Source organism: Pseudacidobacterium ailaaui (assembly GCF_000688455.1).
Classification (GTDB): domain Bacteria; phylum Acidobacteriota; class Terriglobia; order Terriglobales; family Acidobacteriaceae; genus Pseudacidobacterium; species Pseudacidobacterium ailaaui.
In genome coordinates, this window is sequence record NZ_JIAL01000001.1 from 890,344 (window position 1) to 948,014 (window position 57,671).

A 57,671-nucleotide genomic window follows, 5' to 3' on the forward strand; every position below is an offset into this window, starting at 1 on the left:
CCTGCACCGCGCGCGAAACATTGTAGGAGTTCGACGCCAGCGTGAAGACCTTGCCGTTGAAGATATCGTCCAGCTCGCGCAGACGGTTCAGGTTCAGGTCGACGATGGTGACCTTTGCACCCATGCCCACGGCGATCTTCGCGGCGTTTGTGCCCACAATGCCTCCGCCGATGATACAGACATTCGCAGGGGGAACTCCGGGGACACCGCCGAGAAGCACACCGCGTCCGCCTTTTTCCTTTTCCAGATAGGAAGCCCCCACCTGCACGGACATGCGTCCTGCGACCTCGGACATGGGCGTAAGCAGCGGCAGCGTTCCTGCTTTGTCACGGATGGTCTCGTAGGCAATGCCCGTCACTTTCTTTTCCAGGAGCTGCTGCGTCAGCTCGGGCACCGGGGCCAGGTGCAGATAGGTGAAGAGCACGAGGCCCTCGCGGAAGAAGCCGTATTCTTTTTCAATCGGCTCTTTCACCTTCACTACCATGTCCGCGTTGTTCCAGACGTTGTGGGCCGAGCCCACAATCTCTGCACCGGCGGACTGGTATTCGTCGTCAGTAAAGGCGGAAAGCTCGCCCGCATGGGTCTCGACGAGGACTTTGTGTCCCGCTTCCGCCAGGGCCTTCACTCCCGCCGGAGTAATCCCCACACGGCTCTCATGGTCTTTTACTTCTTTTGGTATTCCGATGATCATGCAGTCCTCAAATTGGGCCTTCTTTGGAAAGATGCCAAACAAACAAGAATACCTTACTCGGCAGGAAATACGGCGGGAGATAAAAATTTCCAAAAAGACAGCAGAAAGGGCCGCACTCCAAGTAGAGTGGGAATACCGGCATGAATACACCTCCCAGTATTCGTTTTGGCCAGACACAAGCGTCGGTTTTGCTTGACCTACTGCGTGCTCTTGCCGCATTGCTCGTTTGCCTGGAACACTGGCGCAATCTGTTCTACGTAGACTACGGCCAGATTGCCTCGCATCGCATTTTGTTGCGCTCCCCTATGTAGTTTGCGGAGCAGGGCATCAGGCGGTCGTGATCTTTTTTGTATTAAGTGGCTATCTGATCAGTGGCAGCATCTTCCGGATGATGCGACATGGAGGATGGAGCTGGCGGCTCTATCTCACACACCGGCTGGTCCGCTTATGGATCGTTCTCGTCCCTGCTCTTCTGCTTGGGGCGGCCCTGGACTTTGCCGGGCTGCATTTCCATCTGGCTCCAGCCTTATATGCTGGGCAGACCGGAACACACATGATGAACCGCGTTCCGGAAACTTTTCGCGCCAGCTCCTTCTTTGGCAATCTGTTTTTCCTTCAGGGAATCCTGACCACTACATTTGGCAGCAACACGCCGCTTTGGAGTCTTGCGAACGAATTCTGGTATTACATATTGTTTCCCTGCGCCTTCCTGGCTTTTCGAAAAAAAACGTCCAGGCTGTCACGTGTTCTGAATGCGGTCACCTTTTTTCTGTTCGCATGGTTTGTTGGCCGGACGATTCTGCTGCTCTTTCCGTTATGGCTGCTTGGCACAGTGCTTGCTGTGATACCGGTCCCAAATGTTGGTTCGAAAATGCGCGTTGCTGCCGCGCTCCTGTACTGTCCAATTTTGTTTTTCCTTGCGAAAACGAGTGTGGTGAAGGGCGTGCTTTCCGATTACATCCTCGGAGCGGCGACCTTTGGGTTTCTATGGTTGCTGCTTGCTGCTCGGGACGTGGCTCCAGCCAGGAAATGGGTGAGCACCGTTCGGGGAAGCGCTCGTTTTTCTTATACTCTTTATCTCGTTCATGTGCCAATGCTGGTCCTGCTGGTGGCACTTGTCGGTGCAGATGTCCGGTGGCAGCCGGACATACGCCATCTGCTATACGGTTTCCCTCTTCTGTTCCTAACGATTGGATATGCCTATTTGGTGGCCAGCATGACAGAGTTCCGCACGGATAGCGTACGCACCTGGGTCGAAACAAGATTGATGGGGAAAAGAGTGCGCAGCAGAGAACCTGTTGTTTCGTCCTGAATGGGCCAAGCCGAAGACTGCCGGCCGCCGTACGTGGTACCGGCGGCATCGTGCAGCAATCTGTTTGCGTTTTTGAGTCATTTTGGGCCGCCTCTCACAGCCTTAAAACGACAGAGGACAATCGCTAATCAATCTGTGCCCGTTGCAGTTTGTCCGAGTAGTCCACGTACACGGCCTTCCAAGTGGAGTAGAAATCGAGCGCGCCCGTGCCGCCCTCGCGATGTCCGTTTCCGGTTTGCTTTACGCCGCCGAAGGGCAGATGCACCTCGGCCCCAATGGTCGGCGCGTTGATGTAGGTAATGCCTGCTTCAAGGTCCCGCATGGCGCGGTAGGCATGGTTCACATTGCGCGAGTAAAGCGCGGTCGATAAGCCATACTGGATGCCATTGGCAATCTCGATGGCTTCATCAAAGCTGCCGCACTCGATCAGCGCCACGACTGGGCCAAAGACCTCTTCCTGCGCAATGCGCATCTCTGGCCTGACCCCGGAGAAGACCGTTGGCGCAAAAAATGTTCCATTGGCATAGGCCCCTTCGGTCAGGCGCTTTCCACCACAGAGCAGTTTTGCACCTTCCTGCTGCGCAATCTCGCAGTATTTCGTGGATGTCTCAATCTGCTGCTCGTTGATCTGCGGTCCCATCTCGACGGATTCGTCCAGACCATCGCCGACTTTCAACGCGTTTGCGCGGGCCACCAGCTTTTCCGTGAACTCAGCAGCGATGCTTCGGTGCAGGATGATACGGCTGGTCGCCGTGCAACGCTGTCCGGTGGTCCCAAATGCTCCCCATACCGCGCCATCCAGTGCCAGGTCCAGGTTCGCATCGTCGAGGACGATCATGGCATTCTTGCCGCCCATTTCGAGCGAGCATGGTTTAAAATTCGCAGCGGCCGTCTGGCCCACGATGCGGCCCACCTCGCTCGACCCGGTAAAGGAAACAGCGCGTACGCCCGGATGCGAAACCAGCGGCGCTCCCGCATCAGGGCCGTATCCGGTGACGACGTTGACCACGCCTCTTGGCAGCCCGGCATCGATGAGCGTCTGCACCAGGTTGAACGTTGAAAGCGGAGTGTCCTCTGCCGGCTTGATGACGCACGTATTTCCACAAACCAATGCGGGAAAGAGCTTCCACGATGGGATGGCCATGGGGAAGTTCCATGGGGCGATCATCCCGCAGACGCCGACAGGCATCCGCACGGACATGGCGAATTTATTTGGCAGCTCGGAGGGCGTGGTCTGGCCGAAGAGACGGCGGCCTTCGCCTGCCATATAGTAGGCCGTATCAATGGCCTCCTGGACGTCGCCGCGCGTTTCCGCCAACACCTTGCCCATTTCGCGGGTCATTTCTTTGGCGTACTGCTCTTTGCGCTGCTCCAGAAGCTGTCCGGTACGGTAGAGGATCTCAGCGCGCTTCGGCGCCGGGACGAGCCGCCAGCTCTTGAAGGCCTCCTGCGCTGCTTTTACCGCGGCATCCACGTCCTCGGCGCCGGAGGACTGAAATTCGCCGACAACGTCATTCTTATTGGCCGGATTCACATTGAGAAATGTCTTTCCGGTCTTTGCCGACACCCATTCACCACCAATCAGGTTTTGATAAAGCTTGTGTGACATGGAACATGCCCTCTGAAATACGAAATAAGCCAAACTAGGAAGGATATCGCATCTGGCGGCATTTCAGGGATGGCCGAAGACAGATTTGAGCACTGCCAGGGACGGCCTTTGCATGCCTGCCCTGGCGTGGCAGTCCTCCTGCCGCTTACACATAGGACCTACGCCAGCATCAGTACAAGAAGAAATTTCCTGTTTGGATGGCTTCCAGCAAAATACCGGCTTCTTCAAGCTCGTGCGGCAAAAGATATTCTTCAGCTCCCGTAATCTCATGAAAGATGTAAAACCTGGCCCCATCAAACCGGATATATTTTGAGGAGCGCAAGCCGCCATTCAAGCGAACAAAGGTGTAGGCGCCGTTTACGGCACATTTCATGAGTTCCTCGACTGTAGTTATTGGGACAGGCATTGGTCTCCCGATAAAATTCTTTTCAAGAATGGCTTAATGTTACTGTTCAGGCACCCAGATGGAAGCCGTTTTCGATCCTAGCATAGCTGCCCGATACAAAAGCAGACCGCAACTTGCCCGCGTCATCTCTGAAGCGTGGCTTGCGTCCAACGGATATTGTCTCGCATGCACGTCGGACAAGCTGAGGCAATCAAAAGCCAATACAAAATGCATGGATTTCATTTGCAGTCATTGCAATCATGGCTACGAATTAAAGACATTCTTGCGCAGGCCTTTGAAGGCCCTTCCTGATGGCGCATACGCAGCCATGATGTCACGCATCGACGAGGGGACCGCGCCGTCTTTATTGCTTTTGGAGCGCACTGCAAACTGGCATATTAAGTCCTTGACTGCCATACCTTCCATGTTTTTGACGCCAATTGTGATTGAAAAGAGGAATCCCCTGGGCCCGAGCGCTGCCCGTGCAGGCTGGATTGGATGCAACATCCGGCTGGACAGGATTGGCTTGGATGGTCAGATTTCCATCATTGATCAAGGTGAATTTGTTCCCAAAAAACAGGTGCGGGAACAGTTCAAAAAGTTTCTGCCCCTCGCAAAAAAGAAACCGGAGGAGCGCGGCTGGACCGCTCTGACGCTGATGGTCTTGCGCGGATTGGGAAAACCGAGCTTTTCCCTGCCCGACATTTACGAGAAAGAACAGACCTTCATGGAGGCTTATCCGGAAAACCGGCATGTGAGAGACAAAATACGTCAGCAACTTCAAGTGCTACGGGACATGAAAATCATCCGGTTCGAAGGGAGGGGAAATTATTCATTCCTAATACCTTGAGTGGCGTAGATGCAATGGACGGAACTGTGCCGGAATGGCGATTGTTTCCGCGCGAATCGTTCCCGGACTTGCAGTACGCCATCCTTCGCGCAGCAAAGGATGGGAGGGCAGGAACCGAAATTCACGACCTGTAGGTCCGTGTGACTGGTCATTGGAAAGTTTCACCGATGTTTTATCGGTCTTCCCCTTTCGTCAAAAATCACGATAAACGGACGGGGAAAGGATAGGGCGCCTACAGGCCATCCCCAGGAGGATTCTTCCCATTGGGGAGACTCTCGATTTCTTTTCCATGAGATTCCCTGTAGCCCGCCCTCACGCCAAATGCCCGTTGGCCTTACAATAAATTTGAGTCCCTTAAAAAGCTTTTTCCAATGTCATCGAATGGTTTTTCTTCGCGCTCTTCGCGGTCGCATGGTCTGCGCTCGCTGTTCAGCATGTTTTCCAGTGACCTGGCCATTGACCTGGGTACGGCCAATACTCTTGTCTATGCCCGCGGCAAAGGCATCGTCGTCAATGAGCCTTCCATCGTCGCCATCAACAAAAACACAGGTGAAGTAGAAGCGGTCGGCAAAGAGGCCAAGGAGATGCTGGGCCGCACCCCAGGCAACATCGTGGCCATCAAGCCCATGAAGGACGGCGTCATCGCCGACTTTAAGGTCACCGAGAAGATGCTGAACTACTTCATCCAGAAGGCGCACAACCGCAAGATGCTTGTCCATCCGCGCATCGTCATCGGCGTCCCCTCTGAGATCACCCAGGTGGAAAAGCGCGCCGTCGAGGACTCGGCCTATCGCGCCAAGGCCAGTGAAGTCTTCCTCGTCGAACAGGCGATGGTTGCCGCCATCGGCGCCGGCCTGCCCATTACGGAGCCCTCCGGCAACATGGTTGTAGACATCGGCGGCGGGACCACGGACATCGCAGTCATTTCCTTGGCCGGCATCGTCTATTCGCGTTCGGTCCGCATGGCGGGCAACCAGATGGACGAGGCCATCATGAACTACCTCAAACGCAAGTACAATCTGCTGATTGGCGAGCGCACCGCCGAGCAGATCAAACTGGAGATTGGTTCCGCTTACCCACTGGAAAAGCCCCTGACCATGGAAATCAAGGGCCGCAACCTGATCGAGGGCGTGCCGAAGACCATCACCATTGACGATGGAGAAATCCGTGAGGCCCTGGGCGAGTGCATCGCCACCATCATGAACGCCATCCGCGTCGCGCTGGAGCGCACCCCGCCCGAGCTTTCTGCCGACATCAGCGACCGCGGCATCGTGCTCACAGGCGGCGGCGCCCTGCTCAAGAACCTTGACAAGCGCATCCGTGAGGAAACCGGCCTGCCCGTTTCCATCGCCGATGACCCCTTGGCCAGCGTGGTTCTGGGCACAGGAAAAATGCTCAGTGACTTCCGTTTGCTGCGTAAGATCAAAATTGACTAGTTGTGAGTACTTTGCTGGAAGGTCAACAATCAATCAGGCATCAGAACCGTGGAATCTTTCTTCAGCCGCTATAGGAACGCCCTGGTCCTGATTCTGGTGCTTCTGGTGCAGGTCATCGGGGTGGCCATTCAGGTGCGCCGGCCTCTCCCCCGGGAGCACGCGCAGCCGGACGCGGGTGGTGTGCGCCTGGTCCGCTACTGGGCCATCAGCCTGGTTTCGCCGCCCGAGCGCTTCGTGCACTGGATCGGCAACGGAATCCGCAACATGTGGCTGAATTATGTAGACCTGGTCCATGTCCGCCAGCAAAACAAAGAACTTCAGGCCGAGCTGCGCCGCCTCCGCATCGAGGAGGGCGGCGTAGCGGAGGACGCCCGCCAGGCCCAGCGCCTCCAGCAACTGCTTGCATTTACGGAAAAGTACATCTATCAGACCCTCCCGGCGCAGATCATCGGCACTTCCGGCCTCGACCAGTCCCGTATTCTCTACATTGACAAAGGCGCAAAAGACGGCATCGCCGTAGACATGCCGGTCATCACCCCCGACGGCATTGTCGGGCGCGTCCGCGAAGTCTTTCCGCACACGGCACAGGTATTGGAAATCAACGACCCAACCAGCGGTGCCGGGGTGGTCCTCGCCGATACGCGCATCCGCGGCATTTTGCGCGGCAACGCCCTGGGCCAGCCCGTCATCGTGGGTGTAATGCCTGATGAGCGGATCAAGCCCGGCGAAAAAGTCATCACCAGCGGCGGCGACCAGATCTTCCCTCGCGGACTGGCCGTAGGCACAGTAGACAGGGTCGTCCCTGACCCGGAACGCGACCCTATGGTCGACATTGTCCTCCGGCCGGCCGCCGACCTGTCCCGCCTGGAGGAGGTCCTGGTCATCACGAGCACCGGACAGACCATCCCTCCGCAGGAAAAGCTCGATCTGATACAGAGCCAGGCCGTGGCTGATACCGAACAGCTCCGCGCCTCTGAGGTGCTGGCCGAGCGCCTTCCCAGCCGCATCGATCCCGACAACCCGGACGCGGCCGAGGAGACCGACACCGTGGGTGCTGACGGCGAAATCTCCCGCCCTATCCAGCCCCCTCCGCCATTGCATCCCGACCACTTTTCGCCGAATACCACGCCGCCTGCCACCAGCCTGGTGCCCGGCGCTCGGACCGCTGCCCTGTTGCAGAACCCGGAAGACAAGACAGCAGTGACTTCCTCTCGGCCCCGTGCCGCTGTGACGACGGGCCCTGGCGGAACGACCGCCTCGAATACTGCATCAGCCGTTCCACCAAAGAAGAAAACTCCAGAGCTCGTCCCGGATGACGGCAGCCGCCCGCCAGCCACTGCGGTACACCCGGCGGGAACGGCACAACGCGCTCCGGCATCCGCCCAGTCAGGGCCTGAAAGCGCCCCAGTCCGGCGAAATGCACCAGCCACCTCCTCCGGGACGCCTCCTACCGTTCTGCCAAGGACCACAATTGTAACGGATGGTCCGCTGCCATCCGGCGCGCGAAAGATCAGGCCGCCTGTCCCTGGAACTACGGCAACCACGCCCCAAAAGCCGACAGTACAGCCACGCAAAGGGCCGCAACTGGTTCCTGATGACGGCAGCCGTCCTCCGGACTCCATGCTGCACAAGCCAGTCAAACCCCAGACGCAATCCTCCACGCAGCCTGCGGGAGGCCCACAGAGGTAAGGTATGCTCTCTGCTGCAACCCGCTCCGATCCGGAAATCCAGACGCATCCTTTCTTGGTCTATGTGCTGGCGCCCCTTCTTGCTTTGGGCCTGCAGTCATTTCTGGTCCTGCATTTTCACAGCTTTGCCATTTTGGACCTACCTCTGCTGGTGACCATCTACTTTGCCATCTCCCATCGGCATCCGGTTGTGGGCACCATCACGGGTGCGCTGATCGGCATCGCACAGGACGCGCTGACACGCCAGCCGCTGGGCATCTTTGGCATCTGTAAATCCATCGTCGGGTATCTTGCCGCATCCCTGGGCGTTCGCATTGACACGGAAAACCACCTCACTCGGCTCATCCTTACCTTCTGCTTTGTCTTTCTGCACAGCGGAATCGATTGGCTGCTAGTGCGGCGTCTGCTGGCGCAGCCCTTTGTATGGGGCTGGCTGCACGAATCCCTCCGCGCCATTCTGAATGCCTTGGCGGCAGTTGTGCTCTTTGCTCTTTTGGATAAAACCAGAAGGCGCGAGTACTGATCGCCGTACGCTACTCCACTGCTGCATCGAGGACCGGCGTCTTGAGCCCTTGCAGGCTACGTCCAGGTGCTCCGTCCAGATCAAAGACGATGACCTCGTTGTCCCCTGCCTTCAGCCATGGGCCAGGAACATAAAGCGTCTTCTGCGGCCCGATGTTCCAGATCCGGCCCAGCGCATGTCCATTCAGCCAGACCTCTCCCTTGGTGAAGGCGCTGGTGTCCAGGAAGGTATCAGCAGGCTTTTCTACGTGGAAGGCGGCGCGGTAAAAACAGGCCCCCGTACAGGGAGCGCTGCCGTAACGCAGGGCCCCTGGATTCGTCATGGGTAGAGAATAGATCTCCCAGCCGGTGAGTGGTTTGCCGGCCAGCGTCACCTGCTTCGTGATGCCCTTGCGCTCCCCGCGCAACACTTTGGTGAAGTTCACCCGCCCAGTATTTTCAACCAGGATGTCCAGCTGCGCGCTTGCTGCCGCGACCTTCAGCGGAAGCGAGTCCTGGTCCAGTCGACGGTCGAGCTTGCCCATGAGCTTTCCATCTAGATAAATCTGCGCGTAATCATGGAGCTGGTCGAGCACCAGATCGCCGTTCACCGGGCCTTTCAGCCTTGTCCGATAAAGGATGTATCCGTATGCCTGCCCGATGTCTTCCATGGAAAGCGGCCCTTGGCTTTGTACTGGCCGAGGAAGGTTCGCCCAAAGCGAGGCCGATTGTGCCAGATTAAAGGCCGGGACCTCCATCGGCGGGGCAAATGGAGGCACAGGAGGAGGGGTCTTTCCAGTGGCTTTCGCGATGGTGTCACGAAAGAGAAAATATTTCGGTGTAGGCCGTCCGCTCTCATCGAGCGGTGCGTCGTAGTCGTAACTGGTGACGTCCGGCTCATAATTTTTACCATTGGAATTGGCGCCATTCATCCATCCAAAACTGGTGCCGCCATGAAACATATACAGGCTGATGGAGTAGCCTTGGCGCAGGGTCCAGTCCAGATCAGCATTCTGCTGCCGGGCGTCCGTGCGCGCATGTTTTGCTCCCCAATGGTCAAACCATCCGTCCCAGTATTCGCTATTCATCCACGGCCCGTCAGGACGCAGCTTTTTGAGCGTGGCAAAACCCTTTTGCGACTCTCCCGGGCCAAAGTTGATGGCAGCGGGCAGCTCGGGCAGCGAACCGTCCGGCACCTGCTCTGGTCCATCTGCGGTATAAAGCTGCGCACGGGTGAATCCGGCATCCACAAACATCTGGTGAATGTCTTCCATGTATTGATGGTCTTGACCAAAAGACCCGTACTCGTTTTCCACCTGGACCAGAATGATGGGACCGCCATTGCCGATCTGCAACGGGGCCAGCTCCTGTCCCAGACGCATCATCCAGCGCCGCGCGGCGGCAAGAAATTTCGGATCGCGGGAACGGACCACCATATCGTGGTCTTTCAGCAGCCATGCCGGATAGCCGCCGAAGTCCCATTCCGCGCAGGCATAAGGACCAGGGCGAAGAATTAAATACAAACCTTCCTGCTGCGCTTCGCGAATAAATTCAGCCACATCCTTGTCTCCGGAAAAGTCATACACTCCCGGGCTGGTCTCATGTATGTTCCAGAAAACATAGGTGGTAATGGTGTTCAGGCCCATGGCCTTGGCCATGCGCAGACGATCACGCCAATAAGCACGCGGAATACGCGCATAGTGCATCTCGCCGGAGATGACCTGGAAGGGTTGACCATCCAGCGTGAACTGGCCGTTTTCTGCCCGGAAAGAATGCGCGGCCGCAGCAGGGGACGGCGGGATGATGAAACCGGTTGCACAGAGAAGGACTACGACGAAGATACGTTTCATGCTTGCGGCTTCTCCTGACGGTGGCGAAAAGACAGTGTATCAGCGCAAGACGGACCATCTCGAAGGAACTGCAGAGTCACGGATCTAATGGCTCAAAGCAGGCAATCGGCCCATTCCTGCATCTGAGTGAGTAAAACAGAGAATGAGGGACCCTCATGCCGAATCCGACCCGTTTTGTCTGCGTCCATGGCCACTTCTATCAGCCTCCTCGGGAAAATCCCTGGCTGGAGCAGGTAGAAACGCAGGACTCCGCCGCCCCCTTCCATGACTGGAATGAGCGCATCACCTCAGAGTGCTATGCACCCAACGGCGCTTCACGCATCGTGGACCAGAAGGGTGAGATCATCCGCATCCTGAACAACTATGCCCACATCAGCTTCAATTTCGGGCCCACTCTGCTTTCCTGGCTGGAAGCCTTTGCCCCCCGCACATACCGCATGATTCTGGAGGCCGACCATGCCAGCCAGAGAAAATTCTCCGGTCATGGCTCAGCCATGGCCCAGGTCTATAACCACATCATCATGCCGCTGGCATCGCGGCGCGACCGGATTACTCAGATCCGTTGGGGCATCGCCGATTTCGAGCACCGCTTCGGACGCAAGCCCGAAGGCATGTGGCTGGCTGAAACTGCCGTGGATTCGGAAACCCTGGAGCTGCTGGCCGACCATGGCATTGCCTTTACCGTGCTGGCGCCGCACCAGTGCGCGCGGATGCGCCCTCTGGGAGAAGATGCGAATGCTCCCTGGACAGAGTGCACTGGTACTCCCGTAGACACGCGGCATCCCTACCTGGTTCGCCTCAGGAACGGCAAAAGCATTGCCGTCTTTTTTTATGATGGAGAACGTTCCCGCGCCGTGGCCTTTGAAGGTCTCTTAAACAGCGGCGAAACGTTTGCTTCACGCCTCCTGGGCGGATTCCAGGATACTTCGGAACCGCAACTGGTCCACATTGCCACCGATGGTGAGAGCTATGGCCACCACCACAAATATGGTGAAATGGCCCTGGCCTATGCTCTCAAGCTCATCGAAAGCTCGCCCGATGTGGCCCTCACAAATTACGGCGAGTTCCTCGAAAAATTTCCGCCGCAGTGGGAAGCGCAGATTGCAGAAAACACCTCCTGGAGCTGTGCGCACGGGGTCGAGCGCTGGCGGTCCAACTGCGGCTGCAATGCAGGCCATCCCGGATGGAACCAGGAATGGCGTGGGCCGCTGCGCGAGGCCCTGGACTGGCTCCGCGACGCTGTTGCCCCTCTTACCGAAGAGGCAGCGCGTCCCCTCTTTGCCGACATCTGGACCGCACGCGATGCTTATATTCAGGTGGTCCTGGACCGCACCGGTACCGACAGCTTCTTTAAGAAATACGGGACCCATGCCTTTAGCCCGGACGAGCGCATTCGGGCACTCAAACTGCTGGAGCTTCAGCGTCATGCTCTGCTGATGTATACCAGTTGCGGCTGGTTCTTTGATGAAATCTCTGGCATTGAAACGGTACAGGTCATTGCCTATGCCGCCCGCGTCCTGCAACTGGCGGCACAGCTCTTTGGCCCCAAAGGAGCGGCGCTGGAAGAGCCTTTCCTTGAGGTTCTGCGTCGGGCCAAGAGCAACCTGCCGCAGGAAGGCGATGGGGCCACGATCTACCAGCGTAGGGCAAGCTCCATGAAGGTGGGTCTGGACCAGGTTGCCGCCCATTACGCCATCAGTTCCCTGTTCAGCAGCTACCCCGATGAGGCCAGCCTCTTCTGCTACCGGGTCAGCCGCATGGACTGGAACTCCATCAGTTCAGGAAAATCCCGTTTGCTCGTCGGCAAGGCCCGCATTACTTCAGAAATCACCGAAGAAAGCGTCACAGTGAACTTTGCCGCTGTCCACTTCGGCGACCAAAACATGAATGCGGCCGTGGAACGCTCGGGGGCCACGCAGGACAAGCAGTGCGCCGAGTTTACGGAGAAGGCCCGCATCGCCATGACCAATGCTGACCTGCCGGAGGTGGTACGCCTGCTCGACCGCACCTTCCCCGGCCCGCTCTATTCCATCCAGTCCCTGTTTAAAGACGAGCAGCGCCGCATTCTGGACATCATTTTGCAGCCCGCCGTGGCCGGGGTGGAATCCAGCCTAATCGCAATTTATGAAGACCACTCCTCGCTGATGCACTTTCTCAGCAAGAATGGCTTCCCCAAGCCGCGCGCCCTGGAGCTGGCCGCTGACCACGCCGTGAATGCGGGGCTGCGCCGCGCCATTGAAAGTGATCCGGTGGATGCCTTCCAGGTACGTACATGGCTGGAGATTGCCGCCGCAGACCAGATCCAACTGGATGCCAGCCTTCTCCGCTACATTGTGGACCTGAAGATGAAGCGCATGATGGTCGCGCTCCAGGCAGCACCGCAAAACATGGAGTTTCTGGATGCTGCACTGCTGACAGCAAAGACGGTCAGCGAGATGCCCTTTGATCTCAATTTATGGCAAGCGCAAAACATTTGGTATGACGTGCTCCGTCTTACCGCTTCGCAGGAGATGCCGCCGGAGTGGAAAGAGAAATTCCGTGAGCTGGGCACCCAGATGAAACTCCGTGTAGACGATCTCGTGGTCGAAGAAGAAGCGGCCAACAACACGCACCAGCAGCGGGTGGAAAGCGCCGTCTCCTGAAAAAGCGGCCAACCAGGGCGCCTCGCGATACATTGGATCCATGCCGGAGAATCTGTATTTTGGCCCCGAGGCGCTGAAGTTCCTGCGCGCGCTCAAGCGCAATAACAACCGCGAATGGTTCCAGGCCCGCCGTGAAATCTATGAGCGCGAACTGAAGCGGCCTCTGCTGGCCATTGTTGCTGAAATCACCAAAGCAATGGACAGCTTTGCTCCAGACCATGTGCGTCCGCCGGAAAAATGCATCTTTCGCATTTATCGTGACACTCGCTTTTCGGCCGACAAAAGCCCCTACAAAACCCATGTGGCCGCATGGTGGGCACGTGCCGGCATGGAGAAGACTTCCGGGGCCGGATACTACTTCCATTTCTCTTCAACCGAGGTCATCATCGCCGCCGGAATCTATATGCCGCAGCGCGAACAGCTCCATGCGGTCCGTATGTATTTGCTGGACCACCATGAAGAGCTGCGCAAGATCCTGCAGGCCAGGAAATTGCGCAACGTGCTGGATCTGGACATGGAGGTGCGCTCGCTTTCGCGCCCGCCCAAGGGGTTCCCAGCAGACCACCCGGCCATAGACCTTATCAAGCAACAGCAGTGGGGCGTCTTTTCCCGCCTGCCTGCGGAAACCGCCCTGCAAAAAACCCTGGTCAGGGAGGTCCTTACCCGATTTCGCGCTGCCGCTCCATTGGTGGATTTCCTCAATCGCCCCTTCACTCGTAATGAAGAAAGGAAGCGGCAGTATATTTTCAAACTCGTGTAAACAGGACTAAACTGTCCTTCATCTTCTGCGCAGAATGCGCCTTGCACGGGCTGCCGGCAAGGCTTTGCCTGCCTTGGGTTGGGGCCTGCGAAGCGCACAAAAATCCACAAAAATGGCCATTTTTCGGGCAAAACCGGGAAAAACCCCGAAAAAACCTGTGGAAATACCGCTTTTGCCGTTGACAAAGCCTTTAAAAAGCCGCAAGGTAAACGGCGGAAGGTTTTTTTGAGACCCGCATGATTACTGGGTTTTCACGGAAAACCGAAGCTCAACGCATGACCAGCCGGAACAGGGTTCCAGGCCTTGGGAAAGCGGAAATCAGAACCAGGAGGATTCAACAATATGGCAACTGGAATGACCAAGACAGCCCTTGTCCGCCACATGGCGGAAAAGCTGGAACTCACCAACAAGCAGGCCGCTGCCTTTCTTGACCTGCTTGCGGAAACGGCAATCAAGGAGACCAAGAAGAACGGCCTCTTTGTGATTCCCGGACTTGGACGCCTCGTCAAGGCAGAGCGCAAAGCCCGCATCGGCCGCAATCCGCAGACCGGCGAGCAGATCAAGATCAAGGCCAAGACTGTGGTGAAGTTCCGCGTGGCCAAGGCCGCCAAGGACGCCATCGCGCCGCAGAAGAAGTAGTTTTCTTCGACAAAAAACAAGAGGAAATGGCCTGCCCATTTCCTCTTTGCTTTTTCTGGTCCGGTTTCTGGCCGGAAATCTTATTGACTGATTTTTCCTGGACCAGTCAGGCCCTCGGGCCAGGATGGATACCGCGCCTGGATCGGGGCAGCGGGGGCGCGTCACTGGGAAGCCATCCACTTTGAACTAACCAGTTCCGCAGCAGCAACGGCCAGGTGGAAAGCTCTGGAATATCTCCGCACAATCCGCAGCCGTGGTTGGCATAGTCGTACAGGTGCATTTCGACCGGAACATGCGCACGCTCAAGTGTGCGGTAGAAGTCCAGACTGTTCTCTACCGGGACCACCGGATCTTTGGTCGTAGCGAACAGAAACGTCGGCGGGGTTTGTGCATTCGCCGTCAACTGGTTGGAGAGTTTCTGCGCCAGAGCGGGATCGGGATCTTTTCCCAGAAGGTTGTGCAGCGAGCCCGCATGGCTCTCTGGCAATTCCATGCTGATGACCGGATAGGAGAGGATCATGAAGTCCGGCCGGGCCTCGGTCTGGTTCAGTGGATCGTTGTCCGGGGCCGGGGCAGCATCATTTCCATGCACGCCGAGCGTGGACGCCAGATGTCCGCCTGCCGATGAACCCCAGACGCCAACCCGCTGCGGATCAATGCCATATTCGCTGGCGTGCGCACGAATATAACGCATCGCCCGCATTCCATCCTGGATCTCGACGGGATAGGCATACGGGGCAACGCGGTAGTCCAGCACAAAGGCCGTCATTCCCTGGGCATTCAGCCACAGTGCAAACTGGAAGCCTTCATGGCCGATAGCAACGTGCTGATAGCCTCCGCCGGGAATGACCAGCACGGCCGCAGTCGTGGACTTTTTCTGTGGCACAAAGGGATAGAGGCGCGGTTTGTCCGCCTCGGATTGCCCCAGGGCACCGGGAACGCCCTCAGGCCACAGGAAAATGGGCTGCGGCAATTGCCGAACAATCTCTGACGCAGAAGGGGCCGGGACAGGTGTCTGCGGAAAAGAAGGCAGAGCCTCCAGCAGAGCGCCCAGGAAAACAGCCGGAAACAGCAAATGCATTTTCTTCATCGTCTGAAAGTATATCGGGAACAAAGTCACCGCCCGGCCCGCGGGGAAAAATCCGTCGCCCTGTACCCTGAAGGCGCCGCTCTGTAAAATGGCCTCAGCCACAATGAAGACAGTCGTTTTCAGGAATTTTGCTCTTTGCGCCCTGGTTGCAGTTTCTTCTGTGTTCCTGGCCGTTGCGCAGTCAGCGCCCGCCACAACGCAGACGCAGTCACCACAGCCTTCCACCGGCACGACACAGCCGCAGCCTTCTGCTCCCGGCGGCCAGCAGCCCCAGGACCAGGAATATACGATTACGACGTCTGCCAACGAAGTGAACCTGGTCTTTACCGTGACGGACAAGCACGGCCGATTTATTAAAGACCTGAAGCTGAGCGACTTTGCCCTGCTTGACGACCAGAAGGCCCCGGCGCAGGTCTTCAGTTTTACACAGCAGACCAACCTGCCTCTGCGCGTCGGCATTGTGATTGATACCAGTACCTCGATCCGCCAGCGCTTTCAGTTTGAGCAGCAATCGGCCAGCGAATTCCTGTTGCAGATCCTTCGTCCGAAGAGCGACAAAGCCTTTGTCATGGGCTTTGACGTGACCCCTGACTACAAGCAGGACTGGACCAATAATCTTGATCTGCTGAACACAGGCATCAATGCTCTGCGGCCGGGCGGAGGCACAGCATTGTTTGATGCCGTTTACAGCGCCTGCCGCGACAAGATGCTCGACGCGGCCCGCGAGCGTGAACCGGTGCGCCGTGCCATGGTCCTGGTTTCGGATGGCAACGACAATCAGAGCCATGCCTATCTGGATGATGCCATCAAGATGTGCCAGCGCGCCCAGACCATCGTATACACCATCAGTACCAATACCAGTCCCAGCCGCGACCGGGGCGATGACGTGCTGGAGAAAATTGCGCTGGCCACGGGGGGACGGGCTTTTTTCCCAAAACGCATGGAAGACATGTATTCCAACTTCCAGGACATTGAGGACGAGCTGCGCAGCCAGTATTCGCTGGTTTACAAACCTGCCGATTTTATTGCCAACGGTGCCTTCCGCACGATTTATCTCTTCTGTTTGGACCGGCGCTACACCGTCCGCGCCAGCAAGGGATACTTCGCAACAAAATAGTCGGCCGCGCCAGACTAAGGGACCGACGGCAGCGTCAAGCCCGGAGACGCCGGCGCGTCTGAGAACAAGGGTTGTTTGAGCAAGGTCAGGACATCGGCCGGCATGGGCTTATCGGCATTGGCCAGCAGAATCGTCACTTGCCACATCTGTGTCTCGTTCAGCACCTGATCAAATGCAGGCATTCCCGTAAGACGGATGCCGTTTTTCACCTTCCAGTAAGTTTCCCCCGGAGGATCGTCGCTCACTCCAACCACTCCGTTGCCATGCGGCGCCCACAATTGGGGAGCGCGAGGATACATGTGCGCAGCAAAATCGGAGGGGCGTCCATACAGGCCGTGGCAGGCGGCGCATTGCTGGCGGTAAATCTGTGCGCCAATCATCAGATTGGTTTCGCTGGGAGAAAGCGGCGCCCGTGCCGGCATCTCCCTGGCAATGCGTGCATGGAGGGGGCCACGCACAATCTGCCGCTCCAGCGGGAAGGGCGCATCAGCCACGGCAACCGGCGTATGGCCGCTGCGGAAATAAAAGAAAGCTGCCAGCGGGACCGCCGCCAGCCCGATGATAAGTCCCAGGATGAATCCTTTCATGCATTCCCTCGCTCCACCAGAAGAACAGGCGCAGGCCCAATACGCAAGAGACTTCCGATTTCAATTTTCCCGCAAACCCGTCTAAGGCAATAGAATAGAGAAAGCTTTTGGCCCAGAAAACCGGTCTGCTTCTCTGAGAAGACAGGGTGGCCCGATTTTTGTTTTCGCCGTCTGTGGAGGCATTTGAGGTTCATGTTTCGATCCGTCCGTTTTTTCCCTGCTCTGACTTTTGCATTGGTTTCCTTTGCAGTCTTTCCATCAAGCGCACAGCAGGCGCCGATCGTAGACCAGCAGCCGGCCACGCAGCAGCCTGCTCCGCAGCAGCAAAGCCAGCAGGAACGGGCTGAAGTGCTCCGTCAGGCACAGGAGCGCGTCCGCGCACGCCGCCACCTGCGCGACCAGCAGACCATCCGGGACACCTACAGCCACAAATATGAAGCCTATTTCGGAGGCGGTTATCTGCGCTTCCGGCCCGGCAATCTCCTGCAGCACATCAATGAGGCTGCATGGAACGTAGGCGTCACAGATTACGCTTATGGCAAGATCGGGATCACGGCCGACTTCCGCGGCTATTATGGGACAGCTTACACCGGACGCAATGCCTATGGCGTCTATGAGCCGAGCATCAGCCAGTACACGTTTATGGCCGGCCCCACGGTCCGCTTTTTTGAAGGCGTCCACTGGGGTTGGACGGCACATGTCCTTGCCGGTGTAGGCCATGGCAACTTCGGCACCGGAACCGGAGGACTGCCCCCTACACTGATTAATCTTTACCCCGACGGCAACTCTTTCAATCTGGCCGCCGGCGCTTCTGTAGATTACAACCTCAGCCCTGCCCTTGCCCTGCGCCTCACCCCCAGCTATCTGATGACCCGTTACGGCAGCTCTACCCAGAACAATCTGGGCTGGCAGGGAAGCGTGGTCTACCGCTGGGGCCGGCAGTAAACCGATACATTGTCAGACAAAGAAGCGCATGCAATTCACAAGCAGGCCCTTTAGCAATTCGCCTGGCGGGCATAGACTGTGGACACCGGGGCTGGAAGCCTGAGCGAATCAGCCAAATAACGGGAACCTGGCAATGTACCTGTTTAGCATGCGCGCTTTCCATGCAGAGCTCGACGCTCAAAGGCGTGCTCGCGGCCTGAGTTGGACACAACTCGCGGCGGAAATTAATCGGCCATTTGAATCCACACCATCAATTCCAATCAACCCGGCCACGCTGCGAGACATGCTAAAAAAGCGGTCCGTCACGAGCGCAGTGGTACTACAGGTCCTTCGGTGGCTGGGCCGCACACCGGAGAGTTTTCTTTCCGGCCCTGTGCGCACTGCCGGGCTCGATGAACAACTGCCTGAGGCGGGGCAAGATAGAATCCTTCGTCTGGATACGCGCGCAATCTATGATGCTCTTCAGCAGGAACGCCTCAGACGGGGCCTCACCTGGGAACAGATTGCAAATGAGCTGCCTGGCTTTACCCCGAGTATGCTCACCAACCTGGCAAGTGGACCGCTGATCGGATTTCCTAGAGTCATGACCCTGACGCAGTGGCTTGGCCGCCCGTTGGCCGCTTTCGTGAGGGCCAGGTCCCGATAATGCACTTGCTCCTGAGATTCTCCGGGACCCGGACTTGAAACAGACTCCCATCTTACAGTCTGCTCCCGGGCTGAACCTTAAAGCGCGCTTCCTCGTCAATTCGCCCACGAAACTCAGTTCGATCCCCCCAGCGACGGCCCGAGTTAAGGCCTTGGCTTGCCGCGGCCAAAAGGGCTGGGCATACGTTCGTGGAGGCCCATCCTCGTCTGGATTCGCATGCCCAAGAATGACACGCCCTTGGTCCTCTCAATCGCCGTCCCGTTTTTTTGCGGCTTGCAGCGGAGGGCGGGGTTCCGTCATGCGCACCGGGTCAAGGATCTCCGCAATCTCCTCCTCGCTGAGCAGTTTCTTCGCGCGCGCAAGTTCAATAATCGACTTCCCCGTAGCGATGGATTCCTTCACAATCTCTGCCGCCTTCGCATATCCGATGTAAGGATTGAGCGCTGTTGCCAGCGAGACCGTACTCTGCGCATAGAAGTTGCAGCGGTCCACATTCGCTGTAATTCCGGCCACACATCGCTCATTGAACTGGCGCAGCATGTTCGCCAGGATCGTCGTGCTTTGCAGAACGTTGTAGGCCATCGTCGGCATCATCACGTTCAGCTCAAGCTGTCCGGCCTGGACGGCATAGGCAACGGCCGTATCGTTACCGATGACCTGAAAGCTGACCATCGCAGCCAGTTCCGGCATGACGGGGTTGATCTTGCCTGGCATTATGGAGGAGCCCGGCTGCAGACCGGGCAGATGGATTTCGTTCAATCCTGTATTTGGCCCCGAAGACATCAGCCGCAAATCATTTGCGATGCGGATGACCTCCAATGCAATGCTGCGCAGCGCAGCACTTACCTCTCCCATGCAGGCATTGGACTGCATCGCCCAGCGCATGTCCGCAGCAGGGACCAGCCGCTGCCCGGAGATGCGCGAGAGGTTTGCAACAGCCTTGGTCCGATACTCCGGGTGCGTATTCACGCCGGTGCCGACGGCGCTGCCGCCCAGGCCGAGCTCGCGCAATCCATCCGCGGCGCGGGCAAGGGTCCCTCGGCCTTTCGCGATGGCAACTGCATATGCCGCAAACTCCTGTCCCAGACGGATGGGCACTGCATCCTGCATATGCGTGCGGCCCGACTTCATCACGCCATCAAATTCCCTGCCCTTGGCTGCAAAGGATGCCGCCAGCTGATCAAGCACTGGATACAGCGTTTCCAGATTCAAAAGCGTTGCCAGCCGCATTCCGGTGGGAAAGACATCATTGGTGGATTGGCCATAGTTCACATGGTCATTGGGATGTACCCATGCATATTCCCCGAGTCTGCCGCCCAGCAGTTCATTGGCGCGGTTGGCGATGACCTCATTCACGTTCATATGGAAGCTGACGCCTGCGCCTGCCTGAAAAACATCGACAACGAATTGATCGTTCCACTTGCCGTCGATGACTTCCTGCGCCGCCTGAATCACAGCGTCGGCGCGCTTTGCATCCAAAAGGCCCAGCTCTTGATTGGCTTCAGCAGTGGCCCGCTTGATCATGCCAAAGGCACGGATGAGCAGCGGATGCGCCCGCATTCCGGAGATGGGGTAGTTCTCAACCGCACGCGCCGTCTGCGCACCATAGTAGGCGCGCCGAGGGACCGTGACCCATCCAAGAGAATCTTTTTCCTGGCGTGTTTCCAGCATCGCAGATCATTAGATGCCCGCAGACAGGTTCACGCAAGAATCGGCACGCCGGCAAGCTGCGATTGGATCTTTGCTCGCCATTGCTTCGGTCCGGTTTCGTGGACCGATGTGCCTCTGGAGTCCACCGCGACGGTCACCGGCATGTCTTTGACCTCGAACTCATAGATCGCCTCCATGCCGAGGTCCTCAAAAGCCAACACACGCGATGCCTGAATGGCCTTCGATACAAGATAGGCCGCTCCGCCCACCGCCATCAGGTAGACAGCGCGATGGTCCCGGATGGCCTCCACAGCAGCCGGACCGCGTTCGGCCTTGCCGACCATACCGAGAAGTCCGGTCTGCTCCAGCATCTGACGCGTGAACTTGTCCATACGCGTGGCCGTCGTAGGACCGGCCGGCCCCACGACCTCGTCCCGTACCGGGTCTACTGGTCCAACGTAATAGATGAAGCGGTTGGTAAAATCTACGGGAAGCTTTTCGCCGCGGTTGAGCATGTCCGTCATCCGCTTGTGCGCCGCATCACGCCCGGTCAGCAGTTTTCCGTTCAGCAACAGGACTTCGCCCGGCTTCCAGGAAGCCACCTCTTCTCGCGTGACCGTATCGAGATTCACCCGCCGCGCGGAAGAAGCATCGTAGGTGAGCTTGGGCCAGTCCTCAAGCGAAGGCGGCTTGAGGGCCACCGGTCCTGATCCGTCCAGCACAAAGTGCGCATGGCGTGTGGCCGCGCAGTTGGGAATCATGGCCACGGGCAGGTTCGCAGCGTGTGTGGGATAGTCCCGGATCTTTACATCGAGCACGGTCGTCAGCCCGCCCAGGCCCTGCGCACCAATGCCCAGTTCGTTCACTTTCTGGTAAAGCTCCAGGCGCAACTCTTCGATGCGGTTCCTGGGCCCGCGGGCCATCAGGTCCTGAATATCAATCGGGTCCATCAGCGATTCCTTGGCCAGGACCATCGCTTTCTCTGCCGTACCGCCGATGCCGATGCCAAGAATTCCCGGCGGACACCATCCAGCGCCCATCGTCGGTACTGTTTTCAGCACCCAGTCCACAATCGAATCCGACGGGTTGAGCATGACGAACTTCGATTTCGCCTCTGACCCGCCGCCCTTGGCCGCGACAATCACCTCCACCTGGCCACCCTTCACCATTTCAATATTGACGACGGCAGGCGTGTTGTCGCGCGTGTTTTTCCTCGCTCCGGCGGGGTCTGCAAGAATCGAGGCACGCAGAACATTGTCTGGATGCAGATAGGCGCGGCGTACGCCTTCGTCTACCATCTCCTGAATGGTCAAGGTGGCGTCCCAGCGCACGTCCATGCCGATCTTCAGAAAGACGGTGACGATGCCAGTGTCCTGGCAGATAGGCCGATGCCCCTCGGCGCACATGCGCGAATTGATGAGGATCTGCGCCATCGCGTCCTTGGCCGCAGGCGACTGCTCGCGCTCATAGGCCTGCGCCAGGTTTTTGATGTAATCCACCGGATGGTAATAGCTGATGTACTGCAGCGCATCTGCTACGCTCTGGATCAGGTCTTCCTGCTTGATGGTTGCCATAGAGAGTGCCCACTTGTTCTGACTCTTCAGTGTAACAATTTCAACCTTCTCTTCCGCACGCTGTCTCACCAGGCGCAACGCCAGAAAATTCCTCCCCTGCATCTTCTAAAATCTGAAAAAATAGAAACATGAGCACAGCCACAGGCACCCAGGCAAAGGTCTTTGCTGACCGTATTGGACGCATCGAGGTTTCGGCCACCATGGCCGTAACTGCGGAAGCCGCCAAGCTGCGCGCACAGGGCGCGAAGCTGGTGGACTTCGGAGCAGGCGAGCCGCACTTCGCCACCCCGCGCCACATCAAGGACGCGGCCATCGAAGCCATCAACCAGAACTTCACCCGCTACACGATGGTTTCCGGCATTCCTGAAGTGCGCAAGGCCATTGTGGCCCGCCACGCCTGCGACTTCGGCTCCAACTACTCGCCTGATGAGGCCGTCTTTACCACCGGCGGAAAGCTCGCCATCTTCAATGCCATTCAGGTACTGGTGGACCATGGCGACGAGGTCATCCTGCCCGTCCCCTTCTGGGTCTCTTATAAAGACATCATCCAGTATGCAGGCGGCAAGGTGGTCTATCTTGAAACCGACGAGGCGGAAAACTTCCGTGTGACGGCCGAAGCCGTGGAAAAGCTGATTACGCCGCGCACGAAGGCCATCATCCTGAACTCACCCTCGAACCCGGCCGGCTCAGTCATCGCCCCGGCAGACCTCGAACGTATCGTGAAGCTGGCGCATGAGCGAGGTATTTATCTGCTACTCGACGAGTGTTACGTTTATCTGCAATATACCGGGGCCCTGGTCAGCGGGGGTTCTTTCACCGACGCGAAAGAGCACGTCCTCATCCTCGGATCACTCTCGAAGACCTACGCCATGACCGGATGGCGCGCCGGATATGCGCTCGGCCCGAAGCCCATCATTGCGGCCATGAGCAAGCTGCAGAGTCAGTCCACCTCATCCACTGCGCACTTTGTGCAGAAGGCCACAATCGCCGCGCTGAACAGCTCGCAGGAATGCGTCGTCGAGATGCGCGCCGATTACCTCAAGCTGCGCGACCAAATCCTCGCCCGTCTGGCCGAGATTCCCGGCATCACCTGCACAAAACCAGAGGGCGCATTCTACGTATATCCGAATGTGTCAGCCTATCTGGGCAAGCCCGGAGCCAAGAATGCTCTGGAACTTGCCAACCGCCTCCTCCACGAGGCCCACGTCGTCACCGTTCCCGGCGAAGCCTTCGGCACGACGCAGCACATCCGTCTCTCTTACGCGGTGTCGCATGATGACATCGAAGAAGGACTCAAGCGGGTGAAAGAGTTCTTCGCAAAGCTGTAGAAATCCTGTGCGGCCCGTATCGGCAAAGCGGGCCGCGCATGCCTGCCGGCAATCTCTTCCTCAAACATCACAGATGGTCATGGCCTGACGAAGAGAACGAAACGGGTCACCACGCGGCACAAATTCATGTGCCACATATCCGCTGAAATTGGATTCCACAATGGCCTGCATCACTGCTGGGTATTGGATTTCCTGGGTTGCATCGATCTCATGCCGCCCTGGAACGCCACCAGTATGGAAGTGACCAATCACATCTTTGTTCTCACGGATGGTGGCAATCAGGTCACCTTCCATGATCTGCATGTGGTAAATATCATAGAGCAGTTTTACGCGCGGCGAATTTACCTCTCGCACCACCCGTGCTCCCCACGCCGTATGGTCTGCCATGTAGTCCGGATGGTCGCGCTTGCTGTTCAGCAGCTCCAAACAGATGGTCACGCCCTGGTCTTCGGCAATCTTTTTCACCCGGTTCAGGCCCAGGATGGTGTTGCGGGCACCCTCGTCGTCGGACATTCCACGACGGTTGCCGGAAAAGGTAATTACGTTTGGCACCCCTGCCTTGGCTGCCAGCGGAATGTTCCTGCGGAAAGCGGCCTCGATCGCAGCATGGTTTTCCATGCGGTTCATGGCATCGGGAATTGTTCCTCCACCGGCATAGCCCATCGTGCAGACCAATCCGTAGCGGCGGGGAATGTCCCAGTCCTTGATCTCCAACAGATCAATTCCTTTCAGTCCGATCTGTGCTGCAAAGGTACAAAGACGGTCTAAAGGAACCTGCTGAAAGCACCACCGCGAGACCGATTGCTGGATGCGGCCTCTTGCCGGAGGCAGCGGCACGGAGGGCAACTGCACGGCTGCTGCGGCCGCCAGTCCTGACTGGAGAAACGCACGACGAGTGCTCATGCCTCTCCAGTATTTCTCAAAAGCGGCTTCTCCGGTAAAAGCAGAAGATGACCCCACGAACTCAGGAGAGGTCCCTCGGCAGCCTTGGGTCCGGTTTTCTGCGTAAATTGCTATTCTGGATAAGTAAGGCCCTGGGCTTCGGACCTTGGGTGCTGAAACCAGACCATGAAGACGCGATGAGGGTGAGGCCCTCATTCACATCGAACTAAGGGACCCTCTTTGACAATCGAACAGCTACAGGCAGCGCGCGCTGAAAAATGGCGCCAGAAATCCAACCCCGTCCTCTCGCTGGAAGACGCAGCGCAGTGGACCCATGCCAATGGGATGTGCTTTTTCCTCCCGCGCAGGAACCAGTTCCCGGCGCCCCTTCCATCCTTCGTGGAGGCAGTCACCGGAAGCAGCAATCCTACGCCTTCCCCGGCGGCAATTCAGGACGCATTCTCGTTGGCCATTCGTCTCTTCGCCGCAAAGGCGGCTGCTCCTCTGAACCTGCTAGGCACAGTCTCAGAACGCCCCGACTTCATCGCTTCCCCAGAGGCACTTCCCCACATTTTTTCCCTTCGCGGAGACCATTCCTCCCGACGGGGGCCGGAAACGAAAGGGTCGCAGCTTGCAGCCGACATCTGGAAGCAGCTTCGTCAGGGAGGCGCGCTGACCGCACCGGAGCTCCAGGAAAAGCTGGGCAGAGGTGTGAGTGAGTCGGCCGTGCTGCGCGCCCTCACGGAGCTTTGGAGCTCCCTGTATGTGTTGCCCATCTATACGGAAGGGCAGCCCGCAGCATGGGCGCTCTTTGATTCCCAGTTCCCGGATGAGGTCCAGAGCGGCAGCAGGCTTGCACAATCAACGGCGCTGTCTGCATTAATTTCCCTTTACCTTGATTCCGTCATCGCTGCGTCGCCTGAAGAAGTTGAGGTGATTCTCTCCCCGCTTTCTTCCCGTTCCCGCATCCGGGAAGTGGCCCGCGGCCTGCTTGCCATGCGCCAGCTCAGTGTAATGTCTGTGGGACAGCAGACCCTGCTCTGTATTACCGGAGGCCTGCCGGAATTTCCCCCGTGCAAGAGGCCCCTGCGCCTGCGGCCGAAGGACCCATCGCGCAGGCCCCTCAACCACTTCGCAAACCCCAGATGGCCCGGCCGCCGCAGAAAAGGCCCCTTTCCGGCCGCACCTCAGGCGGCTGGAAGCGGCAGGGTCTATCGCCGCGGTCTGAACAAAGCCAAACGGAACGGAAGCGGAATCCACGCAGCGGACCTGGCCCTGCCAGAGGAAAATCGAACTGGAAACAGAAAAAGGCAGACCGCGTTCCCCCAGACAGTCAGAGGGCGGACAGAAAGTTCTCCTCCCGCAGACCAGAAAGAAAGGACAAACCCAGCCAGTGAGCCAGGACCATTGCCCACTTATTATCGCCATTGACGGCCCAGCCGGGGCCGGAAAGAGCACCGTCGCCGCACGTCTGGCGGCGCGCTTTGGTCTGCTGAATCTTGAAACGGGCGCCATGTACCGCGCCTTTGCCCTGAAAGCGCTTACCCAGGGTCTGGATCCCGGCAATGCTGATGCACTGGAACAACTGGCTGCCGGCACCCAGATTCAACTGCTGCCGACCCCTTCCGGTAACCGTGTCCTGCTGGATGGAGAGGACGTCACTGCACGCATCCGCCAGCCAGAGGTGACCTATGCTGCGTCGCAGGTAAGCGTGCACCCAGCCATCCGCCGCTGGATGGTGGATTTGCAACGCCAGCTTGGGGCAAAAGGGGGGATTGTGATGGAAGGCAGGGACATCGGCACCGTGGTTTTTCCCCATGCTGACATCAAAATCTTTCTTGATGCTTCGCCAGAGGCCCGCAGCGAACGCCGTTATGCTCAGAGTGGAGGCGCCGGATCGCAGCAGGCCGTTCTTCAGGAAATCCGCGAACGCGATGAGCGGGACCGCACCCGCGCGCAGTCGCCGCTAAGGCCCGCTGCCGATGCGGTCGTGATTGACTCCACCAGCCTTACTCTGGATGAAGTCGTGGCGAAAATTGAGGCCCTGATTACTGCTCGGATGGCCGCTCGTTAGCACCGCGCGGGCCATGCAGATGCCTTACCGGTCCGGCGGGAGGGGCAGGAGGGGCGGGCGGCTTTGGCGCTGCTGAAACCACTGGCTCTCCGGGCCCACCCTTGCGCAGGACAATATCTCCGTGGCTGGTGGTCAGCTCTACACGCGGCCCGCCGTTTCCAATCTGGCCCAAGGCCGACTTATGCCCATCGGAGCCATTGACGGTAATCGGAAAATCCGTGCTTAGTTCACCATCGCTGTTGGATGCAGTGACGGAAAAACCCGTGTTTTCCGGCAAAGTCACTGCGATATTGCCCGTGCGATTGATGATCTGCACATTGCCCAGAGGAACAGCCGCGGTAAAGACGATATCACCATTGTTGTTCTCCACATGCACGTCCCCGGAAATCTGGGAAAGATCAAGGGTCTTGGAACGGGTAATCACGCGCATGGGGCCGACGGCTTGATTGACGCTCAGATTGCTGGAATCCATGGTCATGTCCCCGGCCAGCTTGGGGATCAGCAGGTCCGTGCGGCTGGAATGGAAGCGCACGGCCGAAGCCGCCTGCTCCACATGGGTATCGCCAAAGAAATCACCATCCAGGGTGATGTTGCCTTTGATTTCCGACAGCGTTACGTCACCGGCACGTCCATCGACGGCCACATCGCCGGCAATCTGGTGGGCAGCAAAATCCCCGTGGTCCATGCGCGCATGGACATTCCCCCCCATGTTGTCGAATTTCACATCGCCATGACTGGAAGTCACATCCGATGTACCCTTCAGGCCTGCGATGGCCACGTCACCATGCCCGGCATTGACCACCGTTGTGGCCCCTGCAGGCAGTTCTACAGTAAGGTCTACGCGAGCATTATTGCGGCCCTCTACGCTGAGGACGGCGCTGGTCCCGGAGACAATGAGCTTGGGCTTGACAGCGTCAAAGACCTTCTGGGCCTGGTCAATGGAGGAAGCATGAACCACCTGATGGGCGCGGACATGTGCCTGTCCATCGTTGGAGGCGGTGATGGTCACATCGCCGCGCGGGTCCTGGATCTGGATGGAGGCAGCTGGATCCATGCTCTGGCTGATTTCGACATCATTATTGTGCTCCTCGCCCATCATGCTCCAGAAATCGTCGTTGCCGGAAAATTCATCACTCAGCGGCCCCCATACATGGGAAGCGTGGGTCCCCCATGCGGTCGAAAGGACCAAAACAATGAGCCATCCGAAGCCGCCGAAGGTCCTGCGTCCGGCATAAGGATTGTTCCGGTCCAGAAAATATTCCATCAATAGAATGCAGCCGATGCCGATGAGGATGAGCGGCCACCACTGTGCATACCAGGCCCAGAAATGCGCTGCCTGGATACGGCCTGTTTCTATCAGCAGGGCCAAAACTCCCACTGTCAGTAGAAGAATCGGGCCAGCGATCGAAGGCCGCCGGTAATACCGCCAGTAGAAGCTGCGGGCCCGGGCCGCCTGTTTCTGCGCGCGGGCATAGTCCTTCCACTGCTGTTTGATTGTGCGCGGATCATAGGGAGGAGGCGCGGTAGCCACGGCTATCTCTCCTCCCCGGCATGGTTGTCAGCCGGCACGATCTGGACAGGCGCTGCTGTGGAGGGAGGTGCAGGCGGGGGATATGGAGGAGGATAGGCCGGCGGTTCGGCCTTGGCCAGGGCCGCCATCTGCGCCAGCTTGAGGACGCCAAGAACAATCAGGTAGAGGGGCCAGCTCTTTCCGTAGCTCAAAATCCCCCATTCGTCCAGCAGAGCGGTGATGCCGAAGGTAAGGATCATGGCCGGACCGGTAATGCGCTGCAAAAAGATGTACTGGTTCATTGCGTACCTCCACTCTCGCGCATATGGCGAAACAGCAGCCATGCGCCGACCGCAATCACAATGATTGGCCATCCACGACCAACCCAGTCAAAGCGCAGGATACCCAGTGTGCTGAAGAGAAAGAGCATCCCCGCAGCAATCAGAACAATCGCGCCCACAGGCTCTGGACGGCGTCCCAGAGGACCGCAGCAGGACGGATCGCCAGGGACAGGAGGGATAGGAGGCACCGGCTCATATCCGGGCGGAGGCGGCACCGGAGGGACTACGCCAGCAGCCTGTGCCGCATCCGTGGAGGGAGATGCAGAGGGCGGCCAATTGCGGTTTGGGATGCCCATCTTCTGCCCAAGTTCGTTTAACCCGAAGGGGTCCGGCAGTGGTAATCCGTCGCGCCGCGCTTTGGCTGTCTGGTGGGCGTCGAAGACCTGATAGAAGACCCAGGCAGCAATAAATATGCCGAAAATGCCGTGTTCGCTGCTGATGCCAACCAGCACGACAAAAACAAGAACATGAATCAGGGCCTTGATGAACTGCCCGTTGTACATGGCGCCTACGCCGGGAATAAAACCCAGCAGGGCCGCCAGTCCGGGGTTTGGCAGATCGGCCCCGGAAGCCGCTGGCGCCGTACCGCTGATGTTGTAGTTCACTCCCCCTGGCGCAGTCCCTGTAAAACTGTAATTCGTTCCGCCGATGCCGAGCTTTGCCGCAAGGCACGGCTCACAATAAATCACACCGGAGACCTGGCGCACACAGGAGGAGCAAAGCGGCTTGCCGCAGTTCTGGCAATAGGCCGCTACCGGAATTTCAGGATGGTTTGCGCAGTTCATACCAGGCTCCTTTCTGCCTGGGCTGCTATGTTTCTGACAGCCAATTCATTTCCCTCTGAAGTTTGATGTCTTGCAGCGTACCGTGCCGTGGAATGAAGGAAATCGCCCTTCCCAGCAACGACAGCATCTTTCGTCGTCCTGGGCCAGGTGCAGACCCGCACCCGCACACCCCATGCCCTGGGCGAAGGCGAGAAGTCAGCCTCTCTTCCGCGCGACAGGGTGTGAGACCACAAATGCATCCTGAGGCCCGCCAATACCTTTTGTCCACGCAGGACCTCTGTCGGAACAATCCCATTCTGCGGACCCTGCACTTTTCCGCCGTTTTTGTGGGACTGCTTCTCGTCCTTCTGGTCTTTCCGGGAAGGCTGCTGCTCGGTCTCCGCCTCGCGGCGTAGTTCGCGCATCCTTGATTCCAGCTCATAGACCAGCCGCAGGTTCTCGTAGTAGCTGACCATCTGCTTTTTGGCACCATAAAACTGACGTGCCACTGTAGTTTGGAGCGCCGATGGCTTTAAGTCCGCCAGCCGCACGCCTTTCAGGTTCACGCCTGCCAGATTGAGGGTCAACGCGATAGAAAAGAATGCCATGGCCACCGTCATCAGCAGACGCGTATCGCGAAACGCCCGCCGCACCGCCATCTGGGCCAGATGCGGGACTGCCGGCTGGATGCTTCCGCCGGCGACAGCCAGCTGGGGCAGCATTGCGCCGCTGGTGCGACCGAGAATCTTCGTTACCAGGTCGGCCGGCGCCTGTGGCTCCTCATGCAGAAACCGCAGCCACTCCTGTCCCTGCTTTGCCTGCGCCAGCATCTCAGCGCAGGCCGCACAGTCCTGGGTATGGGTGGTGAACACCGCTTCGTCGTTGACGGAAAGGACGCCATCCAGCGCATCGGCCAGAAGCGTCTCCCATGCTTCACAATCGAGCGGGCCTCCCGTGTTTTGCCGGAATGGATTACGCTCAGACATCTAAACCACCTGCCTTCCACTACGTTCCAGAAGACGCGCCAGCTCCGCCCTTCCGCGGCTGATGCGCGACTTCACGGTCCCTTCAGGAATATGTAAAACCTGTGCGATTTCTTTGTAGTCCATGTCTTGCAGATCGCGCAGGATGACTGCTTCGCGCAGCTCCGGCGAGACTTTCGTCAATGCCTGCTGCACCATTTTTTCTAACTCTTTTTTTGCTGCCTGCTCATGTGGCGTCGGCCCTGGATCCGAGATCCGGTCTGACAGCGGACTGGCAGACTGCTCCTCGCCGCCGTCCCATCCGGCGTCCATAGAATCTGTGAGACGCTGCTGTTTGGTACGACGAAAATGGTCTACCAGAAGGTTCCGGGTCAGGGTCGTGATCCAGGTGGGAAAACTCCCTTTGGACAGATCAAACGCCGCCAGATTTCCGTAGATTTTAAGAAAAACTTCCTGGGTCAGGTCCTCTGCATCGTGCGACGACCCGGTAAAGCGATAGCAAATGGCATAGACACGGCGATGGTGCGCCTTGACCAGCTCCGTCCAGGCCAGGGAATCTCCGTCCAGGCACCGCCGTACCACCAGTTGCCAATCTGCTTCCAAATGCCTCTCTCCAGCCCTGCCTTGCAGACGGGGAGTTTCCCTGACAGCCGGCTGCCAGGGGCCTGTGGATTCCCGTCTTACCTCCACGGCCCTGGTTCCAGTCCCTGCGGCCTTTGCCCGCTGGGGTGGAAATCCATTCCACGTTATAGTGGCGGCTGCGCTCATGCAACAAAATACGCAACCAGGGCGCTCCTGGTTCCGTTTTCCGCGGCGTCACGCGCAGCGTCTGTTTTATTTCGGCTCGCCTGCCGTTTTCGTCCCATATTGCTTCTGAGCAAGGGCAAATTCCTGCCGTGCACGGTCCTCCATCCCTGCCTTGCGCAGGGCCAGACCCAGTTCGTAGTGCAGATGGGCCTCCTCCGGTGCCAGCGCCACCGCCATTTCCAGGTGCTGGACCCCTTCGCCCAATCTGCCTGCGGCACTGAGTGCGCGCCCCAGCTTTTCCTGGCAGGACGCGCATTTGGGATTGATGGCCGCGGAGCGCTCAAGCAGTGGGACCGCCTCAGAAGGCCGCCCCTGGTCCAGAAGAAAGCCCCCGTAATTCAGATACGGCCACTCATCCGTATGGGGGTCCTTGTCGGCCAGCGCCACGGCTTTGCGGAACGTCTGCTCCGCCTCGGCCATGCGGTTTTCCATGCTATAGACCAGACCCAGATTTTCTGTGGCCCGCAGATGGCCTGGCTCCAGCATCAGCACCTGCTGGAAGGCGTGTTCGGCCTCTCGAAAGCGGCTCTGCGTATAATCCGCGCGGCCCAGTGCATACCATGCCTCGGCGTTCTTCCCGTCAAATTCCACCGCCTTCTCCAGCCAGTGGATGGCATCCGGATAATCATTGAGCAGCACATAGTCCAGCCCCACAATGCGCAGGTCCTCTGAGTTCGGGGTGCGCAGTTGTGCCGCATGGGTCATCGTGAGCAAAGAATCTCTGGGGCGGTCCTCCCGCTGCTGTACCATCCCCAGGGTGTAAAGAGCATCGGGAGAGTCAGGATGGCGCACAAGGTAACGGCCAACGGCCTTTTCGGCCTCCTGGAGGCGGCCCAGCCGCAGCAGCGATCTGCTCTCCAGCAGCAGGGCATCCGTAGCGCCGGGGGAGTTCTGCTCGGCCTGCTCGAACAGAGCTGCGGCTTCGTCCCACTGCTGAGTATCATAGGCGGCCCTCGCTTTTGCATACAGAGTGTCCTGCGCACCGGCAGGCAAGCACAGCAAAAACAGAGGAACAAGAAGAAGCACTCGCATTCTGCGAGGATATTCTATTTGCCCGCCATTTCCCCGTGCCACCGGCACACGCGGCCGCCCGTGTTGACGGGCCACGGAAAGGAGTGCGATGGTCATAGTTTATGGAACGAAAGCCCACCATGAATGACGTTGCGCGGATCGCAGGCGTCGGGACCATGACCGTATCGCGCGTATTGAATGGCTCGGCAAACGTTACCGAAGAAACGGCCCGCCGCGTCTATCACGCAATTGAAAAGCTCGGCTACCGTCCTAATGAAATGGCGCGCGCGCTGCGCAGTCTCAAATCGCGGACCATTGGCCTGATCGTTCCTTATCTTTATGACCAGTTTTTTGCCACCTGTGCCCATGCAGTCAACATGGTCGCGCGGGATCAGGGCTATTCTGTGATGCTTACCACTTCCAACAATGATCCTCATACCGAGTATGAGGAAGCACAGTCTATGGTGCAGCGCCACGTCGAAGGCATGGTGATCATTCCGGCCGACATCCGTAAATCGCGCATCAATCAGTCAGACTTCAGCGGCACCCACATCGTTACCATGGACCGCCCCGTTCACGATAGTCGCATTGACTCCGTGCAGGTGCAGAACCAGCGCGGGGCCAGGCGCGCCGTGCAGCACCTCATCCAGCAGCACAAGCACAAGCGCATTGTCTTTCTTGGATACAATCGCAACCTCTACACCGTACGGGCCCGCTTTGAGGGCTACCGCCGGGCCATGCTTGAAGCACGTCTGGAACCGGAGGCCACCTTCGAATGCTCATCGGAGGAAGTCACGGCAGAAATCCTGTCCACAATGCTGCAAGGCAAGGCCCCGGCAACGGCCTTCTTTACTGCAAACAATCTGACCACACGATATGCGCTTCACGCGCTGGTGGACAGCGGCGTAAAAGTCCCGGACGAAGTGGCCCTGGTGGGCTTTGATGACTTTGAGCTGGCCGACATTTTGCATCCGACCCTCACTGTGGTACGCCAGCCCGCCGCAGAACTCGGCCGTGTGGCCGCAAATCTGCTCTTTGATCGCATCAAGCGCAGTGAATTTCCTGAAGAGGGCAGCCACGTCGTGCTTCCCGTCGAACTGGTGCTGCGGCGATCCTGCGGCTGCAAAGGTCGGTAAAGGAGCGGAAATCCAGGGCCGCATCCTTGCAGAAAGCCCCGGGAAAAAATCACATCCCCTTCAGGATCGAGCCGACGATCCCGCCGACCACCCCGGCCTCGGTGGTTTCCCGGGCCTGTTCCTGGGGCATGTACTGCATCAACTGGTGCGCGAGCTTCGAGATCGGCAGGGTCTGCAGCCAGACCCGGCCCGGACCGGTAAGAGCAGCCAGAAAGATCCCATCGCCGCCAAAAATCATGTTCCGGATGCCAGATATGCGGGTAATCTGAAAGGACACTGTCCCCTGAAAGGCCCCAACATGGCCCGGATGCACACGCAGCATCTCTCCCGGAGCCAGGTCTTTCACAATGAGCTCGCCGGAAAGCTCAAGCCATGCCATGCCTACGCCGCTGACCTTCTGCAAAATGAACCCGTCGCCGCCAAAGATGCCGGCGCCCAGCGATTGCTGAAAACCTACACCGAGCTGGATCTGCGGGGTAGCGCACAGGAAGCCATGCCGATGGATGTAATACTCATGCCCACCGCTGACCTCTACCGGAACGATGTGTCCGGGGACCTTCGTGGCAAAGGCGACCTCTCCCGCCGCACCGATGGCCCGATACTCGGTCATAAAGAGCGTGCCGCCCCCGATGACGCGCTTGAAAGCGCCGAAGATGCCCCCTCCTCCTGCCATCTGCGTATGGGTCGTCATCTGGATGGAGCTGCTCATCCAGGAGAGCTCGCCCGCCTCCGAGATGACAGACTCATTTGGCTCAAGCAGCAGCTCAAGCACCGGCATGGTAGTTCCCTGGATACGGCTTTGCATAATCGATCCGGCTCCTGTAAGAACTATAGACTACCCATCCTTCATCCCTGTGTATAGCCCCGGCGATATCCGCGCATGTAGGCCTCGCGATACTCAGACTGATACTGCCAGAAGGGTCCTCCCAGCTGCGGACTGTACCCGGGTGTATTGGCATAGCGTTCGCTGTAGGTCGGGCGAAAGCTGTGCCCTTCCAGACGATCGCGCTCCCCATTCCGCATTCCATCGGCAAAGCCATTCTGCCGCGCCACCTGGACGATCGGCGGAAGATAGGCCGCGGCTGGCGGAGGGGGCGGAGCCACATAGTAAGCGGGGCGATTTTCGCATCCGGCCAGCAGGGCAAGCGCGGCCAGGAGCAAAAGTCCGGCAGTGCTGAATCTCATCGGTCTACCTCCGTGTCACATTGGCATGAACAGCACACAGAGGGGAAAAGTTTTCGGAGTCTTTTTCGCAGAAGCTGGGTTTGAAACTGGCTGGATTGAAACCAGGATTGTCCACTGCGGCAGGAAGAGCGCCTGCACATCTCCGCAGAGGGGCCTTGATGCCCAGTCGGCTGTGAAACCGCGCGATGCGGGCTTAAACCACAACGCTTTCCTGGTACTCGCCAAACACTTCTCGCATGGCCCCGGCAATCTCTCCTACGGTGGCGTAACTTTCCACCGCTTCGAGAATCGCTGGCATCAGGTTTTCTCCACTACGGGCGTGCTCCTTGACGCGCTCAAGGGCGGACTGCCAGCGGCCCCGGTCCCTTCGCATCCGCAAAGCTCGGACGCGCTCCACCTGCCTGCGCTCCAGCGCTTCATCCACGCGCTGCACCGGCACCGGAGGCTCCTCCTCACGGGTAAACCGGTTCACGCCAACAACCACCGTCTCGCCCTGGTCTACAGCGCGCTGGTACTCATAGGCTGCGTTCTGGATCTCCTGCTGTACCCATCCCTGCTCGATCGCCGGCAGCATCCCTCCTCGCGCTTCAATGCGGTTGAGATAGGCCTTGACCTGCTGCTCCATCTCATAGGTCAGCGTTTCGATACAGAAAGATCCGGCGCAGGGGTCCACGGTCTGCGCCACGCCAGATTCACAGGCGAGTACCTGCTGGGTGCGCAGGGCAATGCGCGCGGCCTCTTCGGTGGGCAGAGCAAGGGCCTCGTCATATCCATTGGTGTGCAGCGACTGCGTCCCTCCCAGTACGGCAGAAAGGGCTTGGATGGCCACCCGGACAATGTTGTTCTCTGGCTGCTGCGCTGTTAGCGTAGATCCCGCCGTCTGCGTATGAAAACGCAGCATCCAGGAGCGGGGATTTCTGGCCCCGAAGCGGTCCCGCATGATATAGGCCCAAACGCGACGGGCGCAGCGGAACTTTGCCACTTCACGCAGAAAATCATGATGTGCATTGAAAAAGAAAGACAACCGCGGAGCAAACCGGTCTACATCCAGGCCGGCATCGATGGCAGCCTGCACATAGGTCATGCCGTTGGCCAAAGTAAAGGCGACCTCCTGTGCTGCCGTGCATCCGGCCTCGCGCATGTGATATCCGGAAATCGAGATGGTGTTCCACTCCGGCACTTCCTCCTGGGCCCAGGCAAACATGTCGGTAATGATGCGCATGGCGTGGCGGATGGGATAAATATAGGTCCCGCGTGCAATGTATTCCTTCAGAATGTCGTTCTGCACAGTGCCGGAAAGCTTTCTGACATCCATGCCGTTGCGCCGGGCCACGGCAACATACAGGGCCAGCAGAATGCAGGCCGTAGCATTGATGGTCATCGAGGTCGAAATCCTGTCCAGCCGGATGCCGTCAAAGAGCCGCTCCATGTCCTCGATCGAGTCAATCGCTACACCCACTTTGCCGACCTCGCCCAGGGACATCGGATCATCGGAGTCATAGCCAATCTGCGTGGGCAGGTCAAACGCCACCGAGAGCCCGGCGGTGCCCTGTTCCAGAAGAAATTTGTAGCGTCGGTTGCTCTCTTCGGCATCTCCCATGCCTGCGTACTGCCGCATGGTCCACAGCCGCCCTCGGTACATGGTCGGCTGGATGCCCCGCGTAAACGGGAACTCGCCCGGAAATCCCAGGTCACGGACAGGATCAAAGCCAATGGCTACAAGGTCTTCGCGTGTGTAAACGGGTTTCGTGCTGTCAGACATGGTGAACAGAGGAGGATAGCAGAGCGGTTACGGAAATGGTGCCTGGTTACTGATATTGTTGGTCCTTTTTCTTCCCCGTAATGCCGCATTCATGGTGCAGACCGGATACTGGCCGCAGCAAGGAGAAGCGTATGACGGAGCTGCGGCGTATCTCGTACTTGTGGAAAGACCCCAACGTGGCCCAAGGCTATTCCACCGGAGTTTCACTGCACAGCCATACCAACCAATCCAAAGAAACACTCGATTTTCTGGCCAACCTGGGAGCACAGTACGGGTGGATGCGTCCTCTTCTGCGCGCCGGCGAACGGCGCTCCCGCAAGCACAATGTCTCTGTCAATTATGCGGCGGCATACTGGACGCCTCCTTTGACCCCGCGGCTGGCCTTTGAACTGGAAAACCGGCAGATTGAGAAGCTCGGCCTGATGCCGCTGGTCTCGCTCACCGACCATGACACCATCAGCGCCCCAATGCTGCTGCGCACCATTGCCTCTGCACGGCACATTCCGGTTTCTGTGGAATGGAGCGCCCCAATTGGCGGAGACCAGTCGTTTCATCTCGGCATCCACAACCTGCCCAGCGATTCCGGCGCCTCGTGGATGAAGATCTTTGAAGAGTACACGGCAAACCCGGATGAAAAAAAGCTGACCGAGATCCTGGCCGCCCTGCACAGCCTGCCCAACGTGCTGATTGTCTTCAATCATCCTATGTGGGACCTTTATCTGATTGGCGAGGCCCGGCACCAACTGCGCGTGCAGGAGTTTATGGAAGCCAACCACGAGTTCATCCATGCACTCGAACTCAACGGGCTGCGCCACTGGCAGGAAAACCGTGCGGTGAAGAAAATGGCGCAGCAGTGGCGCAAGCTGCTCATCTCAGGTGGTGACCGCCACGGAACAGAGCCTAATGCAAATGTGAACCTGTCGCATGCGGCAACCTTCACCGACTTTGTCCATGAGGTGCGCTACGAGGGACGCAGCCACGTGCTGTTCATGCCGCAGTATGCACAACCCTGGAAACACCGCATCCTGGAATCCACACTCGATGCCATTCGTGATTACCCAGAATTCCCACAAGGATCACGCCGCTGGGACGAGCGGGTCTTCCACCCCGACTGCAACGGGGTCGTTCGTCCGCTGCGTGAACTATGGCCAGGCGGAGAAGCACCCTCCTATCTGGGCATGGCCATCAAGGCCGTGCGCCTGATGGGCAGCCGTCCCGTCGCCGGAGGGTTGCGCATGGCATGGAACGAGTCCCGCGAACTGAAATTTGCCCTGGGGGAAGAAGTCGTTTAGCGGACGCGGTGGCCTGGCACATCTGGCACAGGGCCACCGACGACCCGCCGGACTACTTCACCACACCGCGCCCGGAGGACTCGATAAACTCGATCAGATAGGCCACATCTTCCGTGGCCACGCCTTCACTTTTCAGCTTTTCGAGTGCCTGCGTGGTGTTCATCTTTCCCGCCAGCAGATAGCGATAGGCATGTTGCAGCGCGCGCAGCCGCTCACGGTCAAACCCCCGTCGCTCCAGGCCCACTTTATTCAGCCCATAGGCATGGGTCTCGCGCTTGGCTGAGGTAAGAGAAAACGGAAGGACGTCCTGCACCACCGTGGTGCCTCCACCCGTGTAGGCATATTTGCCGATACGGCAGAACTGGTGCACCTGGTTAAGAGCGCCCACGGTGGCATAATCCTCAACAATCACATGACCAGCCAGCGTTGCCGCATTGGCAAGAATGCAATGGCTGCCAATCACGCTGTCGTGGCCGATGTGCGAGTAGGCCATAATCAGGCAATGACTGCCGATCTGTGTCGTTCCGCCGCCACCTGCCGTGCCGCGAGAGATGGTCACGCACTCCCGCACCACATTGTCATCGCCCATCACGACGCCGGTCGGCTCCCCTTTGTACTTCAGGTCCTGCGGGGCCACGCCCACACAGGCAAAGGGATAGAACCGGTTCCGTGCACCAGCGCGCAGATGGCCGTCGAGCACTACATGCGAGACCAGCTCGCACTCCTCTCCCAGCACCACGTCTGGGCCGATGGTGCAATAAGGGCCGACGGTGCAGGACTCCGGTATGACCGCCCCAGGGGAAATGATCGCTGTAGGATGGATGCTCACTCTTCTGCCACCGCAGTCAGTGCCGGGGCCTCGCTCTGCGCTTCCTGCCTGCGCCGCGGGACAAGCTGGCACATGATGATCGCTTCACAGGCAAGCTTTCCGTCCACCATCACCAGTCCCTCCATGCGGACCGCGCGCGTCTTCCACTGCAGAACATTGATCTCGATGCGAAGCTGGTCGCCGGGGACCACCGGACGACGGAACTTGGCGCGCTCAATCCCGGTAAAGACCATCAGTTTGTTTTCGCGGTCAGGGACCTCAGTGAGCAGCAGTGCGCCTCCGGCCTGCGCCATGGCCTCGATGACAAGCACGCCCGGCATGATGGGATAACTGGGGAAGTGCCCCTGAAAAAACGGTTCATTGATGGTGACATTTTTGATGGCGACGATGCGCTTCCTGCGCTCCATCTCAACGACACGGTCAATCAGCAAAAAGGGGTAGCGATGGGGCAGAATCGCCATGATGTCCGTAATTTCCAGCACCTGGCGCGCCTCCGGTGTGTGGGTGTGGTTCTCCATATCTGCCAGAGGTCATTATACGTTCTGCGAAACAGATGCGGTGCTGTCTTCACTGCTCTTGCGGCCTGCGCTGAGAATGAAAATTCTGCTCAAAAGCACAAGGAGCGGCCTCAGCTCAGGCCGCTCCTCGTCTGGCTTACTGCGGAGGCTGGGGCGGGGCGCCCTGTCCGTCCTGAGGAGGCTGCGGAGACGGTCCATCGCCCCTGCGCCCGTCCGGACCGGGACCGAAGCGATGCATGAGGATGCGCCGGTCCTCGGGCTGAATCGTCTTCAGCTTCTTCCACTGGTCCGGCGTCAGCACCTTGCGGATCTCCAGTAGCATTCGCGCATTGTTCTTTTCCAGCTCCGCCCGCGCCTGGGCAATGGCATCAATCTGCGCCAGGATCTTGCCCTCATCCGGCTGCTCGGCCTCCATCAGAGGCTGCATAATCAGCTCCTGCTTCTGAACCGTCGCGCTCAGATCGACCAGCTTAAGGCGGTTCTGTTGAAAGATGTCGTCCATCTTCTTTTGCTGGTCGGCCGTCAGGCCAATCTGCTGCGCGATCCGTGGATTGTCCCACCAGCGCCCATGCAGCATCCTTCCTTCAAAGGCCCTTTCCATCGGTGGAGGCTGCATCAGCGGCCCCTGCGCCTGCGCGCGCGCCCCACAGAAGAGGGCAAACGACAGTACCATTGCACCTGCATATTTGCTAATTTCTCGCATTGTTCTTCTCCCGTTGTCCTGTTGCACTCTGATCACTTCCATACAGCGAATCCAACTCTGCCAGCGGACGCATCGCGTCCGGCACCGCCTCAGAAACCTCGTCGGCCACCTGGTCCAGCAACTCGGCATCTGCTTCGCGCTGCTTTAATGCCTGCTGTTGCTCTGCCATGCGTGCCATTTGCGCATGATGGCGGTAATGGCCTGCGGCCGGTAACAGCACCGCCACTCCAGCCAGAGCGGCAAAGGCCCATTCCAGCATGATCCGTCGCTGCGCTGAACGCCTGCGCCGCGCGGCCTGCTCAAGCTGTATCAGCGTAGGCCGGGGGCCTTCCTGCTCGGCAATGTGCCATACCGCTGCCCGAAACTGCCGGATGGCATAGGCCATGTTCTCCAGGTCGCGCCGCGTTGCCGCATCGCTTTCCATCTGACGGATTGCCCGATTGCCTCTCATGCCATGCCTCCTGCCTTTGCCCTTACTGCTGCCAGCGCCCGGTACAGATGCGTCTTGACCGTGCTCTGGTTCATCCCCGTAACTTCTGCAATCTCTTTCAGTTCCATTTCCTCTACAAAGCGCAGCACAAAAACGCTGCGCTGTTTGGCGGGCAGCCGGTCGACTGCGTCCCATACCGCCCGGACCTGTGCCCGCGCGGTAAGGCTCTCCTCTGGAGAGCTGCGCTCATCCGGCAGCCAGTCACTGACGTCCATAGGGTCCAGGGCCGATTCTCGCGTCCTGGTCCAGAACCGCATCTTCCGGCTGCGCAGGTGGTCACGCAACAAGTTGGTGGCAATCTTCATCAGCCAGGTACTCAGGCTGCAATCGCCTCTGAAGCGATCCCGTGCCATGTAGGCGCGAAGAAAGCAGTCTTGCGTCAGGTTTTCCGCCGTGTCGCGGTCGCGCAGCGAGGCCAGCAGAAACCGAAAGATGCGTGGACGATACAGCCGCACGACCTCGTCGAAGTCCGCCAGCTCCAGCAGCGCCTGCTCTTCGGTCACCGGCGCCATCTCTGTCACAGCGATCTGTTCCATGCACAGGAATAGACGGGAGGGGCAGATTGGGAGTTTACGCACCATCCATGAGCAAGCAGGTCCTGTCCGTGTTGACTTTGCGCGATAATGTTTCCTAGCAGATGCGCCGCTTTCTTTCGTTCCGCGATTTTGACTGGACCCTGCTCGGGTTCGTCCTGGTGCTTTCCATCATCAGCATCCTTGAAATCTACAGCGCTACGCTGCACACCAAGTTTGTTGGCTTCCACAAGATGCAGGTCCTGTGGCTGCTGGGCGGTCTGGCGGCCATGTTTGCGCTCTCCGTCATTGACTACCACCGCCTGCTGGACTGGATCCATTGGATTTATGGCTTTTGTATCGTCTCCCTGATTGCGGTGCTGGCCGTAGGGACCCGGGTCAACGGCGGAAAACGCTGGATCAAGCTGCCGGGTGGCATCCATTTCCAGCCTTCCGAATGGGTCAAGCTGGTACTGATTGTGGCCGCAGCCCGATATTTTTCCAATCTGGCGGGAAAAGAGATTACCTGGACAGACATTTTCAAGGCCCTGGCCCTGGTCGGGGTGCCCATGTTGCTCGTGCTCAAACAGCCTGACCTGGGGACCGCCCTTACCTATTCTCCGGTGCTGATGATCGGCCTCTTTCTGGGAGGAATTGACTGGAAGAAGGCCGGAATCATCATCCTGGTCTGCCTGCTGGGGGCCGGCATCATCTGGAAGAGCGGCAAGGTGTTGAAACCCTATCAGAAGGCTCGTCTCACCAGCTTTCTGAACCCGGAAGAAGACCCGCGGGGTTCGGGCTACCAGATTTTGCAGTCAAAGATTGCCGTGGGTGATGGCGGCGTCTTTGGCCGCGGAGCCACCAAAGGGACGCAGACACAGGGTGACTTCCTGCCCATCCCATACACGGACTTTATTTTTGCCGCCTACTGTGAGGAACACGGGTTTATCGGCGCGATTCTCGTCTTGCTGCTATACTTTTTAATATTGATGCGTTTGATTCAAAACGCTCAAACAGCCGCCGACCTGCCGGGTACGTTCATCGTGATGGGCGTAGTGGCCGTGTTGATCTTCCAGATCGCGGTCAACATCGGTATGGTGATCGGGCTGATGCCGGTTACCGGAATCCCTTTGCCATTAATGAGTTACGGAGGGTCTTCGGTGCTGTTCACGTTTCTGGCTCTGGGCATGGTGATGAACGTCCGCATGGGCCGCTTCGTGAACTGAAAGGCACGAGAGGTTTTTTGTTCCGGTTTGCGCTCTTTTTGGGCCCAAACCGGGAGGAAAGTTTTCAGGAATTTAATTATTAGCCGGCCTGAGGCGGATCGCCCTGCCGGTCAGGACCAAGGAATGAGCGCGCTGAGACGGGTAACGGCCCCGCCAAACAGATTGGCTGAAGCGGTCACAAAATCTCTGCGCCCAGATAGCCTTCCCGAAATCAACCAAAATTTTCATGGACCACAACGGTCCCCTGGAGTCTGGTGGAATACGGCCATCTCATTGTCATCTCTGGTCTCGTCCGGTTTTCCGGTGTGATCTGCCTCGGCTGAAAGAGGCAGTATGTCAAAAGAAATTTGCATCTCCAGCACGCCGCATGAGACGCGGCTTGCGATTTTAGAAAACGACCAGCTCGCCGAGATTTATTACGAGCGGGAAAATGAATACACCCTGGCCGGTTCCATCTACAAAGGCCGCGTCACCCGGGTCCTGCCCGGAATGCAGTCGGCCTTCGTGGACATTGGACTCGAACGCGATGCCTTCCTCTATGTAACCGACTTTCTCGAAGAGCAGGAAGATTCAGCGGACTTTGAGCGCATCAGCGTCCCACCCGCCCCGAAGGCAGAGAAAGCAGAGGAGCACGAAGAACAGCCATCCGCCGCGGAAGAACCGTCTGAGCAGGCCCCGGAAGGCACACGCCGCTGGCGTGGACGCCGTGGTCGCCGCGGCCGTGACACTCGCACCGCGCAACAGGCGCAGGAAGAGAACGGACATCGTCCCGAAACGCCGGAGGCAGTAGTAGAAGAAAGTCCTGCCGCGGAACCAGCAACGGTCCCCGAGCAGGGCCTTCCAGCGCACCTTCCCATCCTGCTTCCCGGCGAATCTCTTTCAAAATATGGTGGCAGACCAGCATCCGAGCCGGAAAGTCCTGCTCTGTCCAGACCGGTCTACACCACCTCCAAACCCTCTACTCTGGTAGAAGGCCCGATTGCATGGACAGGAGGAGATCTGCTTCCCGGTGAGTCGCGCGCCTGGCGTTCAGTCCGCTCCGAACAGGCAGCAGTCGACGGAGAAGCCGCAGCGGCCGTGGTCCCTGATCTGCCGGAAGTCCAGCCGGAGGAGGCCTCCGAGGCCTTTCCTGAGGCTGCCTCTCCTGAGGCATCGCCCACATCCCAAAGCGACGAAGACCAAAGCGCGACTGCAGAAGCACCGGTACCCGTCGAGGCCCCTGTCGCAGTCCATGAAGCTGCGGCTCTAGAGCCGGAAGCGCCACTGGAAACCGTCGAAGAGGTCCAGGAGTACGAGCCAGAAAACGCCCAAGCTTCACACCGCGTTGACATTACCTCTTCTCTTGAGTTCCGCGTCCCCGCCGCCGAGGAAAATGGACCCGCTGCTTCTTCCCTAGAGCCTGAGGAAGCCGCCGAAGTCAGCGAGGCTGTTGCCCCTCTGCAGGAACCTGCCGAAACCGCCGCCCAGCCGGCCTTTGAAGTGGAATATCAGGAAGAAGAGCAGCCGGCCCCAGCCGAGGAAATCCTCGAACAGGACGGTCAGCCGGCACACGAGTTCGCCCCGGGACCCGGCACCCTTGAAGAAGAAGTCATTGAAGAAGACGAATACGACTTTGAACCGCTGGCGGCCCATGCCGATGAGCAGGACATCGAGGACCTCGAAGAAGAGGTGCTCGACCATGAGATAAACGGCGCAGACCTTGGCGCCATGGTCCGCGACCTGCACATCAATCAGCGCGTCCATTTTGGTCCGGAAGGCGCCTTGGTGGAAGAGGTCGATGAAGATCTTCCCTCGGAAACGGCGGAATCCGAAGCCGAGATGGAAGATGTTGAAGAGGCCGAAGAAGAAGTTGAGGAACAGCAGCAGGGACCTGACCAGGTCCAGCGCGAGCGCCGCCGCACCCGTGGACGCCATGGCCGCCGTCGCCACGGAGGAGTCCGCCGCGCCACGGCACAGGTGACCGACATGCCGGCCATTACCGAGCTGCTGAAGCCGGGGCAGGAGATCCTGGTCCAGATCGCAAAAGAGCCCATCGCCAAGAAGGGCGCACGCATTACCAGCCACATTGCTCTGCCGGGACGCTTTCTGGTCTTCATGCCGACCGTCAACCATGTTGGCGTCTCACGCAAAATCTCATCAGATGAGGAACGCTACCGCCTGAAGCGCATTCTCATCAGCGAAAAGGGCGCGGCTTCCGGCGGATTCATCGTCCGCACGGCTGCCGAAGGCGCCAGCGAAGAGGAGCTGCGCGCGGACCTGCGCTTCCTCATCAACCTGTGGAACGACATTAAGCACCGCTCGGACGAGGCCAAGGCCCCGGCCCTGATCTATCACGACCTGAATCTGGTTGAGCGCGTGCTGCGCGACCAGGTCAGCGAGAGCTTCTCCACGATCTGGGTGGACAGCGAAGCAGAGTACGAGCGCGTGGTGCGCTTCCTGAACCGCTTCCAGCCCTCACTGGTCCGGCGCGTCAAGCTCTATACCAAGGAGACCCCGCTCTTTGAGCAGTTCGGTATTCAGGACGAAATCTCCAAGGCCCTCAAATCCAAGGTATGGCTGAAGTCTGGCGGTTCGATTGTCATCAACCAGACCGAGGCCCTGGTGGCCATTGACATCAACACCGGCAAATACGTGGGCAAGACGGCGCGGCTGGAAGACACCATCCTCAAGACGAACCTGGATGCCATTCCGGAGATCGTCCGTCAGATCCGTCTGCGCGACCTGGGCGGCATTATCGTCATTGACTTCATTGACATGGACGAACGCAAGAACCGGCAGAAGGTCATGCAGGCGCTCGAAGAAGAGCTGAAGAATGACCGCGCTCCTTCCAAGGTGCTGCAATTCAATGACTTCGGACTGGTTGCCATCACGCGCAAGCGGGTAAAGCAGTCCCTGGAGCGTACCCTGAGCGTTCCCTGCTATATCTGCTCCGGCACAGGCATGGTGAAGAGCCCGGTGACCGTCTGCAATGAAATCTACATTGAGATGCGCAAGATGCAGAAGCACCTGGACCGCAATGATGTGCTGCTGCGCGTACATCCGGAAGTGGTCAAATCACTCAAAGCCAACAATGCGCGCTGGCTGAACGAAATGGAAGAGATGACGGGCAAGACCATCATCGTCAAGAGCGATCCGACCATCCATCCGGAACAGTTCGACATTCACTGACCCGCGGTCAGTCCCGGACGCAAAAAGGCCCTGCATTTCGCAGGGCCTTTTTGCTTGCCTTGATGCAGCAGACGACTTATTTTGCTGCTTTCTTTGTTGCCTTCTTGACTGCTTTCTTTGCGGGGGCTTTCTTGGCTGCCGCCTTCTTTGCAGGGGCCTTTTTCGCCGCCGCCTTCTTTGCAGGGGCCTTCTTGACCGCTGCCTTCTTTGCTGCTTTCTTTACTGCCAAATTAGTTTTACCTCGTTTGCTTGATTTTTTACTGCCGGCGCTCTTCTTTTTGGCCGCAGACTTCGCAGCCTTGCCGCCGCCACGAGCGCTGGACTTGGCGGCAGATTTCTTTACGGCCTTGCGGGAGGCCGGAAGCTTTTTCGCAGCCTTTTTGGCTGGCGCTTTCTTCGCTGTTTTCTTTGCAGCCTTGCGGGCTGCTTTTTTCGCAGGCGCTTTGGGCGCAGCCTCAATCTTTTCTTCGGCGACGGAAGAAGGTACTTGAGCCGACGGCCTCTCTTCCTCCTCATCTTCCAGATCATCGTCGTCCGAAGAGATCGAGATACTTACTTCCTCTTCTTCGTCATGGTCAAAACCATCATCCACTTCTTCGGATTCATGGTGGCTGTCAAACTCGCTATCGTCCTGCGCGAAAAGTTTGCGGTCATCCTGCATAAAATGTCCTCCGGCTGCGGCACCTGATTTCAGTTTGAATCACAGAGGGCGCGCAAAGTATCCGCTTTCCCTGTGCGCGGATTATAGCAACAGGATGCAATGCATTTCCAATGAAAGCAAGTATTTCTTGCACTCTACCGCCCTGCTTTCGACCGGTGTGACGCGGTTGCCTTTGTCTGTGCATGCACCTGCTTTGCGCCCGCTGTTGTGTGGTGAGATGCGCTCTGGACACTTCGCGCCGTCTTTTTGCGCCGTGAGCGCGACGATGCAGAGATGCGCGCAGGTTCGGCCACATAAAGACGGCGCCCTGGAGCAAGCGTGCTTGTCTTCAGATGGTTCCAGCGACGCAACTGGTCCACAGTAACGCCAAAGCGGTCTGCAACCGTCACCAGCGTATCTCCGCGCTGCGTTTTGTACATGCTGTTGTGAAGCGAGGATGGTGCGGCGGCCGGAGCGACAGGAATGACCAGCGAATCAACTCCGCTCAGGTCACCGTCTGTGCCCAGCTGGTTCACAAATGCGATTTCTGAAGCGGACACGTGATACTGTCTGGCCACCGCATCAAGCGTCTCACCGGAAGCCAGTACATGGAACCGCCAATACCGCCGCTTGTCCTCAGGAATCTCCGCAATGCGCTTCTCAAATAAATCCTTCGTCCCCGGAGGAAGATGCAGATCATATGGCTCATCCGGAGGGGTACTCATGCGCAGAAGGCTTGGGTTGAGCGCAATGATCTCCTGCAGGGGAGCATTCACCACGTCAGCGACAAGACGCAGGTCCACAGCATAGTTGGTCGTGACCGTATCATCCACCAGAGGAGGGTCAGGGGCCAGATCGGTCAGCCCATATTGTTTTGGGTTTTTTGCCATGATGGTCACGGCAAGAATGATCGGCACGTAGTTCTTGGTCTCAGCCGGAAGGTTGTTGCGACGGTAGAGCTCCCAGAAATCGGCATAGCCCGTTCGTTCCACGGCGCGCTGGATATTTCCCGCTCCCCAATCGTAGGCGGCCATGGCCAGATACCAGTCGCCAAGCTGGTCATAGAGCTGCTTGATCCAGCGAGCATAGGCGCGCGTGGCCTTCTCCGGATCAAAGCGCTCGTCGTACCATCCGGTGCGCGAAAGCCCATAGGGCCCGTAAGGCATAAACTGCCACATGCCGCCGGCCCCCGAACGCGGATTGACGGCCTGCGGACGGAACCCGGACTCGGCCACCGCCTGATAGATCAGGTCCTGGGGCACACCCTCCTCTTTGAGGATCTTCTGGATCATCTCCCGGTAGCGGCCTGCGCGAGTGAGCGCACCCACAATGGTGTTGTGGCCTTTTGCAGTGTTGCTGAAAAAGTTGATGTAGCTGGCAACATAGTCATTGATGACCAGAGGCAGGTCAGACTGCGTGGTCTTCAACTCGGCTTCTGCCTGCGCGCGCACCTTTGGATCTACCGGAAAGGTCACATCATTGGCCACATCCACGGGAGCGTCTCCCTGGTGTTGCACGCCCTGCGGTCCGTTTTCGCGCAAGGCATCCATCTCCAGCGTATTGATGGCGTCCACGATGTGGTCAAATTCTTCGCTGATGACCGGATCGTTCTTAATATCAATGCCGCTGCGCAGAATCAGATCTACAGCGTAGTCAAAGTTGGAGCGGGCCGCGGCAAGCTGCCCATTGCGGTAATTGCTTAACCCCGCCTGATAGGCCTTCTCCACGCTGTCAATCAGCGTCTGGTCACGCTGTGAGATGGCCGGCAGCGAAGGCTGCGCTTTCTGCGCAGAAACACTCTGCTGCGCGAACGCGCCGCCGCTCAGAATGGCCGCGAGGAGCGCGGCAGATGAAGACCTGAAAACAACCATGCCGATGTACTGCTTTATTGTAGTGGCTGCTGACGGGACGCGTCACATTCTTCTACTCACTGCGGAGCGCTTCTACCGGGTTGACCGATGCGGCTCGATGAGCAGGCAGCACCGCCGCCAGCGTCAGCATCAGCGCCGTAAGGCCCAGGGCAGATGCCAGCGCGACGGGATCAAACGCAGTGACCCCAAAGAGCTGGCTGCGAAAGAGCCTGGCCAGCGCAATGGTCGCAGGGAGCGCCACGGCAGCAGCCAGCACCGTGATCCAGCCCATTTCCCGGACCACCATGAAGACCACCGCCCGTCGCTGCGCACCAAGAGCAAGCCGTACGCCAATCTCGCGAGTACGACTCTGCGCAGCGTAGGCCAGCACTCCATAAAGCCCGACGGCAGCCAGCATCATGGCCAGCACAGCAAAACTGATGGCCAGAATGGAAAGCGCGCGCTCATTCGAAGCACTGATGTCCACCTGCATGTCCATCGTGCGCAGGTCGCTGACAACAAGCGTCGGGTCAAGGTCGTGGACCGCGCGCCGGATTGAGGACTCTATCGCTTCCGGTGACTGCATGCTGCGGACATAGATCTCCACACCGCCCGGATGCGGGTTCTGAAAATATGGGCGATAGATCGTAGGGTCAGGCACCTGCTGGCGAAGGTCCTGGTGCTTCACATCTCCCACGACGCCAATGATCACGGTATCGAACGTCGGATGTTCATCCAGTGCTCCGAGCATGTGTCCCAGGGCCTTTTGCGGAGTGCCGAAGAATTGCTTTGCAAAGGCAGCATTCACAATCGCAACTTTGGGCGCGTTGCCTGCATCAGCAGGCGTAAAATCGCGCCCCGCCAGCAAAGGCTGCCTGAGAGTGGCAAAATACCCGGGCGTGGTCCAGGGTGACTCGAAATCATCCGGCTCGTTTTCACCCCGCTTGTGACCTTCAATGACAAAGCCGTTCACGGCATTGTTCCCGGTAAGCTCCGGATCGGTGGTGGCAGCAGCCATTTCTGCGCCGGGAATACGGCGCACTGCTTCCAGTGCTGCGCGGACCAGCTGCGAGGTCTGCGCTTCACTGTATCCTGATTCGGTTGGGTCCAATCCGAAGGTCACCAGATGCTTCGTCTCAAAGCCAACATTCTGGTGCCGCAGATGGTTCAGCGTGCGCACGAAAAGCCCCGCCCCGCCCAGCAGCAGAACACTGAGAGCAATCTGAACGCCAACAGCAATTTTGCGGAAAAGCTGCGAGCCTTTGCTCGCCGTTCCTGTGCTCTGTCGCAGAGCGTTGGCCAGCTCGGGCCGCACAAAATGCATTACTGGAGCGATGCTGAAGAGCAAACTTACCGCCAGCCCAAGCGCAAGCGTAAACAGCAGCACGCGCGTGTCGATGGCAGACGAATAAGGCTCGGCGCCGGGATCGGAATGGGTCAGGATTCTCACCAGGACCCGGGAAATCATCGGAGACAAGACCAGGCCGGCTGCCGCTCCAAGAAGCCCGAGCAGTCCGCCCTCCATCAGCAATTGCGCAGCAATCCGCCCGAATCCCGCGCCTAAAGCATAGCGCATGGACATCTCCCTTGCGCGCGCCGTGGCCCGGAGCAGCAGAAGCATGGCAACATTCAACGCGCACATTGCCGTCAGCAGCCCGGCCATGCTCAACAAAATCACAAGCGGCATTTCCAGCTCCTCACGGTTGGGCGAAAAGCCAGTCGAGTCGTCTTTTACGAAGAGATGAGACTTTTCAACGAACCTGTCCTTGAACGTCGGCGACGGCAAGGTCTTATAGAGCAATAGTTCCTGGGCGCGCAGGGAGCGCCATAGCGGAGCAAGTCCAGCTTCAGCCTGCGGAATGGTGACACCCGGCTTCAATCGCGCGACGATCGTAAGCCAGATGGAGAGACGATTGTCGAGTTGATGATTCGGCGCCATGGAGGGAATGGCTTCATCCACCATCGTCACAGGCAAAAACACTCCCGGGCGATACCCACCGATCGCGCTGTGAAAACTCTCCGGCGCCACGCCAACGATCACAAAGGGATGGCCGTTGACAAGCACCCTTTGGCCTACGACATCCCGCGATGCAGCAAAGCGCGTACGCCAGTAGTCATAGCTCAGGACGGCGACCGGGTTTGCGTCCTTCTGGGTCTCATCAGCGGAAGTAAACAGCCTGCCGAGCGCAGGCTTCAGTCCCAGCACCTCAAAATAATTGCCGCTCACCAGCTCCGCGTCTTTGTCCTCGGCCTGGTCGTGCCAGGAAACTCCCAGGCTGGTCCGGACCGCGGACAGCACGCCGCTGAAAACCTGATTGTGGTCGCGCAGGTCTTTGTACATCGGGTAGGAAAAGTAATCTCCCAGGTCGCCGCCAAATACCGAAGCGGAACCTGAGAATGACCCCTTCCAGCTCAGCCGCACCAGCTCTTTCGGGTGCTCGACCGGAAGCATGCGCAGCAGCACCTGATCAAACAGGCTGAAGATGGCCGATGTCGCCCCGATACCCAGCGCCAGCGTGAGCACAGCCGTAATGGTGAATCCTGGCATTTTTGCAAGCTGACGGACCCCATAGCGAAAATCGCGCCAGAGGCTTTCCATCCCGAGAGAAAGGTCCATAGCAATCACGCGCTCCTTCGTAGCGGTTGGGTTTCCAAAGCACAGCAGGGCCTCGCGCCGCGCCTCTTCGGCAGACATGCCTGCGGCCATGTTGTCTTCCGTGCGCATTTCAATGTGCGACTGAAGCTCGGCCTGCGTCTCACGCTCGAATCGCGAGCGGAAGAAAAGATTGATCATGCGGCGAAGCAGCGGCATCTTCACCTCACGCGTAGCGCAATACAGCGCGTACGCCCTTCACCAGTTGCTCAAAGCTTTTTTCTGCAGCATCCAACTGCTTCCGGCCCGCAGGAGTCAGGCGATAATATTTCGCCTTGCGGCCGGTTTCCGTAATCGCCCACTCGGAACGCAGCCACCCGTTCTGCTCCATGCGGTGCAGCGCCGGATACAGCGAGCCTTCTTCCACGTTGAGCAGCGCGTCTGAGGCCCGCTCGATGTGCAGCACGATGCCATATCCATGCAGCGGGCCTGCCTGAGACAGGGTCTTCAGCACCAGAAGATCCAGACTTCCCTGAAGATCGTGTTTCGCCATTCCTGATACCTATCTTTCTTGGTATGCAAGGAGCATACGCCTAGATATATAGGTATGTCAATCAATAGAAACATTCGCCGCAAGCATGCTTTTATGGTCCTGTTACAGAAAATTCAACAGGCATTCATCACCGTCCTATATTTCTGTTGGCTGCCCTTCCCCTTCAGGAGCGGCAAGAGGAAAACCCATGAAAAAATTTGCATTCACAGCACTTCTTGCATCTGCGTTCGTGTGCGCATCTGCCCAGGACGGGCATGTGCATTGGTTACGCAATGGCGCGCCCACAGAAGTAACCATTACCGGTGGCCCGTGGACACTCGAACAGTCCGGGGCGGCCGTCGGATTGAAATCAGCCGGATATTGCGATGCCAACGGGAACCAGATTGGAAATCCAGGCACAGAGCGGATGCAGCCTTACTATTTCCCGGTTGTGAGCGGACGCGGGAAGCACCTTCAGGGTTATTTTGACTGGCGCCCGAAAGACATCGACGAAGCGGTCGTCGCCGCCTACTCCAATGACGCAGGCCAGAGCTGGTACTTCCAGCAAAAAGCGCTTGAGCTGCGCACCACCTGCCCCGACCAGGTACAGAAATATCCTAACGGCCAGAAAGAGCCAGGCCCTGACCCGAACAATAGCGACAATGGGGATGACGACGGCCAGGGGCACCAGTTTGTCATCACGATTGGCGGTCACACCTATCTCTATACACTGGACCGCGCAAATAATCACATTGATTCTGATGACCTGTATATCCACGAGCTGGACCCGCAGCCCGGCCTTCCGCTGAATGGAGCCCCTGCACTCGACGACGGCCCCACGGATGCAACCAGTAGCGAGCCGGAGATCGCCACCCACACCACTGGACTGCTCAACCCGGACGGAATTCTTGGCGTCGTGCCGGGAAGCTGGCCGCTGAAAATCATCTACGAGCAGAAAATCCTGAATGGAGACATCACAGGCAGCACTGCACTTCCCGCTTCCCAGCTTTGCAGCACCTGGTGGTCGGGCTACTACAACAGCAATCCTTTTGGAACAAAGACCAACGATGACATCACCTATCTGCGTCTGGCAGAAACCTCTGATGGCATCCACTTTAAAGACCTGGGCATTCTGCAGGGGCTGAACAACCCCGGCGATGTAAGCCTGACGGGCACTCGCTGGTTGGCCACTGCAGGAACCATCCTCAAGCTTGACCGCGACCGCTATGGCCTCTTCTTTTCTGGCGGCGGCTGCGTAGATGGTGACTCAGACGCCTTCCACTACATTGGCTATGCGGAGTCCCACGACCTGCTGCACTGGACAGTCGTATATGGCATCAACAATCCGATCCTGTCCACGGCCCCCATCACCATGACGGTGGGACCAAACGGCACGCCGCTGGCCTCGTCCGGACCTGGCACAACCGTCACGGTCCCGGCAAATCCTCCCGTTGCTGGAAACACGCTGGGCTTCTTTGCCGGTCGTGTCTATGCTCCGAGCGGCGCCATCTACAACCACGACACGCTGACGATCCTCTTTGCCGGATACCATACCCAAAAGCCAAAGTATGGACTGGGTGATTATCGCACCATCGGACGTCTGAGCCTGCACGCATCACAGCCCCTTACGGATGATGATGACTGGCACCAGGACGACAATCACTAGCTCTCAAATGCATTCCTTCCTGTTGCGCCGAAACCCGGCGCAGCAGGAATCACAAAGGAAGATGCCCCTGCCTCTGTAGCAGCCGCTCTACCTCCTCCCGGGTCGGCATCGAGGGTTGTGCTCCGCGCCGCGTGACCGAGATGGCTGCTGCCGCCGCCGCAAAGCGCCCTGCCTCTTTCACGCTCCACCCAGAGGTCAGTCCCACGGCAAATCCACCATTCCATGTATCTCCCGCCGCGGTCGTATCCACGGCCTCCACCTCAAAGGCCGGCAACCTTTCCATCGTTCCATCCTGGGTCGCCAGCACGACGCCCCGCGCCCCCAGCTTCAGCGCCACGCCCTTCATCCCCAGGGACAGCAGTCTCCGCGCCGCCTGCTCCGCATCCGTGATCGTCTGTTCGCCCAAATAGAATGCCGCCTCCGTCTCATTGGGAGTAAACCAGAGCAGATGGCGGAAGACCTCTTCCGGCAGCCTCTGCGCGGGGGCCGGGTCCAGCACCAGCGGAACGCCATGTTGTCCGCAGAGCACTGCCAGATGTTCCACCGTGGCGATGGGCACTTCAAGCTGCACCAGCACCATCGCCGCACCCAGGACCGTTTCCCGATGAGCGTCCACAAATTCCGGGGTAAGGGCCGCATTCGCGCCCGGCACGACCACAATGCTGTTCTCTCCCTCCGGCTGGACCGAGATCAATGCCACTCCCGTCGGGCCGTCTTCGCGAGCAACGCAGGCAAGGTCCACGCCTGTGTCCTGGAGCCTGGCCAGCAGCAGCTCCCCAGCCGCGTCCCTGCCCACCTTGCCCAGCATTCGCACCCGCCCGCCCAGACGCGCAGCGGCAACCGCCTGGTTGGCCCCCTTACCACCGGGATGCGTCTGAAAGCCCCAACCGCGGACCGTCTCGCCCGCAGCCGGAATCCGCTCCACGCTTGCCACCAGGTCCATATTGATGCTGCCCACCACGGCAATCCATCCGGTCTCTTCCTGCCCAAGGCTCATCGCTTTCCTCGCACATCCATCCCCTTTCGGGAACCTTTGCACATCCAACAGTGCAACGGCCCTGGAGGCATGTCCGGTCCCGAAACGCTGCTGCTGTTATATCAGGCGAAATCAGCGTCCGGGGCAGCACAGTTTTTGTAGCAAAAGGACGCCTTTTCCTTGAAGGATTCACATGCTTTCAACAGGCCCGATGCGCTGCATCTCCTAGAGCTGTGCGGAGAAATCAAAATCACGTGAATCGCCGGTAAAATTTTCATCTCTCTTTCGCTTCATCTTCCCCATTTACACGGCGCTCTGGGCTTCGTACTCTCGGAAAGCGTTCAGAAATCAGATGTGATTCTGAAACGCAACTTTCGCCGATATCACACAACTGAATGAGGGCCGGAGCGCGTGGAGCATGCGCGCTTGCAGCGGCTGGATTGCATCCGTGCCTGCTATCTTCCCGGGACGTATCCGGGAAACGCGCAGGCGGTGCAGAAGCTGCTCCCGTTGTTGCGCTGGCAACCATGTTCCCCCTTCGGCCCAACCGCACCCCGACTGAGGCGGGGACTGCGGCGCCGCGCAAGCGCGTGGAGGGTGTCCCATTTTTTTCGAACGGGACCTCCACGCCGCGCGGGTGCCCCCTCTTTGCCTTTTTCCGGTGCGGAAAACATGGAACCTTGCAGCCGCCTTCGCACTGCTTGCGAAGCTTTCAGGAAAATATGAGGCCCAGAAAAGTAATTCTTTGCGTTGATGATAATGAACAGGCCCTGTCCGTTCGCAAATTTATGCTGGAAACACGTGGCTATCGTGTTGTCACGGCGCTGAGTGCTGAGGAAGCGCTTGAGCTCTTCCGCGCCGGTGGAATTGACCTGGTGCTGAGCGACCTGATCATGCCGCAAATGGACGGCAATGAGATGGTCCGGCGCATGAAAGACATCGCCCCTGAGGTTCCCATGGTGCTGCTGAGCGGCACCGTCAAGGCCTTCGACCGCGCCAGCCACGCCGACGCCTTCCTGCCCAAAGGCGCCTGCACGCCGCTGGAAATGCTGGAGCGCATTCGCATCATGATTGCGCGGAAGCGCGGTCCAAAGCGCGCCACGCCACGGCCCTTCTATCAGCCGCAGACGGCCCTCTCCTCGATCGCATAATTCCGAAGCCCCGCCCCCGGCTAAAGGCACATGTCCTTATCTCTCCCGGGGGCGCAGAAAAAAGAGGCGCTCTCACCTCCTTTACAATCAAAGAGTGCAGCCGATCATTACCGCTGAAAATCTGTCTAAGACCTATCGCGTAGGCAAAATCGATGTTCCCGCCCTGCGCAAAGCCACGTTCCATGTGGAACGCGGAGAGTTTGTCAGCATTGTTGGCCCTTCAGGCAGCGGCAAATCTACTCTTTTTTACATCCTGGGTGGACTGACACAGCCTACCTCGGGCCGCGTGGTGATTGATGGCGTCGATTTCAGCGCGCTCAGCGACGCCGAACGGACCAGGATGCGCAAGTCTAAAATCGGCTTCGTTTTTCAGCGCTTCAATCTGCTGCCTACGCTCAATGCACTGCAGAACATTGAAATTGCCTATGAGATCTCCGGGCGCAAAGAGCCGCTCGACCGCAAGTATCTTGACCATCTTGCGGACCTGCTTGGTATCCGCGGCCGTCTGTCCCATCGTCCGGCCGAGCTTTCCGGCGGCGAACAGCAGCGTGTCGCCATGGCGCGCGCTCTGATTACACACCCGTCCATCATCCTCGCCGATGAACCCACCGGCAACCTGGACAGCAAGAACTCTGAAGCGGTCCTGGACATGTTGATGCGCTCCAATCGCGAGCTGAACCAGACCATCCTGATGATTACGCACAACCCTGAGGCCGCAGTCATCGCCGACCGCATCCTGCACATGAAAGATGGCGAAATCGTGAACATCGAAGCCGGCCGGGGAAAAGGCAAAGTCAGCTACGTGGGCGTTTAGGACTATGCGATCGAGGCGCTCCTCCGGCCTCAGCACCAGCTGGTTACGACAACGCCCCGTGGCCTGGTCGAGGCCCTCGGTCCCCGGTCCATCTCCCCGGACGCCGATTCCAGTCCCCCAAAACCCCATCTATTCGATAGACTAAGAACGGATTTCCAGTTCCAGACGCCGGCCAGGCAAAGCGGAAGGAAGCAGCAGGCCGGAATGCGGCGGTCCAGCAAGAGATACGGTTTGGCTGCAAACCAAATCTCCTCTCGACCGTCGGAATGGTGATGGCTCCAGAATGACTGGGAAGGCGGTCCAAGATGCTCCGGGGTTGGGAACACCGCCTCCGGTCACTTATAATCGCTTTTTCCTCAATCTTAGATCTGACTTTTGCAGTGAGGGTGTGCCTATTTTTCCCGTCATGCCAGAGAGCGCAGGCTCTCCAGTAAAAACCAGCAAGCTCCGCCGCATGTTGAAGCCATTGGCCTTCATTCTCCTTTGCTTCACCGTCTTCGATGTTTGGGCGCAGTCTTCCGAGACGATCACTCAGATCCGCGTGATCGGCAACCGCCGCATTCCTAAGGAGACCATCCTGGCCCGGCTGTTCAGCCACGAAGGCGAGCAGTTTGACCCCACCACGATCGAGCGCGACTTCAATTCCCTGTGGAACACGGGATATTTTGAGGACGTCCGCATCGAGCGTGAGGACAATCCGAAAGGCGGCATCATTCTGGACATCTATGTCCGGGAAAAACCCACCATCCGCGAAATCAACTATAAGGGCCTGAATTCGGTAACACAGTCGGACGTGCTGGACCGCTTTAAGAAGGAGAAGGTGGGCCTGTCGGTGGAAAGCCAGTATGACCCCACCCGCATTGCACGCGCCGAGACCGTCCTTAAGGAGTTGCTGGCCGAGCATGGCCGCCAGTTTGCCACCATCAAGGCCGATGTGAAGACCATTCCTCCGGCTTCGGTACAGGTGAACTTCCTCATCAAAGAGGGCCCGAAGGTCAAGGTCGGCAATATCAGCTTCACTGGCAACCAGCACATTCCGGCGCGGGACCTGCGTCGCGCCATGAAAAATCTGCGGCCCATTGGTATTCCGCACTCCATCTTCTTTGAGGACCTGTTTGCCCGCACCTATGACGCCAGCAAGCTTGAAGAAGACGCCGAGCGGGTGCGCCAGGCCTACCGTGACAAGGGCTATTTCCGCGCCTCTACGGGAGAACCACTGACCCATCTGCGGAATGAAGGCGGCCTGTCCCTGTTTACCTTCCGCCCGCGCAAGGGCAAGCGGATTGATATCCGCATTCCCGTCGACGAAGGCGCGCGTTATCGCCTGGGCTACATTCACTTCACCGGCAGCAAGATCCAGAACCTGAACGTAAATGCCTTGCGGGCACAGTTTCCGCTTAAAGATGGCGAGTGGTTCAACTTCACCGCCTTCGGCAAGGGCCTGCAAAATCTGCAGAAGGCCTACAGCACCCTGGGATACATTAACTTCACCGCTAACCCGGTCCCGAAGATTGATGACGACAAAAAGATCGTCTCCTTCGATGTGGAGCTGGATGAAGGCAAGCAGTTCTATGTCTCGCGGATTGAGTTCCAGGGCAACACGGTGACACGCGACTTCGTCATCCGCCGCGAGTTGTATCTTGAGGAAGGCCAGGTCTACAACAGCCACCTGTGGGAATTGAGCCTGCTGCGACTCAACCAGCTTGATTACTTCGACCCTCTCAAGGTAGACCAGGACACCGAGATCCACCAGAACCCGGAAGCCGGGACCGTAGATCTCCTGCTGAAGGTGCACGAAAAGGGCAAGAACTCCATTGGTCTCAATGGCGGAGTCAGCGGCCTGTCGGGCACTTTCCTTGGTCTGAACTACCAGACGAACAACTTCCTGGGCCTGGGCGAAACCTTGAGCGTGCAGGCGAGCGCTGGCAACCTCTCGCGCAACCTGCTGTTCAGCTTCAATGAGCCGTATATTCGCAATAAGCCGATCAATGCCGGCTTCTCGATTTACTCCAGCAAATACGACTACAACGCATCGAAGGCATATAACCTCTCCGGACTGGACACAAACACCAGCCAGGCAGTCAATTCACTGGTACAGAACTATAACCAGTCCACGACCGGATTTACCGTCTCCTTTGCCTATCCTATTCGCCACTCGTTCAAGCGCCTGGGCTTTACCTACGCGCTCAACCGCTCTTCTGTGACGACCTTCAGCCAGGCGTCGCAGAACCTCTTCCAGACGCTGGCCTTCCGCACCGGCATCCAGGGACAGAATTCTCTGGAAGGCATCGTGAACAGCATGGCCTCCTTCAGTTTCTCGTGGAACAAGCTGGATTCGGTCTACATGCCTCGTTCCGGGTCTGAGCTGAACGCCATCCTCCAGCTTTCCGGACTCTGGGGCAATGTGCGTTACATCAGCCCCATTGTCGAATACAAGCAGTTCAAGCCCATCAAGTGGTTCCACTTTAACAACGAAGGGCGCAATGTCTTCGGATACCGCATCCAGGCAAACTATATCCAGGGCTTCAGCGGCGACGTAGCACCCCCCTTCAACCGCTTCTATGGCGGCGGCGAGGCCGATATTCGCGGGTTCGACATCCGGACGCTCTCTCCCTATGGGTTCGTCCCCACGCGCGTGCAATTCAACCTCACCAATCCGGACGGCAACTGCGTTCCACAGGACCCGACCAATCCGCAGACCAACCAGTGCATCAAGGTGCCGATTCCTGTCTACGGAATCAGCTCCATTGGCGGCGACACACAGATTGTTGGCAACATGGAGTACCGCATCCCTCTGGTCGGCCGCACTGCCGCACTGGAGCTGTTTAACGACTTTGGAATGGTCATGGCGGTCAGCAGCGGCCAGTTGAAGCAAAGCCCGCAGGGTTATGACCAGCTCAATGCCCCTCTGTATGGCTGCCCGAATTACGTAAACGGGGCCTGCGTTGGCGGACAA

The 57,671-nt window shown here is 58.4% G+C and carries 52 protein-coding genes (2 of these 52 only partly in view); 25 read left to right on the forward strand and 27 right to left on the reverse strand.

Going from position 1 to position 57,671, the window contains the following annotated elements; all coding sequences use genetic code 11:
* Positions 1-691, reverse strand: partial view of an alanine dehydrogenase gene (gene ald / locus N655_RS0104035; RefSeq protein ID WP_026441958.1) — the 5' portion only. The gene continues 425 nt to the left of window position 1, outside the view; 691 of the gene's 1,116 nt are visible here — the first part of the coding sequence; the start codon lies at positions 689-691; its stop codon lies off the left edge, out of view.
* Positions 692-831: 140 nt separating this feature from the next.
* Between ald and N655_RS20660 the strand changes: the two genes are divergently transcribed.
* Complete coding sequence (locus N655_RS20660) at positions 832-1,002, forward strand: hypothetical protein (protein WP_162173483.1); 171 nt, start codon at positions 832-834, stop codon at positions 1,000-1,002.
* On the forward strand, positions 930-2,003 hold the full coding sequence (locus N655_RS17200) for an acyltransferase family protein (protein WP_285222258.1): 1,074 nt from the start codon (positions 930-932) through the stop codon (positions 2,001-2,003). Before N655_RS20660 ends, N655_RS17200 begins: the two co-directional genes overlap by 73 nt.
* Positions 2,004-2,127: 124 nt before the next feature.
* Here the strand turns inward: N655_RS17200 and N655_RS0104045 are convergent, their stop codons facing one another.
* Together N655_RS0104045 and N655_RS0104050 are read right to left on the reverse strand one after the other, a co-directional pair.
* On the reverse strand, positions 2,128-3,612 hold the full coding sequence (locus N655_RS0104045; RefSeq protein ID WP_026441959.1) for an aldehyde dehydrogenase family protein: 1,485 nt from the start codon (positions 3,610-3,612) through the stop codon (positions 2,128-2,130).
* 169 nt (positions 3,613-3,781) lie between these two features.
* Positions 3,782-3,985: a hypothetical protein gene (locus N655_RS0104050; protein ID WP_026441960.1), complete on the reverse strand. Its 204-nt coding sequence runs from the start codon at positions 3,983-3,985 to the stop codon at positions 3,782-3,784.
* 91 nt (positions 3,986-4,076) lie between these two features.
* Between N655_RS0104050 and N655_RS20060 the strand changes: the two genes are divergently transcribed.
* The 4 genes from N655_RS20060 to mreD all read left to right on the forward strand — a co-directional run bounded on the left by N655_RS20060 (position 4,077) and on the right by mreD (position 8,494).
* A complete protein-coding gene (locus N655_RS20060; protein ID WP_026441961.1) occupies positions 4,077-4,847 on the forward strand; it encodes a DpnI domain-containing protein in 771 nt (256 codons plus the stop codon).
* A 371-nt stretch (positions 4,848-5,218) separates the two neighbouring features.
* Positions 5,219-6,283: a rod shape-determining protein gene (locus N655_RS0104060; RefSeq protein WP_026441962.1), complete on the forward strand. Its 1,065-nt coding sequence runs from the start codon at positions 5,219-5,221 to the stop codon at positions 6,281-6,283.
* Positions 6,284-6,331: 48 nt separating this feature from the next.
* Positions 6,332-7,972 (forward strand): rod shape-determining protein MreC, encoded by a 1,641-nt coding sequence (gene mreC / locus N655_RS17205; RefSeq protein ID WP_049961242.1) that lies wholly within the window; start codon positions 6,332-6,334, stop codon positions 7,970-7,972.
* A gap of 3 nt (positions 7,973-7,975) precedes the next feature.
* A complete protein-coding gene (gene mreD / locus N655_RS0104070; RefSeq protein ID WP_026441963.1) occupies positions 7,976-8,494 on the forward strand; it encodes a rod shape-determining protein MreD in 519 nt (172 codons plus the stop codon).
* Positions 8,495-8,504: 10 nt separating this feature from the next.
* Here the strand turns inward: mreD and N655_RS17210 are convergent, their stop codons facing one another.
* Entirely contained in the window at positions 8,505-10,322 is a 1,818-nt protein-coding gene (locus N655_RS17210) for a glycoside hydrolase family 35 protein (RefSeq protein ID WP_044933944.1), read from the reverse strand.
* 155 nt (positions 10,323-10,477) lie between these two features.
* Between N655_RS17210 and N655_RS17215 the strand changes: the two genes are divergently transcribed.
* The 3 genes from N655_RS17215 (at position 10,478) to N655_RS0104100 (ending at position 14,363) form a co-directional block, all read left to right on the forward strand.
* Positions 10,478-12,964, forward strand: coding sequence for a DUF3536 domain-containing protein (locus N655_RS17215; protein ID WP_044933946.1), 2,487 nt, complete (start codon positions 10,478-10,480; stop codon positions 12,962-12,964).
* 40 nt (positions 12,965-13,004) lie between these two features.
* On the forward strand, positions 13,005-13,724 hold the full coding sequence (locus N655_RS17220) for a DUF2461 domain-containing protein (RefSeq protein WP_044933948.1): 720 nt from the start codon (positions 13,005-13,007) through the stop codon (positions 13,722-13,724).
* Between the two features lie 342 nt (positions 13,725-14,066).
* Entirely contained in the window at positions 14,067-14,363 is a 297-nt protein-coding gene (locus N655_RS0104100) for an HU family DNA-binding protein (protein ID WP_026441965.1), read from the forward strand.
* A 106-nt stretch (positions 14,364-14,469) separates the two neighbouring features.
* Here N655_RS0104100 and N655_RS17225 read toward each other — a convergent pair whose 3' ends face one another.
* Positions 14,470-15,444 carry an alpha/beta hydrolase gene (locus N655_RS17225; protein WP_238324481.1) on the reverse strand — a complete coding sequence of 325 codons (975 nt, stop codon included), beginning with the start codon at positions 15,442-15,444 and terminating at the stop codon, positions 14,470-14,472.
* Positions 15,445-15,556: 112 nt separating this feature from the next.
* On the opposite strand from N655_RS17225, the gene N655_RS0104110 reads away from it, so the two are divergent.
* Complete coding sequence (locus N655_RS0104110) at positions 15,557-16,570, forward strand: VWA domain-containing protein (protein ID WP_026441966.1); 1,014 nt, start codon at positions 15,557-15,559, stop codon at positions 16,568-16,570.
* A gap of 14 nt (positions 16,571-16,584) precedes the next feature.
* Here the strand turns inward: N655_RS0104110 and N655_RS0104115 are convergent, their stop codons facing one another.
* Positions 16,585-17,157, reverse strand: coding sequence for a c-type cytochrome (locus tag N655_RS0104115; protein WP_026441967.1), 573 nt, complete (start codon positions 17,155-17,157; stop codon positions 16,585-16,587).
* Between the two features lie 192 nt (positions 17,158-17,349).
* Between N655_RS0104115 and N655_RS0104120 the strand changes: the two genes are divergently transcribed.
* Both N655_RS0104120 and N655_RS0104125 read left to right on the forward strand, forming a co-directional pair.
* Positions 17,350-18,102: an outer membrane protein gene (locus tag N655_RS0104120; protein ID WP_026441968.1), complete on the forward strand. Its 753-nt coding sequence runs from the start codon at positions 17,350-17,352 to the stop codon at positions 18,100-18,102.
* A gap of 133 nt (positions 18,103-18,235) precedes the next feature.
* Positions 18,236-18,748 (forward strand): hypothetical protein, encoded by a 513-nt coding sequence (locus tag N655_RS0104125; protein WP_026441969.1) that lies wholly within the window; start codon positions 18,236-18,238, stop codon positions 18,746-18,748.
* Between the two features lie 246 nt (positions 18,749-18,994).
* Here N655_RS0104125 and N655_RS0104130 read toward each other — a convergent pair whose 3' ends face one another.
* Together N655_RS0104130 and N655_RS0104135 are read right to left on the reverse strand one after the other, a co-directional pair.
* A complete protein-coding gene (locus N655_RS0104130; protein WP_026441970.1) occupies positions 18,995-20,419 on the reverse strand; it encodes an aspartate ammonia-lyase in 1,425 nt (474 codons plus the stop codon).
* A gap of 29 nt (positions 20,420-20,448) precedes the next feature.
* Positions 20,449-21,972 carry a fumarate hydratase gene (locus N655_RS0104135; RefSeq protein WP_026441971.1) on the reverse strand — a complete coding sequence of 508 codons (1,524 nt, stop codon included), beginning with the start codon at positions 21,970-21,972 and terminating at the stop codon, positions 20,449-20,451.
* 128 nt (positions 21,973-22,100) lie between these two features.
* On the opposite strand from N655_RS0104135, the gene N655_RS0104140 reads away from it, so the two are divergent.
* A complete protein-coding gene (locus N655_RS0104140) occupies positions 22,101-23,300 on the forward strand; it encodes a pyridoxal phosphate-dependent aminotransferase (RefSeq protein ID WP_026441972.1) in 1,200 nt (399 codons plus the stop codon).
* A gap of 60 nt (positions 23,301-23,360) precedes the next feature.
* Here the strand turns inward: N655_RS0104140 and N655_RS0104145 are convergent, their stop codons facing one another.
* Positions 23,361-24,203, reverse strand: a complete 843-nt coding sequence (locus N655_RS0104145; protein WP_026441973.1) for a hydroxypyruvate isomerase family protein — start codon at positions 24,201-24,203, stop codon at positions 23,361-23,363.
* Positions 24,204-24,422: 219 nt separating this feature from the next.
* Here N655_RS0104145 and N655_RS0104150 point away from each other — a divergent pair, with 219 nt between their 5' ends.
* Together N655_RS0104150 and cmk are read left to right on the forward strand one after the other, a co-directional pair.
* On the forward strand, positions 24,423-25,613 hold the full coding sequence (locus N655_RS0104150; protein ID WP_026441974.1) for a DNA glycosylase AlkZ-like family protein: 1,191 nt from the start codon (positions 24,423-24,425) through the stop codon (positions 25,611-25,613).
* The gene (cmk, locus tag N655_RS0104155; RefSeq protein WP_026441975.1) at positions 25,576-26,256 is read left to right on the forward strand and encodes a (d)CMP kinase; all 681 of its coding nucleotides are present in this window, start codon (positions 25,576-25,578) and stop codon (positions 26,254-26,256) included. Before N655_RS0104150 ends, cmk begins: the two co-directional genes overlap by 38 nt.
* On the opposite strand, the gene N655_RS0104160 is transcribed toward cmk, so the two are convergent.
* The 6 genes from N655_RS0104160 to N655_RS0104185 all read right to left on the reverse strand — a co-directional run bounded on the left by N655_RS0104160 (position 26,231) and on the right by N655_RS0104185 (position 31,687).
* A complete protein-coding gene (locus tag N655_RS0104160; RefSeq protein ID WP_026441976.1) occupies positions 26,231-27,787 on the reverse strand; it encodes a DUF4097 family beta strand repeat-containing protein in 1,557 nt (518 codons plus the stop codon). The genes cmk and N655_RS0104160 overlap by 26 nt on opposite strands.
* A 2-nt stretch (positions 27,788-27,789) precedes the next feature.
* The gene (locus N655_RS0104165; protein ID WP_026441977.1) at positions 27,790-28,068 is read right to left on the reverse strand and encodes a hypothetical protein; all 279 of its coding nucleotides are present in this window, start codon (positions 28,066-28,068) and stop codon (positions 27,790-27,792) included.
* Complete coding sequence (locus N655_RS0104170; RefSeq protein ID WP_026441978.1) at positions 28,065-28,892, reverse strand: B-box zinc finger protein; 828 nt, start codon at positions 28,890-28,892, stop codon at positions 28,065-28,067. The genes N655_RS0104165 and N655_RS0104170 overlap by 4 nt, the downstream gene beginning before the upstream one ends.
* Positions 28,889-29,857 carry an anti-sigma factor family protein gene (locus N655_RS0104175; RefSeq protein ID WP_026441979.1) on the reverse strand — a complete coding sequence of 323 codons (969 nt, stop codon included), beginning with the start codon at positions 29,855-29,857 and terminating at the stop codon, positions 28,889-28,891. The genes N655_RS0104170 and N655_RS0104175 overlap by 4 nt, the downstream gene beginning before the upstream one ends.
* Complete coding sequence (locus N655_RS0104180; protein ID WP_026441980.1) at positions 29,858-30,457, reverse strand: RNA polymerase sigma factor; 600 nt, start codon at positions 30,455-30,457, stop codon at positions 29,858-29,860.
* 231 nt (positions 30,458-30,688) lie between these two features.
* Entirely contained in the window at positions 30,689-31,687 is a 999-nt protein-coding gene (locus N655_RS0104185; RefSeq protein ID WP_162173484.1) for a tetratricopeptide repeat protein, read from the reverse strand.
* Positions 31,688-31,794: 107 nt separating this feature from the next.
* Between N655_RS0104185 and N655_RS0104190 the strand changes: the two genes are divergently transcribed.
* The gene (locus tag N655_RS0104190; protein ID WP_026441982.1) at positions 31,795-32,808 is read left to right on the forward strand and encodes a LacI family DNA-binding transcriptional regulator; all 1,014 of its coding nucleotides are present in this window, start codon (positions 31,795-31,797) and stop codon (positions 32,806-32,808) included.
* Between the two features lie 49 nt (positions 32,809-32,857).
* Here N655_RS0104190 and N655_RS0104195 read toward each other — a convergent pair whose 3' ends face one another.
* The 3 genes from N655_RS0104195 to N655_RS0104210 all read right to left on the reverse strand — a co-directional run bounded on the left by N655_RS0104195 (position 32,858) and on the right by N655_RS0104210 (position 35,755).
* Positions 32,858-33,613 carry a TIGR00266 family protein gene (locus tag N655_RS0104195; protein WP_026441983.1) on the reverse strand — a complete coding sequence of 252 codons (756 nt, stop codon included), beginning with the start codon at positions 33,611-33,613 and terminating at the stop codon, positions 32,858-32,860.
* 41 nt (positions 33,614-33,654) lie between these two features.
* Entirely contained in the window at positions 33,655-33,993 is a 339-nt protein-coding gene (locus N655_RS0104200; protein WP_026441984.1) for a hypothetical protein, read from the reverse strand.
* 193 nt (positions 33,994-34,186) lie between these two features.
* Positions 34,187-35,755 (reverse strand): acyl-CoA mutase large subunit family protein, encoded by a 1,569-nt coding sequence (locus N655_RS0104210; RefSeq protein WP_044933951.1) that lies wholly within the window; start codon positions 35,753-35,755, stop codon positions 34,187-34,189.
* 131 nt (positions 35,756-35,886) lie between these two features.
* Here N655_RS0104210 and N655_RS0104215 point away from each other — a divergent pair, with 131 nt between their 5' ends.
* Positions 35,887-37,047 carry a PHP domain-containing protein gene (locus tag N655_RS0104215; RefSeq protein WP_026441987.1) on the forward strand — a complete coding sequence of 387 codons (1,161 nt, stop codon included), beginning with the start codon at positions 35,887-35,889 and terminating at the stop codon, positions 37,045-37,047.
* Between the two features lie 52 nt (positions 37,048-37,099).
* Here the strand turns inward: N655_RS0104215 and lpxA are convergent, their stop codons facing one another.
* The 5 genes from lpxA to N655_RS0104240 form a co-directional block, all read right to left on the reverse strand.
* The gene (gene lpxA, locus N655_RS0104220) at positions 37,100-37,876 is read right to left on the reverse strand and encodes an acyl-ACP--UDP-N-acetylglucosamine O-acyltransferase (protein ID WP_026441988.1); all 777 of its coding nucleotides are present in this window, start codon (positions 37,874-37,876) and stop codon (positions 37,100-37,102) included.
* Positions 37,873-38,394, reverse strand: coding sequence for a 3-hydroxyacyl-ACP dehydratase FabZ (gene fabZ / locus N655_RS0104225; protein ID WP_044933953.1), 522 nt, complete (start codon positions 38,392-38,394; stop codon positions 37,873-37,875). Before fabZ ends, lpxA begins: the two co-directional genes overlap by 4 nt.
* A 136-nt stretch (positions 38,395-38,530) precedes the next feature.
* On the reverse strand, positions 38,531-39,097 hold the full coding sequence (locus N655_RS0104230) for a Spy/CpxP family protein refolding chaperone (RefSeq protein WP_026441990.1): 567 nt from the start codon (positions 39,095-39,097) through the stop codon (positions 38,531-38,533).
* Complete coding sequence (locus N655_RS20665) at positions 39,084-39,548, reverse strand: hypothetical protein (RefSeq protein ID WP_026441991.1); 465 nt, start codon at positions 39,546-39,548, stop codon at positions 39,084-39,086. Before N655_RS20665 ends, N655_RS0104230 begins: the two co-directional genes overlap by 14 nt.
* Positions 39,545-40,123, reverse strand: a complete 579-nt coding sequence (locus tag N655_RS0104240) for an RNA polymerase sigma factor (RefSeq protein WP_026441992.1) — start codon at positions 40,121-40,123, stop codon at positions 39,545-39,547. The genes N655_RS20665 and N655_RS0104240 overlap by 4 nt, the downstream gene beginning before the upstream one ends.
* Before the next feature lie 101 nt (positions 40,124-40,224).
* Here N655_RS0104240 and rodA point away from each other — a divergent pair, with 101 nt between their 5' ends.
* The 4 genes from rodA to N655_RS20670 all read left to right on the forward strand — a co-directional run bounded on the left by rodA (position 40,225) and on the right by N655_RS20670 (position 45,181).
* The gene (gene rodA / locus N655_RS0104245; RefSeq protein ID WP_026441993.1) at positions 40,225-41,325 is read left to right on the forward strand and encodes a rod shape-determining protein RodA; all 1,101 of its coding nucleotides are present in this window, start codon (positions 40,225-40,227) and stop codon (positions 41,323-41,325) included.
* Positions 41,326-41,658: 333 nt separating this feature from the next.
* Complete coding sequence (locus N655_RS0104250; protein ID WP_026441994.1) at positions 41,659-44,493, forward strand: Rne/Rng family ribonuclease; 2,835 nt, start codon at positions 41,659-41,661, stop codon at positions 44,491-44,493.
* Between the two features lie 59 nt (positions 44,494-44,552).
* Entirely contained in the window at positions 44,553-44,984 is a 432-nt protein-coding gene (locus tag N655_RS20730) for a hypothetical protein (protein ID WP_202900312.1), read from the forward strand.
* Positions 44,981-45,181, forward strand: a complete 201-nt coding sequence (locus tag N655_RS20670) for a hypothetical protein (RefSeq protein WP_162173453.1) — start codon at positions 44,981-44,983, stop codon at positions 45,179-45,181. Before N655_RS20730 ends, N655_RS20670 begins: the two co-directional genes overlap by 4 nt.
* A gap of 107 nt (positions 45,182-45,288) precedes the next feature.
* On the opposite strand, the gene N655_RS17235 is transcribed toward N655_RS20670, so the two are convergent.
* From N655_RS17235 to N655_RS0104270, 3 genes are read right to left on the reverse strand one after another with little or no spacing between them, the layout of a single operon-like run.
* A complete protein-coding gene (locus N655_RS17235) occupies positions 45,289-47,004 on the reverse strand; it encodes a lytic transglycosylase domain-containing protein (RefSeq protein ID WP_069955806.1) in 1,716 nt (571 codons plus the stop codon).
* Between the two features lie 52 nt (positions 47,005-47,056).
* The gene (locus tag N655_RS0104265; protein WP_238324483.1) at positions 47,057-49,795 is read right to left on the reverse strand and encodes an ABC transporter permease; all 2,739 of its coding nucleotides are present in this window, start codon (positions 49,793-49,795) and stop codon (positions 47,057-47,059) included.
* Positions 49,796-49,802: 7 nt separating this feature from the next.
* Positions 49,803-50,129 (reverse strand): PadR family transcriptional regulator, encoded by a 327-nt coding sequence (locus N655_RS0104270; protein ID WP_026441996.1) that lies wholly within the window; start codon positions 50,127-50,129, stop codon positions 49,803-49,805.
* 187 nt (positions 50,130-50,316) lie between these two features.
* On the opposite strand from N655_RS0104270, the gene N655_RS0104275 reads away from it, so the two are divergent.
* A complete protein-coding gene (locus N655_RS0104275; RefSeq protein WP_026441997.1) occupies positions 50,317-51,774 on the forward strand; it encodes a hypothetical protein in 1,458 nt (485 codons plus the stop codon).
* A 49-nt stretch (positions 51,775-51,823) separates the two neighbouring features.
* Here N655_RS0104275 and rbsK read toward each other — a convergent pair whose 3' ends face one another.
* Positions 51,824-52,771: a ribokinase gene (gene rbsK / locus N655_RS0104280; protein ID WP_026441998.1), complete on the reverse strand. Its 948-nt coding sequence runs from the start codon at positions 52,769-52,771 to the stop codon at positions 51,824-51,826.
* Positions 52,772-53,472: 701 nt separating this feature from the next.
* On the opposite strand from rbsK, the gene N655_RS0104285 reads away from it, so the two are divergent.
* From N655_RS0104285 to bamA, 3 genes are all read left to right on the forward strand, one after another.
* Positions 53,473-53,901, forward strand: coding sequence for a response regulator (locus N655_RS0104285; RefSeq protein ID WP_026441999.1), 429 nt, complete (start codon positions 53,473-53,475; stop codon positions 53,899-53,901).
* Positions 53,902-53,995: 94 nt separating this feature from the next.
* Positions 53,996-54,715 (forward strand): ABC transporter ATP-binding protein, encoded by a 720-nt coding sequence (locus tag N655_RS0104290; RefSeq protein WP_026442000.1) that lies wholly within the window; start codon positions 53,996-53,998, stop codon positions 54,713-54,715.
* A 388-nt stretch (positions 54,716-55,103) separates the two neighbouring features.
* Positions 55,104-57,671 carry the 5' portion of an outer membrane protein assembly factor BamA gene (gene bamA, locus N655_RS0104295; protein WP_349509465.1) on the forward strand. The gene runs 306 nt beyond the window's last position, so 2,568 of the gene's 2,874 nt are visible here — the first part of the coding sequence; the start codon lies at positions 55,104-55,106; its stop codon lies off the right edge, out of view.

Bases quoted from the DNA above. Each gene is read 5' to 3' on its own strand.
- N655_RS20660 (WP_162173483.1), top strand. From the start codon at position 832: ATGAATACACCTCCCAGTATTCGTTTTGGCCAGACACAAGCGTCGGTT.
- N655_RS0104045 (WP_026441959.1), bottom strand. From the start codon at position 3,612: ATGTCACACAAGCTTTATCAAAACCTGATTGGTGGTGAATGGGTGTCG.
- N655_RS0104050 (WP_026441960.1), bottom strand. From the start codon at position 3,985: ATGAAATGTGCCGTAAACGGCGCCTACACCTTTGTTCGCTTGAATGGC.
- N655_RS20060 (WP_026441961.1), top strand. From the start codon at position 4,077: ATGGAAGCCGTTTTCGATCCTAGCATAGCTGCCCGATACAAAAGCAGA.
- N655_RS0104060 (WP_026441962.1), top strand. From the start codon at position 5,219: ATGTCATCGAATGGTTTTTCTTCGCGCTCTTCGCGGTCGCATGGTCTG.
- mreD (WP_026441963.1), top strand. From the start codon at position 7,976: ATGCTCTCTGCTGCAACCCGCTCCGATCCGGAAATCCAGACGCATCCT.
- N655_RS17210 (WP_044933944.1), bottom strand. From the start codon at position 10,322: ATGAAACGTATCTTCGTCGTAGTCCTTCTCTGTGCAACCGGTTTCATC.
- N655_RS17215 (WP_044933946.1), top strand. From the start codon at position 10,478: ATGCCGAATCCGACCCGTTTTGTCTGCGTCCATGGCCACTTCTATCAG.
- N655_RS17220 (WP_044933948.1), top strand. From the start codon at position 13,005: ATGCCGGAGAATCTGTATTTTGGCCCCGAGGCGCTGAAGTTCCTGCGC.
- N655_RS0104100 (WP_026441965.1), top strand. From the start codon at position 14,067: ATGGCAACTGGAATGACCAAGACAGCCCTTGTCCGCCACATGGCGGAA.
- N655_RS17225 (WP_238324481.1), bottom strand. From the start codon at position 15,444: ATGCATTTGCTGTTTCCGGCTGTTTTCCTGGGCGCTCTGCTGGAGGCT.
- N655_RS0104110 (WP_026441966.1), top strand. From the start codon at position 15,557: ATGAAGACAGTCGTTTTCAGGAATTTTGCTCTTTGCGCCCTGGTTGCA.
- N655_RS0104115 (WP_026441967.1), bottom strand. From the start codon at position 17,157: ATGAAAGGATTCATCCTGGGACTTATCATCGGGCTGGCGGCGGTCCCG.
- N655_RS0104120 (WP_026441968.1), top strand. From the start codon at position 17,350: ATGTTTCGATCCGTCCGTTTTTTCCCTGCTCTGACTTTTGCATTGGTT.
- N655_RS0104125 (WP_026441969.1), top strand. From the start codon at position 18,236: ATGTACCTGTTTAGCATGCGCGCTTTCCATGCAGAGCTCGACGCTCAA.
- N655_RS0104130 (WP_026441970.1), bottom strand. From the start codon at position 20,419: ATGCTGGAAACACGCCAGGAAAAAGATTCTCTTGGATGGGTCACGGTC.
- N655_RS0104135 (WP_026441971.1), bottom strand. From the start codon at position 21,972: ATGGCAACCATCAAGCAGGAAGACCTGATCCAGAGCGTAGCAGATGCG.
- N655_RS0104140 (WP_026441972.1), top strand. From the start codon at position 22,101: ATGAGCACAGCCACAGGCACCCAGGCAAAGGTCTTTGCTGACCGTATT.
- N655_RS0104145 (WP_026441973.1), bottom strand. From the start codon at position 24,203: ATGAGCACTCGTCGTGCGTTTCTCCAGTCAGGACTGGCGGCCGCAGCA.
- N655_RS0104165 (WP_026441977.1), bottom strand. From the start codon at position 28,068: ATGAACCAGTACATCTTTTTGCAGCGCATTACCGGTCCGGCCATGATC.
- N655_RS0104170 (WP_026441978.1), bottom strand. From the start codon at position 28,892: ATGAACTGCGCAAACCATCCTGAAATTCCGGTAGCGGCCTATTGCCAG.
- N655_RS0104175 (WP_026441979.1), bottom strand. From the start codon at position 29,857: ATGTCTGAGCGTAATCCATTCCGGCAAAACACGGGAGGCCCGCTCGAT.
- N655_RS0104190 (WP_026441982.1), top strand. From the start codon at position 31,795: ATGGAACGAAAGCCCACCATGAATGACGTTGCGCGGATCGCAGGCGTC.
- N655_RS0104195 (WP_026441983.1), bottom strand. From the start codon at position 33,613: ATGCAAAGCCGTATCCAGGGAACTACCATGCCGGTGCTTGAGCTGCTG.
- N655_RS0104200 (WP_026441984.1), bottom strand. From the start codon at position 33,993: ATGAGATTCAGCACTGCCGGACTTTTGCTCCTGGCCGCGCTTGCCCTG.
- N655_RS0104210 (WP_044933951.1), bottom strand. From the start codon at position 35,755: ATGTCTGACAGCACGAAACCCGTTTACACACGCGAAGACCTTGTAGCC.
- N655_RS0104215 (WP_026441987.1), top strand. From the start codon at position 35,887: ATGACGGAGCTGCGGCGTATCTCGTACTTGTGGAAAGACCCCAACGTG.
- fabZ (WP_044933953.1), bottom strand. From the start codon at position 38,394: ATGGAGAACCACACCCACACACCGGAGGCGCGCCAGGTGCTGGAAATT.
- N655_RS0104230 (WP_026441990.1), bottom strand. From the start codon at position 39,097: ATGCGAGAAATTAGCAAATATGCAGGTGCAATGGTACTGTCGTTTGCC.
- N655_RS20665 (WP_026441991.1), bottom strand. From the start codon at position 39,548: ATGAGAGGCAATCGGGCAATCCGTCAGATGGAAAGCGATGCGGCAACG.
- N655_RS0104240 (WP_026441992.1), bottom strand. From the start codon at position 40,123: ATGGAACAGATCGCTGTGACAGAGATGGCGCCGGTGACCGAAGAGCAG.
- rodA (WP_026441993.1), top strand. From the start codon at position 40,225: ATGCGCCGCTTTCTTTCGTTCCGCGATTTTGACTGGACCCTGCTCGGG.
- N655_RS0104250 (WP_026441994.1), top strand. From the start codon at position 41,659: ATGTCAAAAGAAATTTGCATCTCCAGCACGCCGCATGAGACGCGGCTT.
- N655_RS17235 (WP_069955806.1), bottom strand. From the start codon at position 47,004: ATGGTTGTTTTCAGGTCTTCATCTGCCGCGCTCCTCGCGGCCATTCTG.
- N655_RS0104265 (WP_238324483.1), bottom strand. From the start codon at position 49,795: ATGCCGCTGCTTCGCCGCATGATCAATCTTTTCTTCCGCTCGCGATTC.
- N655_RS0104270 (WP_026441996.1), bottom strand. From the start codon at position 50,129: ATGGCGAAACACGATCTTCAGGGAAGTCTGGATCTTCTGGTGCTGAAG.
- N655_RS0104275 (WP_026441997.1), top strand. From the start codon at position 50,317: ATGAAAAAATTTGCATTCACAGCACTTCTTGCATCTGCGTTCGTGTGC.
- rbsK (WP_026441998.1), bottom strand. From the start codon at position 52,771: ATGAGCCTTGGGCAGGAAGAGACCGGATGGATTGCCGTGGTGGGCAGC.
- N655_RS0104285 (WP_026441999.1), top strand. From the start codon at position 53,473: ATGAGGCCCAGAAAAGTAATTCTTTGCGTTGATGATAATGAACAGGCC.